Genomic DNA, 57,671 nt, shown 5'->3' on the forward strand with positions numbered 1-57,671 from the left:
GGTCAGATTTTACAAACACTTCTAATTAAATATGGATTTCTAGAAGATGATGTAAAAATGATATTACCGATAATAATGGTATTTTTAGGAGCTTTATTAACTGGAGTTGGTATATATGATAAAATAGCCTCATTTGGAGGTGCGGGAACAGTAGTTCCAATAACAGGATTCTCAAATGCTATTGTAGCACCAGCTATAGAATTCAAAAAAGAAGGTTTCGTATTTGGTGTAGCTGCAAAAATGTTTACCATAGCAGGACCGGTATTAGTATATGGTATAGGAAGTTCAGTAATAGTGGGTATTATTTATTACTTTATTAAACTATTAACATAAGAAAGGTGAATTGCTATGAGTGATAAAAATTTAAATATAAAAAAGGTTGGAAAGCAAACTGTAAAGCTTCAAAACCCTCCTAAAATAATAGCAACGTACTCTATTGTTGGACCTAAAGAAGGTGCTGGCCCATTAAGTAGTTATTTTGATGAAATATTAAATGATGATATGTTTGGAAAAGAAAGTTATGAAAAAGCTGAAAGTGAAATGATGTACACAGCAATAATGGGAGCAATAAATCGTGCAAATTTAAAAGAAGAAGATATAGACTATTTGTTTGCTGGAGATTTATTAAACCAATTAACATCTTCATCTTTTGCTGCGAGAAAATTAAATATACCGTTTTTTGGATTGTATGGAGCATGTTCAACAATGTCAGAATCATTAAGTATAGCTTCTATGATGATGGATGGTGAATTTGCAGACTATGTTGTAGCTTCAACATCTTCACATTTTAGTTCTGCAGAAAGACAGTTTAGATTTCCTTTAGAATATGGAGCACAAAGAAGTCCGCTTGCTCAATGGACAGTAACAGGCTCAGGAGCAATGGTGTTAGGTAAAGAAGGAAATTTCCCGGAAGTAACTTATATAACTACAGGGGTTGTTAAAGATTATGGAATAAAGGATGCTAATAATATGGGAGCAGCTATGGCTCCAGCTGCTGTAGATACCATGGCAATGCATTTTAAAGATACAGGAAGAGATCCTAAGTTCTATGATATAATAGCTACAGGTGATCTGGGTAAAATTGGAAAGGAAATTACTTGTAAGTTATTATTAGAGTATGGTTATGATATAAGAGAAAATTATGTAGATTGTGGAGATATGATATTTGATGATGACATTCAAAATACAGATTCAGGTGGAAGTGGTTGTGGATGCTCTGCCGTAGTTTCTTCAGGGTGTTTCTATAAAAAGTTAATGAGAAAAGAAATAAAAAATCTATTGTTAATTTCTACAGGAGCATTAATGAGTACAACTTCATCACTACAAGGTGAAAGTATTCCAGGAATTGCACATGCAGTAGCTATAGAGTTTAAAGAAGAATAGAAGGGAGAAACTAATATGGAATATGTAAGCGCCTTTATTGTAGGCGGAATAATATGTGTAATAGGTCAAATACTTATGGATACAACTAAGTTAACTCCAGCAAGAATATTAGTAATTTTCGTAACAGTAGGAACTATATTAGGCGCATTCGGTATATATGATAAATTAGTTGCTATAGGAGGAGCAGGGGCTACAGTACCTTTACCTGGCTTTGGGAATACTCTTGCTAAGGGAGCGTTAAAAGCTGTAGATGAAAAAGGATTAATTGGTGCTTTTATTGGAGGCATAACAGGAACAGCAGCAGGTATAACGGCAGCAATTTTCTTTGGATATATAATGGCCTTAATATTTAATCCAAAAACAAAGTCTTAATATATAATTATAGAAAATATTGCAAATTAATACTTTAAAAAATTAACCTAACAACTTATACTATAAGATGTTAGGTTTTTTATTATAGAAAATTAAGTAGAAAAGATGATATAATTAAAATAAGTATAAAAATAATAGGAATAAATGGCGGATTTTTGAAATAGGGAGGGGAATAATGAAAAAGTACTACGGAAATACCTGGTTAAAAGTAGTTGAATTATTAGAGAGCAATATTTATAAAGGTCTTTACCAATATGATTGTGATATTAGAAAAAGTGAGAACGGAGATAATAAAATTTATTTACCATATTCTAGAGGAAAAGTAAAATTAATATTAGATATATTTAAACAAAAGTATCTATATGTATTCTTAGCATTTATAATTTTCTTTTTACTAAACAAATTTAATATTATGGCAATATTAACAATACTATTATTATTACTTAATTTAGGTTTAAAATTTCATCATGAATTATCTAAGGAAAAAGAGATAGAGATTTTACAAAATCTAAATACATCACAAGTATTAGTTTTAAGAGAAGGTGTTGAGAGATTAATAGAAGCTGAGGATTTAGTTACTGGAGATATAGTATATTTTAGAAAAAATTCATTAATTGCAGCAGATATTAGAATTATAGAAAGTGAAAATATTAAGGTTGATGAAAGAAGTATAACTGGAGATAAATTCTTAAAAGATAAATATTCTGTTAAGTTAGATGGTGAGGTTACATCTATAGGAGATATAAATAATATGCTTTTTAGAGGCTCTTTAGTAAAAGAAGGTTCTGGAAAAGGTATTGTTGTAGAAACAGGTAATAACACTCAATTAGGTAAATTAATTAGAATAATAGATAATTCAAAAAGTAAAAAAGATATTACTATAAATAAAATAGAAGAAATGATATTTAAAATAGGATTATGCTTAATTCTGATACAGACTATCTTAGCTGCTATATTTCCAGGGAAATTAATAGAGAAAAAACAGCTATTTGCACAGGGGATATTTGCTATAATTTGCATATTTATACCTCTAATAATAACATACTACGGAAAATATATAAAAAATAAAATGTTAGAAGATGAAATTGAGTTAACTAATTTTTCCTCTTTGGATTTAGTTGATAATTTAAAAATAATATTTTTAGATAAAGTAGGAACCATAACAAAAAAGGAATTATACTTAGATAAACTTTATACAAATGAACAAATATATAATGCTAATTCAATAGAGAAAAGTGATATAAATATAAAAAGGCTTTTAGATATATCTATTCTTTGTAATAATGCAAAATATAATAATGAAAATAATTGGTCTAAGGGAGATATGTTTGAAATTTCATATGTAAAATATGGAGTTGAAAACTCAATTTTTAAGGCGAATTTAGAGAATAAGAATAGAAGAAAGTTTGAAATGCCAAGAGATTCTAATAAGAATATGGTAACAACAGTAAACAAAAATAGAAATGGTTATAGAGCAAATAGTAGAGGAAATTTAGAAACTATATTAAGTTCTTGTACTCATATTCTTATTAATGGAATAGAAAAAGAACTTACTTCAGAAGATATAATAAAAATTAAGCTTGCAGATTTAAACTTTTCTAAAGAAGGGCTAATAACAGAAGGCTTTGCTTATAGAAGCTTTAGCTACGAGCCGTCAGAACATGAAAATGTAGAAAGTAACTTAGTTTTTGTTGGAATTATGGCATTAGCAAATCCTTTAGTTGATGAAGTTGCTGATGAAATTCAATATCTTATAGATAATGAAGTTTTACCAATAATATTCACTGATGATAATAAAATTTCAGCAGAAGTACTAGGAAGGAAAATAGGACTTATATCTTCTTCAGAGCAAATATCATCAGGAGTTGAATTAGATTCATTAAGTAACGATGAGATACTTAAGGTTGTATCTAAAACAAGAATTTTCTGTAAGCTTAATCCAGAACAAAAACATAAAATAGTGTCTTTATATAATATGGATGAATATAAGTTTGCGATAGAGGGAGAAACATTAGGCGATATTTCTCTTATAAGCCTAGCTCAAATTGGGATAGTAAAAGGAAAAATATCAATGCTCTTAAAGAAAATAGGAGATATATATACTGAGAAAAGTAGTATTAAAGCATTTCTTAAGTTAAAAGAGGAACATAAAGAAGTAGAAAATGGAATAAATAAAGGTGTGAGTATATATGTTTTAACAATATTAACAGAAATAGCATTTTTTAATGCAAAGTACTTTTTTACAAACGGAGTTGGAGTAGATGAATACTTTATAATACTAATGAATTTCGTACTTCTTTCACCTATAATACTTATAAACATGATATATGGGAATGTTAATTTAAGAGGTAAAAAATTAGTTATAAAAGGTATTTTATTTTCTATTATTCCTGTAGTAGCAAGTTATTTTATAAAGGATAATTATGATGTTATAGGATTTTTATTGATAGGTATTATGCTTATAATTGATACATTAGTTAATAGTAAAATCTTTAAAAGAGGAAGATACAAAGGGATAAAACTATTTTTAATATCTATTTTAATTTATATAGCATCTATATTCTTATTAATCTTCTTACAGGGATTTTCTTATTCCATTTTAGTAATTATTGTAATATTTTGGTTAATGATTATTTTCTTATTAGGAGATATAATTATAAAAAAATGGTAAAACTTATTAAATGAGGTGATGCCATTTGAATTATGAAGAAAAGATAAATATACTACCATATATATTTTTAATCTTTATTCTATCTACTTATATATTTACGCTTTCATATAAAAACAAGTGGCTAGCAATATTAATTGCTAGCTGCTTTTTTATAATACTCATATATAAAGCTGAACTTAATTTTTCAATTATAATGCTGATATTTTTCTTTATACCAATAGTAAATAATATTCATTATAATGATATAGATATAATAGGAAATGAAGAAGTTAGAATAACATCAATAAACTCATACGGAGCAATAGGAGAAGTAAAGGGGAGAAAAGCATATTTATCTGGCAATATAAAGGGTATTAGTTTAGGAGATAAGCTTATATTAAACAGTGATTTTAAAAAAGAATTAAATAGAGAAAAAGGTATAATTGGGGAATATAAAGTTAAGAGTTTTAAAAAATTAGATATAGATTTAAAGGCTAGAATATATAAACTAAGAGAGAAGATATTTGATATATTAAAAGAAAAACTTGGCTATAGAAGAGCTGCTATAGTAACATCAATATCATTTGGCTATACTGAGTTTCTTGATAGAGAAGACAAAGAAAATATGAAAAGTCTAGGAGTGCTTCATGCTATATCTGTATCTGGTCTTCATATGGTACTAGTTTATTCAATATTAAAAAGAATATTTGGAGAAAAAATAGCTCCATTTATTTCAATAATATATGTGATATTTACAGGGGCAGCCTTATCGACAGTAAGAGCATATATAATGATGTTGTGTATGACCTTTGCAACACCACTAAAAAGAAATTATAACCCACTTGCAGCATTATCTATTTCTGGAATCATAATAACTTTATTTAAGCCTTATAGTATCTTTGAAGTAGGATTTCAGTTAAGCTTTTTAGCGACTCTTGGAATAATATTATTTAATAAGACTCTAAATAAAAAGTTATATAAAATACCTAAATTCTTAAGAGAAGGAATAGCTATATGTATATCATCACAAGTTTTTACATTTCCAATATTGGTAGGTTGCTTTAGGGAATTTTCATTAGGATTTTTATTAGGTAATTTAATATTATTACCACTAATTAATATAGTTGTAGTATTAGGAAATATACTAGCTTTAGTAATGAACTTTGAAATATTATTTAATTATATTGCTTTTTTAACTTATTATGTGACTATGTTTATAGATATAGCAACTGAATGGTTACTTAATATAACACCTAATTATATATATCTAAATGAAATTATAAATATAAGTTATATGATTATGTTAATTACAGTATATTTTTATAAAAAAGGATATAAAAAGGTGATATACTTTCCTACAGTTATACTAATGTATTATTACATGCTAATATATAGCCCGTTTCCTAAAATTGAATATTTTAAAGAAGGCGCTATTTCATTAAGTTACAAAGGAGAAAGAGCTGTATTTGGATTAAAAAGTGGTATAGATTTAGAGAAAATTAAATTAATCACTTTATCTAAAAATGCATATAAGGATTTTAATAATATAAATATAAGTAGTGAATTTAAAATATTAAAATATAATAAGGATATAGTGCTAAAAGGAAAATATAAGACCTATTTAATCAAGACATCAACAGGGAAAAATACTACTGATTATGATATAATAGATTTTAAATCAGGAAATTACAATAAAATAATTTTACTGAAAAATAAGGTTTTAGTATTAGATTAAGGGAAGGTAGATTATATTGATAGATTTTGATGCACTAGAAGGGGAAATAAAGAAAAACAAAATAGATAATTCATATATTTTTTGTGGATTAGATGAAGAACTTATAAAAGAAGGAATAAATTTAATTGTAAATAATGCTGTAGATAAATCACTTTTGGATCTTAATTATATAAGATTAGATGGTATAACTACAAGTTTTGATGATATTATAAATGCTTGTGAAACTATGCCCTTTATGGGAGAGAAAAAGGTAGTAGTTGTGTATAGAGCAGCTTTTCTAAAAGATAAATCAGATAGTTCGGGAACAAAAATTTATAATGAACTACTTAAATATTTAAAAGATATACCTCCATATACAGTTCTTATTATGTACTATTTGTTTAATGATAAGAGGGATAATCCAAGAAAAAATAATAGGATTAAGTCTTTAGATAAAGTATCTAAAGTTGTACATTTTGATAGACTTAAAAAAGATAGATACTATAAAAAAGTAGAAGAAGTATTTAAGTCATATGGAAAAGAAATAGGCAAAATAGAAGCAAGATATTTTGCAGAGAAAGTTCAAAATAATTTTGATATTATTAAAAGAGAAGCAGATAAAATTATTTCTTATACTGAAGGCAAAAAAATAACTAAGAATGACATAGATAAATTAATAATTAATTCCAGTGAAGATGATATATTCGATTTAGTAGATTTAATATCTCAAAGAAAAGTCGAAAGAGCCATTGATTTGTTAGATGAGTTATTATTAAAGAATGATCAACATATGCTAATTATAACTAATATAGAAAATAACTTTAAAAGATTATATGAGATTAAGATACTAAGTAAAAATGGATATGATGTTAATAGCTTGGCTAGTAAGTATAAATTGCCTACATTTGTATGTGAAAAGATTATTAGTCAATGTAATAAATTTACTGTGAATCAATTACAAAAATTAATGGAAATTTGTTTAGAAACAGAAAACAAATTAAAGTCATCAGGAGTTGACAAGACCATGGAAATGGAGTTTATGCTTTTTAATATATTTATGGTAAAGTAATTATGTAAAATAATAGCCGGTCCAAAGGACCGGCTTCTTATTTGATTACGCCATAGCGTTTAACTTTGCAGCTAATCTTGATTTCTTTCTAGCTACCATGTTCTTGTGACATACTCCTTTTTGAGCTGCCATATCTAATGCCTTAACAGCCTTAGGGAAAAGAACCTTAGCTTCTTCTGCATTGTTTGCAGTAACAGCTGTTTCAAACTTCTTTATAGCAGTTTTTAAAGCTGATTTAATCATTCTGTTTTGAGAAGTTTTAGCTTCTGTAACTTTAATTCTCTTTTTTGCTGATTTAATATTTGCCATTCCAAATTCACCCCCTTAATAATTTTATAGGGTCTCTTTGCAGTTTTGGGGAAATCTGCGTTCGAGTTCGTTTTTAACATACTAGATTATATCATTGAAAGTTTATAAGTTCAAGTATTAAATTATAACATTAAGGAAAAATAAGAAAGAGGTAAAAAAGTTTGGAGGTATTTTTATGGTAAATGTAAGAACAGATTTAGCTATAGAAGCAAAAGATATGTACACAAAGGAAAATAAAAGAGAGTTAGATGGAGTAATTGTAGAAGAAGAACAAGAGGAGGATATAAAAATAACTACAGTAACAATAGAAAGCGATGAAGCAGGAAAAGAACTTGGCAAACCAAAGGGAAATTACATAACTATAGATTTTCCTGAATTCACACATTATGATGGAGAATCTATGGATAAGGTATCAAAAGTTGTGGATAATGTATTAAAAAGATTAGTTAATATGCCAGAAGAAAAAACAGCCCTAGTTGTAGGTCTTGGAAACTGGAAAGTAACTCCAGACGCTTTAGGACCTAAAGTAACAGAGAAGATCATGGTAACGAGGCATTTAAAACAAGTGATGCCAGATGCAATAGATGATTCTGTAAGACCTGTTTGTTGCATATCACCAGGTGTTTTGGGTATTACAGGAATAGAAACAGGGGAAATAGTAAAATCCTTAGTAGATAAAATTAAACCAGACTTAGTTATATGTATAGATGCTTTAGGATCAAGAAAGTTAGAGAGAGTAAATAGAACTATACAAATAAGTGATACAGGAATTTCACCAGGAGCAGGAGTTGGAAACCATAGGATGAAAATAAATGAGGAAGTATTAGGAGTAAAAGTTATTGCAATTGGAGTTCCAACTGTAGTTCATGCTTCAACAATAGCAAATGATACTATAGATTTATTATTAGATGAGCTTATAAGTAAAGCCGAAACAGGAAAAGAGTTTTATAACATGTTGAAGTCAGTAGACAAAGCTGAAAAAAGCAATTTAGTAAAAGAAATATTAGATCCATTTGTAGGAGATTTAATGGTAACTCCAAAGGATGTAGATGCTGTAATTGAATCATTATCTAAAATAATAGCAAATGGAATAAATATGGCTGTACAACCCAATTTAGATATGGAAGATATAAATAAATTTATGAATTAATTAAATAATTTTAATAAAAGTATTAATAATTATGTAACTCCCCTAATATAAATATTATAGAGAAGGGGGAGTTGCCGTTGTATTCATTAAGACAAACTATGCCTAATAAAGAAAAAGCGAAGGGCTTTAGAGGAAAATCTTCCTCCACAAAGTTCAATTTTAATATGGGATATATAATTATCATATTAGGAGTTGTAGTGTTTTTTGCAAGATCTATTGGCGTGATAAATAAATATAATGAAAGAGGTGGATATGCATATGTCCAACTTTTGAATTATGGAATGCCTCTTGTGAAAACTCAAGCGTATGATGAAACAAATTATAGTGAAAATAAAATATCAATTAAAAAAGTTGCATTAGAAGCTTTAGGGTTAAGCAATATAAATGCAGCAGATATAATAGGAAATCAAATAGCTTTATTTAATGATAGTAGCCTAGTAGAAAATGATATGGGTAAGCATCTACCAATACTAAAACCATTTAAGCTTAATGATACTAGCATTACTAAAATGACATCAGAGGAGATAGCAGAGTTAAATAAAGTAAGCCCAGCTTATGATTCAAGTTTAAAGAGAGCCTTGGATAATAGTAAGACAAGAGTTCTTATATTCCATACACATACAACAGAAAACTATTCAGAATCATCTTTAGACACAACAGAGAGCGATTGCAATGTTGTTGGGGTTGGAGAAGTTTTAGCTAAAGAGTTAGAAGAAGGATATGGAATATCAGTAATACATGATAAAACAAATCATAGCGTTGTATATAATGATAGCTATAAGAGATCTAATGAAACTTTAAAAAAATATTTAAATGAATATGGAGACTTTGATCTAATAATTGATTTGCATAGAGATGGTGTAGATGGAGCTAAAGCAGCTACACTTAAAAATTCATATACTATTAATTTAAATGATCAAAATTTAGCGAAAATGATGTTTGTAATAGGTGAAAATAGTGCGACTTACGAATCAAATAAAGCGTTAACAGATGAGCTAAATGGAATTGCAAATAAATTATTCCCAGGACTTATGAAACCTACTTATGTTTATGAAATTGCAGCAACTTCAATTAATCAAGGATTAAGTAAAAATTCTTTATTAATAGAGTTTGGATCAAATGTAAATGCTTCTCAAGAAGCTAGATTAAGTGCAAAATATATGGCAAGAATATTAGCAGAGCATCTAAATAGATAATTGAATAAAATTTAGTAAATATGAGCATCCTTATAGATATTAAAAAACTAGGGGGTGCTCTTTTGTTTAATAAAAAAGTTTTAATTGGAACAGTAATATTTTTTTTAGTAGTATTTATTGGTTTTATACAAATTAATATAGTAAATACTAGAGCTTTATCACCAATAGGTAATGGAGAAGATAACTATGAAATAGTTAAAGAAGAATTTGGAGAAGATTTTGAAGAGTTTATAAAAGATAATGCAGAAGTTAAAATATATAAATCAAATGATGAAAATGAAAGTCCAACTATAAAAATAGGTGAAAAAGATCTTAGGATAAATACTAATAATCCTATAACTAATAAATTTTATATGTTAGGTAGTAGTATATACAATTCCTTTACTAGTATAAAGAATAAAATTAATGGGAAAATAAAAGGGAATAATGATGAAAATAAAAATAGTGAAGAAAAGAATAGTAATAATGAAAATAGTTCAATAAATACCAATAAAGATAAGCTGGATAATATAGTAGATGATTTTTTGGAAAATCAAGTTAACTATAGTAATTAACATATATTCATAACTTCACATTTATATTGACATATATCATATCCTTTATGATATAATTTACCTTGATTTAATTATAATGGGGGTGAAGTGACTATTAGCTTAAAATAAGGTAATAGTTTTATATATGAGTAGTAATAGACAAAAACATATTAGAAATTTTTCAATAGTTGCCCATATAGATCATGGGAAGTCAACCCTAGCCGATAGATTATTAGAAGCCACAGGAACTCTTACACAAAGAGAAATGGAAGAGCAAATTCTTGATAATATGGAAATAGAAAGAGAAAGAGGAATAACTATAAAGTCTCAAGCTGCAAGACTTATATATAGAAGAGAAGATGGAGAGGAATATATATTAAATTTAATAGATACTCCAGGACACGTAGATTTTACATATGAGGTTTCAAGAAGCTTAGCTGCATGTGAAGGCGCGGTTTTAGTAGTTGATGCTACTCAAGGTGTTCAAGCACAAACTTTAGCCAATTGTTATTTAGCATTAAATAATGACTTAGAAATAGCACCAGTAATAAATAAAGTTGATTTACAGTCTGCAAGACCTGATGAAGTTAAACAAGAAATAGAAGATATTATAGGAATAGAGGCAGAAGATGCTCCAATGATATCTGCAAAAACTGGTTTAAATATAGGTGATGTTTTAGAAACAGTAGTAGCAAAAGTACCAGCACCAGATGGAGATGAAGATGCACCTCTTAAAGCACTAATATTTGACTCTTATTATGATAGTTATAAAGGTGTTGTTTCTTATGTAAGAATTTTTGATGGAGTAGTTAAGCCTGGAACTAAGATTAAGTTAATGGCTACTAATAAGGTTTATGAAGTAACAGAAGTCGGAGTATTTACTCCTAAGACTTTACCAATATCTGAATTAAGAGCTGGAGATGTTGGGTATATTGCTGCATCCATTAAAAATGTAAGGGATGCAAGAGTTGGTGATACTATAACAGAAGCTGATAGACCAATAAAAGAAGCATTACCCGGATATAAACCTGCAGTTCCAATGGTTTATTCAGGTATTTACCCTGTAGATGGAGCAAAATATCAAGAATTAAAGGACGCATTAGAAAAACTTCAAATAAATGACGCTGCTTTAAGTTTTGAGCCAGAAACATCTATAGCTTTAGGATTTGGTTTTAGATGTGGATTTTTAGGTTTATTACATATGGAGATAATTCAAGAGAGAATTGAAAGAGAATTCAACTTAGATATTATTACAACAGCTCCATCAGTAATATATAAGGTAATAAGAACTAATGGAGAAGTAATAGAACTTACTAACCCAACCAATCTTCCAGAAGCTACAGAAATAGAGTATATGGAAGAACCTATAGTTAAAGCAAGTATAATAGCACCATCTGATTATGTTGGAGCTGTAATGGAATTATGTCAAGAAAGAAGAGGAACTTTCATTGATATGCAATATTTGGAAGAAACAAGAGTTTCAATTAATTATGATATACCTTTAAATGAAATAGTATATGATTTCTTTGATACATTAAAATCTAGAACAAGAGGATATGCATCATTAGACTATGAATTTAAAGGATATACACAAACTGAATTAGTTAAGCTTGATATAATGTTAAATGGAGATGTTGTAGATGCCTTATCTATGATAGTTCCAAGAGAAAAAGCATATGAAAAAGGAAGAGGAATAGCTGAAAAGCTAAAAGAAATAATTCCAAGACAAATGTTTGAAGTTCCAATTCAAGCAGCAGTTGGATCAAAAATAATAGCTAGAGAAACAGTTAAGGCAATGAGAAAAGATGTTCTAGCTAAATGTTATGGCGGAGATATATCAAGAAAGAAGAAACTATTAGAAAAGCAAAAAGAAGGAAAGAAGAGAATGAGGCAAGTGGGATCAGTTGAGATACCACAAGAAGCATTTATGGCAGTACTTAAAGTAGATTAATAAATTTAAATATCAAAAAGGCTAAGCTCAATTAAAGAGACTTAGCCTTTTTCGTAGATAACTATAAGAGTAAGGTGGTAATATTATACTTTATTATATTAAAAATAGTATTGTTTGTTCATGAAATATAAAACTATTTTAAATATATATTTTCTATATAAGAATATAGTGTTGATAAATCATAATTACTTGCAATTGATTTTAAATAAGGAATAAATCTATAGTTATCCATTTCTATAAACTTAGAGACTCTAGGATTTATTCTAAAATAATTAGATTTTAGAAACTCCTTACAATACATATTTTCTAAATCAGACATACCATCCATAAGAAGTGATAATAAAGGTGATTTCATCTTAGTAAATGGATGAAAAGACCATTGTAATATTCCCCATTTTTCTGTTTTTCCCTTAATTCTTTCAGGACTATCACCAGTACCTATAGAAAGTAGTCTTATTTGTTTAAAATCATAGGTATTACCAAATGCTGAAAGGGTAGCTAATAATGAAATAGCAGTAGGTGAGTTAGCAATTACTCCACCATCTATAAAGTCCTTGTATGATGGAAAGTATGTAGGAGCAGCTGAACTTGCTAGTATTACATCCTTAACACTAAAGTCAGAAGTTGAATTTTTAGAAAGATTATTAAAAAAAACTGGCTCCCAAGATGGTTTATTAACTCCCTTTACATCAAAAGCAGGAATGAAAATATATTTCTTTAAATCACTTATTTTAAGATTATCGCTAAAATAATTTGAAATAATATTTTTTAAGTTAGTATTACTAAATTTTGGCCTAATTAAATTAAAGTGAGATGGTGAAAATATTTTTTTTGCTACAGGAATGCTATACAAGTTGTTTAAATCTTTAATAGAGATATTATTAGCTAAGAGAGCAGCTATTATTGAGCCTGTAGAAGTACCAGTAAACAAATCTATTTCATCTAAAAAGCCAGGATATTTATGACAAACTCTAGAGAGAATTTCAACGCTTAAAGCTCCTTTAATACCACCACCATCAAATGCAAGTATCTTAAAAGTTTTCAAAATAAATGCTCCTCATAAATTAATATATAATTAATTTATTCCAAATTATTTTTATTGCTAGTTATATTTATAAATAAAATTCTTTACTTAATAAATATATTTTGTAATTAAATTTTAGAATTATAAATATATATAAATTGTATAAAATTTTAGGTGAGGTGGATTTATGTTAGAGGCTAATTTAAGAGATATAAAAAAGAAAGGGAAAACTTTAAGGAATTTAGGAATGGTAACAGGTACTCTTAAAAGAAAGAATGGAGAAATATGTTTAATATCAATGATTGGACATAAGCTAGAAACATATCTTTTAAGAAATGGTTTAAAATCAAAAATTCAAATGAATTTTGAAAACAATATAATAAATACAAGAATAGATAGAGTTCAAAAAGATGTAATATTTCATAATGTAATCAATATAGATTTAGTAGAAGTATAGAAAATAGGAGAATAGATTAACATGTTTAATCTATTCTCCTATTTTTAGCTTTAAATTTTTGTTTAGTTATGTATAATAGCAATAAAGAGAAATTTAGTTATAGAAAGAGTGATAATAAAATGAAAAATTTAAAGGAAATATCCCTTTATATACATATACCTTTTTGCAAACAAAAATGTTTTTACTGTGATTTTCCATCATATGCTTCAATAGATTATCTTAAGGATGATTATGTAGAAGCATTGTGCAAAGAAATAAATGAAAAAGTAAAGGATTATAAAATAAAAAGTATATTTATAGGTGGAGGAACTCCATCATATTTAGAAACGCATCAAATATATAATTTACTAAAAACAATAAGTAACCTTAACTTAAATAAAGATATAGAGTTTACAATGGAGTGTAATCCAGGTACCTTAGATGAAGAGAAATTAAAAACTATGATAAATGGCGGAGTAAATAGAATAAGTATGGGGTTACAAGCTGTTCAAAATTCTTTATTAAAAGATATAGGAAGGATACATAATTTTAAGCAGTTTGAAGAAAATTTCAAATTAGTTAGAAAGGTTGGATTTAAGAATATAAATGTAGACTTGATGTTTGGATTACCAAACCAAAGTGTAGATGAATGGATAGAATCATTAGAAACTATAGCAAAATTACAACCAGAGCATATATCGTCATATAGCCTAATTGTAGAAGAAGGTACACCGTTTTATAAACTTTGGGAAAGGAATAAATTAATACTTCCATCAGAAGAAGAAGAAAGAAGTATGTATTCAATTACTAAGGAAATATTAAAAGAGTATGAATATAATCAATATGAAATATCAAATTACTCTAGAAGGAGATATGAATGTATTCATAACAAGGTTTATTGGAAATGTGAAGAGTATTTAGGAGTTGGTTCAGCCTCAAGTTCGTTTATAAATGGAAAAAGGATAAAGAATATAGAAGATGTAAAATCTTATATAGAAAAGATTAATAAAGGAGAATCTATTGTTGAGGAAGAGTTTCAAAACTCACAAAAGGATGATATGGAAGAATATATGTTTATGGGACTAAGAATGATGGAGGGAATAAATATAATTAAATTCAAAGAAGAATTTGAAATAGATATTAACAGTATATATAAAGATGTTATAGATAAAAATATAAATAAAGGACTGCTTACATTAGAGAATAATAAATTAAGGCTCACTGAAAAGGGAGTGGAGTTATCAAATGGTGTTATGAGTGATTTTATATTATAAAATGGTTTATATAGAAAAATTAAGAATGTAATAGAAAAATTAAGAAAAATAATAATAATTTAATATATTGAAATTATATTATTTAATTTATACTTTTATGAAATTGACAAAAAAGCTAATAAGGAATATATTGATATTGTAGTCATTAGCACTCAGTAATAATGAGTGCTAACAGATAGAGGTGATGTTATGGCTATTGATGAAAGAAAAATAAAAATACTTCAGGCTATCATTAATGACTATATCATGACAGGTGAACCTGTTGGTTCAAGAACAATAGCTAAGAAATATGATTTAGGAGTTGGGTCAGCTACAATAAGAAATGAAATGGCTGATCTAGAAGATATGGGGTATCTAGAACAACCACATACATCTGCAGGTAGAATACCTTCAAATAAGGGGTATAGACTATATGTAGATAAGCTAATGGAAACTGGAAGGTTAACTCGCGAAGAGGAACTAAAAATTAAGGAGTACATTATAAATTCAGCAATGTATGAGGTTGATAAGATAGTTAAGAAAGCTTGCTCATTGTTATCAGAGCTTACTAATTTAACTACAGTAGTGCAAACTCCATCTGTAAGAAGTAGTTATATAAAATCTATTCAATTACTTACTATTGACAGTCATAATTTGGTTTCAGTTATAGTAGCAGACAGTGGAGTTATTAAGAATCACAGAATAAGGGTAAATAATATGCCAAGGCCTGAAACTATTCAAATGATAAATGAAGTCTTAAATTTAAGGCTAAAAAATTTAACAATTGAAGAAATTAACTTAGAAGTAATAAACAATCTTAGAATGGAATTGAAGGGTTTTGATGAAGTTTTTAATGGAATACTGCCAGCTTTATATGAAACCTTGAAAGAAGCAAATAATACAGAAGTATTTGTTGAAGGTACAACAAATATATTTAACTATCCAGAATACAACAATATTGAGAAAGCAAAAGAAATCCTTTCTCTTATAAATGATAAGGATAGTTTAATAGATTTGATAGAGCCGGGTAATGATATTACCATTAGAATAGGCGAGGAAAATTATTTTCCTGAAGCTAAAGATTGCTCTATAATATCTGCTGAATACTCTTTAGATGGTAGACCAATAGGAAAAATAGGACTAATTGGACCAAAAAGAATAAATTATTCAAAGGTTATTGCCATTATGGGGCAAGTTATGAAAGAGTTAAATAAAAGCCTAAGAAATCAAATTATAGAATAAAAGAGATGAGGTGTTGTTGTGGAAGATAACAGAGAAGTGAGAGAAGATTTAAAAGATGAAGCAATTGAAACAGAAAAAAATGAAGATATAAATTCTACTGTTGAAGCAGAGGCAGATGAATCTTCAGATGATATAGTTGAAGAAATCTTAGAAGAAAAAAATGATAAGGAAAATGAGCTAGATATTATGAGAAAATTAAAAGACGAAAATAAAAAACTAAGTAACGAGCTAGATTCTTTAAAAGAAAGATTGCTTAGAATATCAGCCGAATATGAAAACTATAGAAAAAGAACAACTAAAGAAAAAGAAGGTATTTATACAGATGCTTGTACAGATGTATTAAAAGAAATGATACCAGTATTAGATAATTTAGAGAGAGCTATAGCAGTAGATGGAAACGTAGATGATTTAAAAAAGGGTATTGAAATGACTATAAAAGGATTTAAGAACTCTTTTGAAAAATTAGGTGTTGAAGAAATAGATTCAACTGGAGAGTTTGATCCAAATCTTCATCAAGCGGTTATGCATATAGAAGATGAAAATTTTGAAAAGAATTCTATAGCTGAAGTATTCCAAAAGGGATATAAAAGAGGAGATAAAGTAATTAGATATACAGTAGTAAAAGTAGCTAATTAATATTGATATAAACAAGTCTATAAATTGAAAAGATATAGTTTTTAGGAGGAAATAAATTATGGGAAAAATAATAGGAATTGATTTAGGAACAACAAACTCATGTGTAGCTGTTATGGAAGGTGGAGAACCAGTAGTAATAAGCAACTCAGAAGGAGCAAGAACTACACCTTCAGTAGTTTCATTCCAAGCAAATGGAGAAAGATTAGTAGGTCAAGTAGCTAAAAGACAGGCAATTACAAATCCTGATAAGACAATAATATCAATTAAAAGACATATGGGAACAAACTATAAAGTTGATATAGATGGAAAAGATCACTCACCACAAGAAATATCAGCAATGGTACTTCAAAAAATTAAAGCTGATGCAGAAGCTTATTTAGGAGAGTCAGTAACTCAAGCTGTTATAACAGTTCCTGCGTACTTTAATGATTCTGAAAGACAAGCAACTAAAGATGCTGGTAAAATAGCAGGTTTAGAAGTTTTAAGAATAATAAATGAACCTACAGCTGCAGCTTTAGCATATGGTTTAGATAAAATGGATACTAACCAAAAGATATTTGTTTATGATTTAGGTGGTGGTACATTTGACGTATCTATCCTAGAATTAGGAGATGGAGTATTTGAGGTTTTATCAACAAACGGAGATACCAAGCTAGGTGGAGATGACTTCGACCAAAGAATTATGGATCACATAGCAGATACATTTAAGGCTGAAAATGGAATAGATTTAAGAAGTGATAAGATGGCACTTCAAAGATTAAAAGAAGCTGCTGAAAAGGCTAAGATTGAATTATCATCATCAATGCAAACTAACATTAACTTACCATTTATAACAGCTGATGCAACAGGTCCAAAGCATATTGATATGAATTTAACTAGAGCTAAATTTAATGAGTTAACTCATGACTTAGTTCAAAGATCAATAGAGCCAATGAAGAAAGCATTATCAGATGCAAATCTTTCATTAAGCGATATAAATAAAATAATATTAGTTGGTGGATCTACAAGAATTCCAGCTGTTGTAGAAGCAGTTAAGAACTTTACTGGAAAAGAACCATCAAAGGGAGTAAATCCAGATGAATGTGTTGCTGTTGGTGCAGCTATTCAAGCAGGTGTATTAACAGGAGAAGTTAAGGATGTATTATTATTAGATGTTACTCCATTAACATTAGGAATTGAAACTTTAGGTGGAGTTGCTACACCACTTATTGAAAGAAATACTACAATTCCAGCTAAAAAGAGCCAAACATTCTCAACTGCAGCAGATGGCCAAACATCAGTTGAAATTCACGTAGTTCAAGGTGAAAGACAAATGGCAGCTGACAATAAGACATTAGGTAGATTTACTCTATCAGGTATTGCTCCAGCTCCAAGAGGAATTCCTCAAATTGAAGTTACATTTGATATAGATGCAAATGGATTAGTTAAAGTATCAGCTCTTGATAAGGCAACTAATAAAGAAGCAAATATAACTATTACAGCTTCAACAAACTTAAGTGATTCTGAAGTAGATGCAGCAGTTAAGGAAGCAGAAAAATTTGCTGAAGAAGATAAGAAGAGAAAAGAAAAAATAGAAGTTAAAAATAATGCTGACCAAGTAGCTTATCAAACAGCTAAGACTTTAGAAGAGCTTGGAGATAAGGTATCAGCAGAAGACAAGGCTAAGATACAAGCTAAGCTTGATGAATTAAACAAGGTTAAAGATGGAGAAGATTTAGAAGCTATAAAGAAAGCTATGGATGAATTAAATCAAGAATTCTATGCTATATCATCAAAGATATATGCAGATGCAAATGCTAATGGAGCAGCAGGAGAAGGATTTGATCCAAATAATATGGGCGGAGCAGGTGCAAGTCAAACTCCACATGATGATAATGTAGTTGATGCAGACTTTGAAGTTAAAGACGATAAATAGTTGTAACTTATTATTCTAATATATATAATATATGAGGGAAGGCTTGAGTCGTCTTCCCTTTTATAAAGTTTAAAATTAAAAATGGTGGTGAAGTAGATGGCAAATAAAGACTATTATGCATCCCTTGGAATTGAAAAGGGAGCTTCAGATGAAGAAATAAAAAGAGCCTTTAGAAAGCTAGCTATAAAATATCATCCTGACAAAAACCAAGGTGATACAGAAGCAGAGGATAAGTTTAAAGAAATAAATGAAGCTTATCAAGTGCTTTCAGATCCAGAAAAAAAAGCTAGATATGATCAATTCGGAAGTGTAGATTTTGATGGAAGTGGATTTGGTTCAGGTGGATTTGGTGGCTTTGACTTCTCAGAAATGGGAGGCTTTGGAGATATATTTGATAGCTTCTTTGGTGGCGGTGGTGGAAGAAAAAGAAATGGACCACAAAGAGGTGCTGATTTAGAATACACAGTTAATTTAACATTTGAAGAAGCTATATTTGGTGTAGAAAAAGAAATTTCTATAAATAGAAGCGAAAAATGTGAGTCATGTAAAGGAAGTGGAGCAAAAACAGGTACTTCTGCAAAGACATGTCCAACATGTCATGGTCAAGGGCAAGTTAGAGTACAAAGGCAAACTCCATTAGGAAGCTTTGTTAGCACATCAACTTGTAGTACATGTGGTGGAAGTGGTAAAGTTATAGATGAGCCATGTACAACATGTCATGGAAAGGGAAATGTTAGAAAAAATAGAAAAATAACTGTGAATATTCCAGCTGGAGTTGATACAGGAAATGTAATGCCACTTAGAGGCCAAGGAGATCATGGAACTAATGATGGCCCAGCAGGAGATTTATATGTTAGAATTAATGTTACTTCTTCTAAAAAGTTCACAAGAAAAGGAAATGATATATATATAGATGCTCATATTTCTATGGGAAAAGCAGCATTAGGTACTGAAATAACTGTTGCAACTGTAGATGGAGATGTAAAATATATAATTCCAGCAGGAACACAATCAGGAACCTTATTTAGATTAAAAGGAAAGGGCGTTCCAAGAGTAAATTCATCAGGAAGAGGAGACCAATATGTTAAGGTTATAGTTGATATTCCTAAGAATTTAAATGAAAAGCAAAAAGAGGCTTTAAAGGTATTCATGGAATCTTGTGGAGAAAATATGGGGGAAGGAACTACCCATAAAAAAGGATTTAAAGATTTATTTAAATAAAAGGATTAGCATTTGCTAATCCTTTTTTCTTTAATGGATATAAAATAAAGAGTTTAAAAATTTGAATTTATATTAAATATTTTTATAAAAATTTTTACATTATAGATAATTAATATTTACAAATAATTATTATCGTATATAATAGAGATATATAATTTTATGAGATTTTGTAAAAGATAAAATAGAAATCTTAAAGCGAGGAGAATGATAAAATGAAAACAGTTAAATTTCAAGGATCACCTATAACATTAGAAGGAAATATATTATCAGTTGGAGATAAATTTAAAGATTTTTCAGTGGCAACAAATGATTTAGGAGAATTTACTTTAAAAGATACAAAGGGAGCAAGAGTGTTTTTAACAGTACCATCAATTGATACTCCAGTTTGTGATATGGAAGTAAAAAGATTTAATAAAGAAGTAGATAATTTAAATGGAGTAACTTGTTATACAGTATCAATGGATTTACCATTTGCTCAAGCAAGATGGTGTGGCTTAGAAGATGTAGAAAAAGTAAAAACTTTATCTGATTATAAAAGCAGAAGTTTTGGAGAAGCTACAGGAACATATATTAAAGAATTAGGTTTATTAACAAGAGCATCATTTGTTGTAGATTCAAATGATAATGTAACATTTGTAGAATACTTAGATGAGATTACAAGTGAACCAAGTTATGATAAAATTTTAGAAGCAGCTAAAGCAGTAAAATAGCAAAATAATATAAAATGCAAATTAAAAGTATTTGGTTAATCCGGATACTTTTAATTTTTATAATTTTATTTAAAAGGACTTAATTACTTTAGCTTAATATATAGACAGAAAGTTAACATAAGTGTAAAATAATAAATTAGTCAAAGTATGTTTGAAAGGACTGATTTAAATGCAAGGAACTTGGATAGAGGTTAGAGTTATAACTAAAAGTGAGGCACTAGAACCTGTTTCAGGAATATTTTATGGATTAGATTGTAAAGGGGTTGCGATTGAAGATCCAAATGACATATTAGAAAGAGAGCAAGGGCCATTAACTTGGGATTTTGCAGATATAAATGTATTAGAACATAAGGGCGAGGTTGCTGTTGTTAAAGCTTATTTTTCAGAAGAAGATAATATAGATGAAATATTAAAGTATATAAATGAAAAAATGGATGAACTTAAAGAACTTGGAATTGATACAGGAGTAGCTAAAGTAGAAAGTGAAAAAATGTTCGAAGAAGATTGGGCTAATAACTGGAAAAAGTATTATAAGCCAACTAAGATTGGAGAAAAAATAGTTGTAAAACCTATATGGGAAGAATATAATCCACAGGGAGAAGAACTAGTAATAGAACTTGATCCTGGCATGGCTTTTGGAACAGGTACCCATGAAACAACAAGAATGTGTATTCAATCTTTAGAAAAGTATGTAAAAGAAGATAGTACCGTTTTTGATGTTGGATGTGGATCAGGAATACTTGCTATAGCTGCAGCAAAACTTGGTTCTAAAATGGCTGTTGGCGTTGACTTAGATCCTGTAGCTGTTGAATCTGCTAAAGAAAATGTTGGATACAATAATTTAGAAAATATACAAATACTATATGGTAATTTAGTAGAAGTAATTGATGGAAAAGCTGACATAGTTGTCGCTAACATAATAGCAGAAGTTATATGTATTTTAACAGAAGATGTTAAAAGGGTTCTAAGTAATAATGGATACTTTATTACTTCAGGAATAATACATGACAGGGTAGATATGGTTACTAAGAAGCTTGAAGAAACTGGCTTTGAAGTGGTAGAAATAAATAAAGATGGGGAATGGAACTGTATAGTTGCCAAAGTAAAGTAGTTTTAAGGAGAATGAACAATGCATAAATTTTTTACTCCTAAAGAAAATTTTATAGATAAGCAAGCAAAAATTTTAGGTGATGATGTAAAACATTTATATAAAGTACTAAGGCTAAATGAAGGGGATAAAATAGTTTTAAACAATTGTACTGGTGAAGAATTTCTAGCTACTATATCATTAATAACTAAGCAAGAAGTAATAGTTGATATAGAAGAAAAACTTCAAGTAAACAATGAAAGCAATGTAAAAATATATTTATTTCAAGGATTACCTAAGGCTCAAAAGATGGATTTGATAGTTCAAAAAGGTACAGAGCTTGGAATTACTGAGTTTATACCAACCTTAACAGAAAGAGTTGATATAAAGCTAAAAGGAGATTTTAAAAAGCTAGATAGACTAAATAGAATTGCCTTAGAAGCTGCAAAGCAAAGTAAAAGAAGCTTAGTTCCTAAAGTAGTAGATCCAATAAGTTTTGAAGAAGCATTAGATAAAATGAAGAATTTAGATATAGTTATAGTTCCATATGAAAATGCTGAAAACTTTGGAATAAAAACTTTATTTAATAAGACTAATATTGATATATCTAAAATTAATACTGTTGGAATATTAGTTGGTCCAGAAGGTGGATTTGAATTAGATGAAATAAATAAACTAAAAGAAAATGGTGCTTATATAGTAACTTTAGGAAGTAGAATTCTTAGAACTGAAACAGCAGGTTTTGTAGCTACTTCTTTAGTTCAGTATGAGCTAGGAGATTTAGGAGGAAATTAATAATGAAAGTTGCATTTTCTACATTAGGCTGTAGAGTTAACGTATATGAATCAGAAGCAATGGCTGAGAAGTTTATAAGAGAAGGCTATGAAGTTGTAGATGCTAGTGAAGCAGCTGATGTATATGTAATAAACACTTGTACTGTCACTAATATGGGTGACAAAAAATCAAGACAAATTATAAGTAGAGCAAGAAGATTAAATGAAGGCGCTATAATTGCAGTTGTTGGGTGCTATTCACAAATAGCGCCTAAAGAAGTTTCAGAGATACCAGGTGTAGATGTTGTTCTTGGAACTAGGAACAAAGGTGATGTAGTTTACTATGTTAATAAAGCTAAAGATGAAGGTAAATCACAAGTTCATGTTGAAGGCGTACTTAAAAATAAAAAGTTTGAAGAGCTTAATATAGAAGAATATCAAGATAAAACTAGAGCTTTTTTAAAGATACAAGATGGATGCAATAGATTTTGTACATATTGTATAATTCCTTATTCAAGAGGATCAGTTTGCTCAAAGGATCCTAAGAAAGTATTAGAAGAAGTTAATAAACTTGCTGAACATGGCTTTAAAGAAATAATTTTATCAGGGATACATACAGCTTCATATGGATTAGACTTAGAAGGTAAAGTTAACTTGATAGATATAATAGAAGAAATTGAAAAGGTAGATGGAATAGAAAGAATAAGAATAGGATCAATTGAACCAGCATTCTTTACTCCTGAAGTTATAGAAAAGATTAAGAAGTTTAAGAAGCTATGTCCACATTTCCATTTATCATTGCAAAGCGGGTGTGATGCAACACTTAAAAGAATGAATAGAAGATATACGGCACAAGAATATGCTGATTCAGTAAATCTTTTAAGAGAAACTATGCCTGATGTATCTATAACAACAGATGTTATTGTTGGGTTCCCAGGAGAAACAGAAGGAGAGTTTAATGAAACATATGAATTCTTAAAAAACATTAAGCTTACTAAGACTCATGTATTTAAATATAGTCCAAGAAAAGGAACTAAAGCAGCAGATATGCAAGATCAAATAGATGGTAGCATAAAAGAAAAAAGAAGTAAGCTATTAATAGAATTAAGTAATAAAAATGAAAAAGAATTTATAGAAAAGTTTATAGGAAAAGAAATGAATGTACTTATAGAAACAGAGGTTAAAGGGCAAGAGGGTGTGTATGAAGGGTATACAAGAAACTATATAAAGGTTCAAGTGCCGTGTTCATGTACAGATGTTACTGGAAAAATAGTAGATATAGAAATAACAGAGTCAAAAGATGAAGTAGGGATAGCAAAGCTTTTATAATTTATAAAATAGTATAGTAATTTTAATTTAGCTATATCTATACAAATTAATTATAAATAATTTTCTTAATAATTAAGAGAAGGGTGGTGAATTTATGGATTGTATTTTTTGTAAAATTGCAAATGGTGAAATTCCGAGTAAGAAGCTATATGAAGATGATAAAGTTATAGCTTTTCATGATATTAGCCCAGAAGCTCCTATTCATTTTTTAGTTATACCTAAAGAGCATATTAAAAGTGCAAATGAATTAAATGAGCAAAACTCAAATATTATTTCACATATTTTCATTGTTATTAATAAGTTAGTAAGAGAACTAAAAATAGACGAAACAGGCTATAGAATTATAAATAACTGTGGGAAAAATGGGGGGCAAACGGTAAGCCACTTGCATTTTCATGTCTTAGGACAAAGAGAATTAAAGTGGCCACCAGGCTAAATAGTTTCAATCTAGATATTGACTTTAATATGTGTCTATTGTATAATATAGCGTGTGTTATTAAGCCCGTAGCTGAGTTAAATTAATTAATTTGAGCTAGCGGAGGGAGGGATAATAGATGTCAGAAATAAAAGTTGGAGAAAATGAAACACTTGAAAGTGCATTAAGAAGATTCAAAAGAAAATGCGCAAGAGCTGGAGTTCTTTCAGAAGTTAGAAAGAGAGAACACTATGAAAAGCCAAGCGTGAAGAAAAAGAAAAAATCAGAAGCTGCTAGAAAGAGAAAGTTCAAGTAAGAACTATTTTGGTTTAAAATTTCACTAAAACTTAATTTAATAAGCTATTATTGGAGGCTCACTTTAATCCAATAAGTGTGAAGGTATTGATTTCGAATCAATATATTAAGGTTGAGGACCATAAGGTTATATATTTTAGCAAAAATAAGTGTGAGAAATTATTATACTTGAATTTTAAAGGGAAATAGACAGGATTTAATTAATCATATTATTTGAGAATGTAGATCTTGTTAAATTACCTTCCTCAGCAGTTAAATAAAAGAAAAAATAAAATTATTAAAGAAACGGCTACACCATAGGTGTTAATAACATTGAAGATATAGCTAAGTTTTAATGAACTTAGTAATGACATTTTAAAGTCAATTGATAAGAAAAATATTAACTAATAAATAAAAGCAAAAGGAACTATAATTGCAGTTCCTTTTGCTTTTTTATTTTTAAAATTTATAAACAAATTATGTGTAATTTTCTATATATTCTTATCATAAAGTACTATTAGGAAAAATATAAGGAGAGAAAATTATGCAAGGAAAAATGGAAAAAAGTAGAGAAGTTATAGCTGAAAAATTTGATTTACCTAAAGATATAGTTTTAAATGTTCCTAAGATAACAATTATAGGAAATGATGAAATAACAATAGAAAATCATAAAGGAATAATATTGTTTGAAAGAAACATCATAAGAGTAAACACCAAGGTCAAAGTAATTAATATTGAGGGAGAAAACTTCGAAATATTATATATTGGAGATTCTACAATTACTATTAGTGGCAAATTCAAATCTATATCATACGAGGTGTAATATGGCGGGGGGAGTTTTTGATAGTGGAAAGGTAGTAGTTGAAATTAACATATTAAGACCAGAAAGACTTTTAAACATATTATGGAGTGAGAATGTAAATGTTATAAATGTTAAGCGAATAGATATAGCAACTATTAGAGTAACAATAAACTATAATGACTATAATACTCTGGTAGAAGCTGTTAAAAGGCTTAATGGAAAAAGTAAAATTATAGGAAGTTCAGGGATTTTATTTTTTATAGGTAGGTTAAAGAGTAAGATGTTTTTAGCTTTGGGTGGTGGAATGTTTATAATATTACTACTATATTTCTCCACTTATATATGGAGTATAGAGATAAATACTAAAAAGAATGTTGCTCCTTATGAATTAAGACAACAATTATATGACATAGGAATAAAGCCAGGAATAAGCAAAAAGAAAATAAAGGTTAAGGAATTAGAAAAACAATTAGAGAATATGAATTCAGATATACTGTGGTTAAGAGCGAGGATAGAAGGTTCTACATTAAAAATATTTATAGAAGAAAAGGTTAATCCTCCAGAAGAAAAGGAAAGAAAGCATGGGAACTTAGTTGCGAAAATGGAGGGGGAAGTAAGGAGGGTTTATGCATTTTCAGGAAGATCTGCAGTTCATATAGGTGATTTAGTTAAACCAGGAGATATAGTTATAGAAGGTATTAACGGAAAAGAAGAAGAACCTTATGAAGTTATACCAGAAGGTGTTGTTATGGCAAATACTTTTTATGAAAAAAGTATGAGAATTAAAATAGAAGGTACAGAATTAAAGAGAAATGGAAATAAAGATAGTGATATATATCTAAAAATATTCGGAAAAAAAATTTATCTTAAAAAGGCTACAAAAGAATTTAAAGAATATGATAGAATAGAAGAGAGTGGGAAAATACTAAATAAAGTTAAATATTTTCAAAAAGAAGAAGTTGCAGTTCAATTAACTGAAGAAGAAGCTGTTAATAAAGCATTAAATAATCTTGAAGAATCTCTTTACAACAATTTAACTAGAGAGGCTAAAATAGTTGATAGGATAGTAAATTCAAAAGAAGATTCAGATGGAAATATAATAGTTAATGTAGTTTTTGTAGTAGAACAAAATATAGTTAATAATGATCCTGTAGATTATTAGTATGGATTAATATTAACTATAGAGATTAGAGGGTGATAGACGTGGTTTTAGATAAAGAAAGCAAAAATGAAAACAAAAATGAAACTAAAAAAGAAGATAAAAAATACAAAAGAATCTTTATTTATTTATCTGTATTTTTAGCTATATACTTACTTCTATTAACTGTAATTGCACCTAAAAAGCATAATTTATCTGTTGGAGATATAGCACCAGTAGATATAAAAGCACCTATTGATACAATAGATGAAATTGCGACTAAGCAAAAAGAAGAAGAAGCTATGGCTAAGGCAAGAGAAGATAAGCAATATATTGTTAAAAGCGAAGTTAAAACACAAGCAATTGAAAATGTTAAGAAATTATTTAATAAGCTTGCAACTGAAAATTCGTCTACTAAAGAAGAAAAGGATAAAATAGCTGAAGTAAAAAAGATAGAAGAGTTTAGCTTAACTGATGCTGAATATAAGACATTAGTTGAATTAAATTCAGCAAAAGTTTCTGAGGTGCAAGAATTAGTAGTAAATGTATTAGAAAGAGTCTATAAAGAAGAGATAGAAGAAAATAAGTATGAAGATTTATTAGAGGCAAAGGGAATAGCAGATGCCCAATTATCTAATAGCAATATAGATAGAGGCTTAGAAGAGGTTTTAAAAAATATATGCTATACACAAATTAAGCCTAATAAATTTATTGATAATGATAAAATAGAACAGTCAATAAAAGAAGCTCAAAAAAGTGTTCAAAAAGAAATAATAAAGAAAAATCAAATTATAGTAAAAGAAGGAGAACCTGTAACTCAAAGGCAAATAGAAATATTAAAAGAATTAGGTCTTTTAAATAGTGGTACAACAAAGAATTACTTTTCATCATTTATTTCATTAGGAATATTAGTATCATTAGTATTATTCATTCAGTATGGCTACATATCTAGAGAAAGACCAGATATATTTAAAAATAATAGGATGATAATACTTATAAGCAGTATTAACCTTATAATACTTATAATTTCTATGGGACTTAATATAATTTCACCATATTTAATACCTTTGGTATGTAGTGCGATGTTAATGACTATATTAATAGATTATAGAATATCCTTAATAATTAACTTACTTAATATAATTTTTATATCTATAATAGTTGGCTTTAGCCCCGGAGTTATAGTTTTATCTATAGTAAATGTTGTGCTTGGCTCAACTGCACTAAAGAAGGTTCAACAAAGAAATGATATAATATATTCAACTCTGTATATAACTATTATATCTTCTGTAGTTACATTAACTTCAGGAATGTTAGCCTCAAATGATTTAAAAGAAATATTTATACAAACAGGATATACAGCTATAGGTGTTTTAATTTCTGGAATATTAGCAGTTGGATTATTACCATTTTTTGAATCAATATTTGATGTAGTTACTAATATAAAGTTATTGGAACTATCAAATCCTAATCAGCCATTAATGAAGAAATTATTAATGGAAGCACCAGGAACATACCATCACAGCATGATGGTTGCAAATCTAGCAGAAGCCGCTACAGAAGCAGTAGGAGGAAATCCAGTAATGGCTAGAGTTGGAGCATATTATCATGATATTGGAAAAACAAAGAGACCGTATTTCTTTGGAGAAAATCAAATGGGGAAAGAAAACCCTCATGATAAGATAACTCCTAATTTAAGCACATTAATAATACTATCTCATCCAAAAGATGGACTAGAGATGGCTAGGGAGCATAACATTCCTAAGGCTATTCAGGATATAATGGAACAGCATCATGGAACTACATTAGTTAAATATTTTTATTATAAACTTAAAAATTCTTCTGATAAGCCTGAGGAAATAAAAGAAGAGGATTTTAGATATCCTGGACCAATACCATCTACAAAAGAGTCAGGAATTATAATGCTTGCAGATAGTGTAGAAGCAGCTGTAAGATCTATCAGTGAACCAACAAAAGGCAAAATAGAAGAGATGGTAAATAACATAATAAATGACAAACTAAATTCAAGACAACTTATAAATTGCGATTTAACCTTAAAAGATATAGAGACTATAAGAAAAAATTTCTTGAAAACTTTAGATGGGATATATCATCATAGAATTGAATATCCAACAGAAAAGAAAGTTAAATAATTATTAATGTAATTTTATAAAGGATTCGAGAGGGAGGGGTTATAGTGCCTTTCCCTTTAAATTTAAACTAATTTAAAAGGAGATAAGTGATGTTATATACAGAAAATAGACAGGACAAATTAGAAGTTACAGAGGATTTTATAGAAAAAATAACAAGTGTATGTGATTTTGCATTAAAGGAAGAAGGGGTAAATTGTCAGTATCAAATTTCTTTATTATTTGTTGACAATGAAGAAATAAAAGAAATAAATAATGAAACTAGAAATATTAATAGAGAAACTGATGTACTATCATTTCCGATGTTAGATTTTAATGAGGGGAAAGTATTTAGTGACATGTATATAAATTATGATTTTGATGAAACATATAAAGATGGTGATGAATTAGTATTAGGGGATATGGTTTTATCACTAGAAAAAGCCTTAGAACAATCTAAGGAGTATAGACATTCATATGAGAGAGAAGTTAGTTACTTAGTAGTTCACTCAATATTACATCTATTGGGGTATGATCATATGGATGAAGATGATAAGAAAAAAATGAGGGAAAGAGAAGAAGAAATATTAAATAAATTAGAAATTAGAAGATAATAATATATAGTGAGGGGAATATATGAAGATAAAAAAGCTGGTAGAGAGCTTTAATTATGCAATAACAGGAATAATAGAGACTGTAAGAACTCAAAGAAATATGAAAATTCACCTGTTTGCTGCGTTATCTGTACTTTTAGCATGCTTCGTAATCGATATATCTAAAATGGAATTTCTTATTTTAGCAATTACAATTACATTAGTGCTTGTAGCTGAAATAATAAACACTGCAATAGAAGCAACTATAGATATGTCAACTAATCATTACCATCCTTTAGCTAAAATAGCAAAAAATGCAGCTGCAGGAGCAGTTTTAGTTACAGCAATAAATGCATTACTTGTGGGTTATATAATATTTTGGGATAAAATTTCATATATATCTTATGATGTAATACATAAGATGAAAGAATCAGAGCCATATATGATATTTATAGCATTAGTTTTTGTAATTATTGCAACATTAATAGTAAAATCTATTTTTGGAGAAGGAACACCATTAAGAGGTGGAATGCCAAGTGGACATAGTGCTCTTTCTTTTTCTATAGCCACAGCAATTTCTTTAATAACAGAAGAACCTATATGTATAGTCTTAAGTTATGTAATGGCATTAATAACAGCACAAAGCAGAGTAGATTCTAATGTTCATTCAATATGGGAAGTTATTGTAGGAGCATTGTTCGGGACATTACTTACTTTATTAATATTTGTTATATTCAAAATTTAATTTACAAATACTTTTATATATTAAAAACTTAACAACAATGCTTTAATTTTAGGAAAGTAATGATATAATAAAAGATACAATAATTTTGAAATGGAGGAATTAAAATGGATTATCAAATTCTTGTGGAAAAAGCTTTAGAGGCTAGAGAACTAGCATATGTTCCATATTCCAAATTTAAAGTAGGAGCTGCAGTATTATTTGAAGATGATAAGATATATACAGGATGTAATATAGAAAATGCATCATTCGGTGCAACAAATTGTGCAGAAAGAACTGCAATATTTAAAGGAGTATCAGAAGGAAATAAAGTTATAAGAGCAATTGCATTAGTTGGAGATATAAAAACTTATACAACTCCTTGTGGAATATGCAGGCAAGTTTTAAGTGAATTTATAGAAAATGAAAAAACTCCAATAATATTAATAAAGAATAAAGATGATTATAAAGTTAAAACCTTTGAAGAAATTATGCCAGGAGCATTTACAAAAAAGGATTTAGAAAATTAGGAGGAAAGATGTTTAAATCAGGATTCGTAACAATAGTTGGAAGACCAAATGTAGGAAAGTCAACTTTATTAAATCAAATAATGGGAGAAAAACTGTCTATAGTATCAAATAAACCACAAACTACTAGAAATAATATACAAACAATATTAACTGGTGAAAATCATCAACTGGTGTTCGTAGATACACCAGGAATACATAAGCCTAAACATAAATTAGGAGAATACATGGTGAATTCTGCAAAGGATTCTATAAAAGAAGTAGATCTTGTTCTATTCTTAATAAATCCAGAAGAAGAAATAGGAAGAGGAGATAAGTTTATAATAGAAACTTTAAAAAATCAAAAGGCCCCTGTTTTTTTAGTTCTAAATAAAGTTGATGAATTTACCCAAGAAAGAGTAGCTAAAACTCTCCAAATGTATTCATCAGAGATGGATTTTAAAGAAATAATTCCAATTTCAGCATTAAAGGGAAAAAATGTTGATAAATTAGTAGAATTAATGATTGGAGCAATGCCAGAAGGACCTAAATATTATCCAGATGATATGATTACAGATGTACAAGAGAGATTTGTAGTTTCTGAAATAATAAGAGAAAAAGCATTAAGAACATTAAGAGAAGAAATACCACATGGAATTGCAGTTGATATAATTCAAATGAAACAAAGTCCAAGTGGAACTTGGCATATTGAAGTTGATATGCTTTGCGAAAAAGATTCTCATAAAGGAATAATAATAGGTAAGAATGGGCAATCACTTAAGAAAATAGGTGAAAGTGCTAGATATGAAATTGAAAAGTTTTTAAGAAGTAAGGTTAACTTAAAGATTTGGGTAAAAGTCAGAAAAGAGTGGAGAGATAACCAAAACCTATTAAAGGAATTAGGATATAAGAAGGTTAAGTAAAATAAGGGGTTGGTATTTCTGTCACTACATAAAGTAAATGCAGTAGTTTTAAAAACTAAGGAATTTAAAGAGAATGATAAATTAGTATGGTTATATACAGAGAATTTGGGGAAAATAACAGCTATAGCAAAAGGATCTAGGAAAAGTAAGAGTAAATTTTTATCTCTTACTTTACCTCTATGCTATGGAGAATATGTTTTATTTAAAGGAAAAAGCTTATTTAATCTTCAAGAAGGTAAGATAATTAATTCCTTTCAAGGTCTTTTAGATAACCTAGATAAACTAACTTATTCATCTTATATTTGTGAATTAATAGATATATGTGTAGAAGAAGGAGAAGTGAATAGAGAGTTATTTAAAGATTTTCTAACTTGTATGTATTTACTTAATACAGATGCATTGGATTATGAAATTCTTATTAGGTCCTTTGAACTTAAATTGTTAAAAGCAACTGGATATGGATTAAACTTAGAAAGTTGCGTAAGTTGTAGGAAGAAGATATCGGTGTCAAATTATATATCTTTATCACATTATGGTGGGGTTTGTGAGGAGTGTTCAAGAGAACATGGAATTTATATATCTAGGCCAGCATATAATGCAATAAGATTTTTGTTAAAGGCACCTATGGATAAGATATATAAACTAAATATAAATGCAGAGGTAAAAAAAGATATAAGTAGGGTGACAACCTTTATTATATCATCAAACTATTCTAAAAAGCCTAAGAGCTTAGAAATGTTAAATTATATAAAGGAGTGAATAGATATGGGAATAACATTAGAAAAAGTAGATAAGGTAAAGGAAAGAACTGGTGTTAGCTATGCAGAAGCTAAGCATGCCCTTGAAATTAATGATGGAGATGTATTAGAAGCAATAATATATATAGAAGGAATGAAGGGAATAAAGCCAGATTACATAGAAGGTGAGTTTGGTAAAGAAGGTAGTACTGGTAAAGAAAAGTATGAAACTGTTGATGAACTAAAAAAATGGTTAAAGGACTTAATAAATAAAGGAAATGTTACAAGAATTAGAGTTAGCAAAGATGACAAAGAGCTTGTAGATGTTCCAGTAAATGCAGGAATAGCAGCTGGAGTAATAGCTATAATTATACCTCCTATATTAGCTTTTGTTGTGATTGCTGCAGTAGTTACTAAAATAACAATAGAAATAACTACGGCAGATGGTAGTGTTGAAGTTGTAAATAAATATATAACAAAAGCAGTAGATGACATAAGAGATGCGGCATCAGATGTGGCTTACAAGGTTAAAGATAAAGTAAATGAAGTTAAAAATGAAAAATTTAAAGGCGATATAAATAAAAGTAATAAAAAGAAGTCAGAGAAAAATGAACAAGTAGATGAAAAAGTATTTACATATACTGTTAATTTTGAAGATGAGGACTAAATTAAAGCAAATTTGAGATAAACAGGAGAAATAAGAGAATAAAGTAAACAGAAAAGGAATATTCAGCTAATATGACTAATTTTTCAGAAAATTAAGTATAGTCAAACTTTTATAAAATGTTATAATTAGAATGTAAATATCAAACTAATCTAAATTATCTGAATATTCCTTGTAAAAGCAGAAAGAGGGATAAAGTTGAAATTATCACAAAGGCAAGAGGAAATCATAAGGATAGTAAAAGAGGGACAGCCTGTTACAAGTGAAACTTTAGCTGATAAGTTAGGAGTAACTAGAGCAGCATTGAGAGCTGATTTAGCTATTCTAACAATGATAGGCATATTAGATGCTAGACCTAAGGTTGGTTATGTATATTTAGGAGAAGCTCATAATACTAGAATATTAGAAAATATTTCAAAAGTTCTAGTTGGAGAAATAATGTCTAAACCAGTTACAGTAAGTGAAGAAACTACAGTGTATGATGCAATCGTATTCTTATTCTTAAATGATGTAGGAACTTTATTTATAGAAAATAATGGGATATTAGTTGGTGCTGTTTCAAGAAAAGATTTTTTAAAAACTGCTATAGGTGGAACTGATATACATAAGGTTCCTATAGGTGTAATAATGACTAGAATGCCTAACATAATATGTGGATATAGCGATGACAGTGCATATAGCTTAGCAAAAAAAATTATAGAGCATGAAATTGATAGTATTCCTATAGTAGAAAAAGTAGAAACAGCAATTAATGAAAAAAATAAATTTAAGATAGTAGGTAAAATATCTAAGACTAACATAACAAAACTTTTTGTTAAATTAGGAGAAGGTAATTAAAAAATATGGGTTAATTATTTAGGGTAACTACAGTGCTATTAGTACTGTTAGTATATATATTCAATTTGATTGAACGGAGGAGTATTGAGATGGAGAAAAAGAAGTATGTTTACCTTTTTAGTGAAGGCAACGGGTCAATGAAGAACCTTCTAGGAGGTAAAGGGGCAAATTTATCAGAAATGATTTTACTAGGAATTCCAGTACCACAAGGATTCACAGTTACAACAGAAGCTTGTAACAAATACTATGAGGATGGAAAGGTAATCGCACAAGAAGTTATTGAAGAAATTCACGAAAAAATAACAGAATTAGAAAAGATAACAGGAAAAGAATTTGGTAGCTTAACAAAACCGTTATTAGTATCTGTAAGATCAGGGGCAAGAGTATCAATGCCAGGAATGATGGATACAGTATTAAATCTTGGTTTAAACGATAAATCAGTAGTCGCTATGGCGGATTTAACAGGAAATCCAAGATTTGCATACGATTCATATAGAAGATTTATACAAATGTTCTCAGATGTTGTTATGGATATTGAAAAGAGATTATTTGAAAATCTAATAGATGAGCTAAAAGAGGAAAAAGGTGTTGAAGTTGATACTGATTTAACAGCTGAGGATTTAAAGGTATTAGTTGATAGATATAAAGAGCTTTATAAGAAAGAAATGGGAGAAGAATTTCCACAAGATCCAAAAACTCAATTAATTGAATCTATTACAGCTGTATTTAGATCATGGGATAATCCAAGAGCTATAGTTTATAGAAGATTAAATGATATTCCAGGGGAATGGGGTACAGCAGTTAACGTACAAGAAATGGTATTTGGTAATAAAGGAGAAACTTCAGGTACAGGAGTTGTATTCTCAAGAGACCCAGCTACTGGAGAAAATAAAATATATGGTGAGTACTTAATGAATGCACAAGGTGAAGACGTTGTTGCAGGTATAAGAACACCACTTCCAATAGCTAAATTAGAAGAGCAAAATCCAGTAATATACAAACAATTTACTGATATAGTTCATACATTAGAAAATCACTATAGAGATATGCAAGATATGGAAATTACTATTGAAGAAGGAAAGTTATACTTCTTACAAACAAGAAATGGTAAGAGAACAGCTCAAGCTGCATTGAAAATTGCAGTTGACTTAGTTGAAGATGGAATGTTAACTAAAGAGCAAGCAATATTAAAAGTTGATCCAGCTCAATTAGATTCTTTACTTCACCCAGCATTCCATACAGAAGACTTAAAGAATGCTACACCAATTGCAAAAGGACTTCCAGCATCTCCAGGAGCAGCTTGTGGTAAAATAGCTTTCACAGCTGAAGAAGCAAAAGAAAGAAACGAAAAAGGAGAAGCTGTTGTTTTAGTAAGACTAGAAACTTCACCAGAAGATATCGAAGGTATGATAGCTGCTAAAGGTATTTTAACAGTTAGAGGTGGTATGACATCTCACGCAGCTGTTGTTGCTAGAGGAATGGGAACCTGCTGTGTTGCTGGTTGTGGAGAACTAAAAGTTAATGAAGAAGCTAAAACTTTAGAAGTAGGCGGAAAAGTTTATACAGATAATGATTTTATTTCAATAGATGGTTCAACTGGTAATATATATGGAGAAGCTGTTAAAACAGTTACACCAGAAATTTCAGGACATTTTGCTACATTTATGGGATGGGCAGATGAAATTAGAAAATTAAAGGTTAGAACTAATGCTGATACTCCAAGAGATACTAAGCAAGCAGTAGAGTTTGGAGCAGAAGGTATAGGATTATGTAGAACAGAGCATATGTTCTTTGCAGAAGATAGAATTATGGCAGTAAGAGAAATGATAGTTGCTAAGAATGAAGAACAAAGAAGAAAGGCTCTTGAAAAGTTACTTCCAATGCAAAGAGAAGACTTTATTGGAATTTATGAAGCTTTAGAAGGAATGCCAGCAACAATAAGATTCCTAGATCCACCACTACATGAGTTCTTACCTCATAATGATGAAGATATAGCTGAATTAGCTAAAGATTTAGATATAACTTTCGAAGAGTTAAAAGCAACTGTTGAAGAATTACATGAATTTAACCCAATGATGGGGCATAGAGGATGTAGATTAGCAGTTTCATATCCAGAAATAGCTGAAATGCAAACTAGAGCTGTAATTGAAGCAGCAATAGAAGTTAGAAAAAACAAGGGCTATGATGTAGTTCCAGAAATAATGATTCCTCTTATCGGAGAAATAAAGGAATTAAAATATGTTAAAGATGTAGTTGTTAAAACTGCAAAAGAAGTTATGGAAGAAAAAGGTGTTGAAATAGAGTATATAGTAGGTACTATGATAGAAATACCAAGAGCGGCATTAACTGCTGATGCAATAGCTAAGGAAGCAGAATTCTTCTCATTTGGAACAAATGACTTAACTCAAATGACATTTGGATTCTCAAGAGATGATGCTGCTAAATTCTTAAAGGATTACTATGATAAGAAGATTTACGAACAAGATCCATTTGCTAAACTAGATCAAACAGGTGTTGGAGAGCTAGTTAAGATAGCAGTAGAAAAGGGTAAATCAGCTAGACCAAATATCAAGCTTGGAATATGTGGAGAGCATGGTGGAGATCCATCATCAGTAGAATTCTGTCACAATATTGGATTAAACTATGTATCATGTTCACCATTTAGAGTTCCAGTTGCAAGACTTGCAGCTGCACAAGCACAGGTTAGAAATAAGAGATAATATATTAAGAGGAGGTTTTTAGCCTCCTCTTTTTTTAGTTTAAAATTTTACATCATAATATTTTGTGAATGCATTCATAAGTTCATAGGTAAACTCTAATTGGTTTTCAGTCCTATCTAATCCTTTTTCAAGTAGGGCAATAAAAGAATTTTTATTACATTTCCTTATATTCTTATAGTAATCTCTAGATAGTTTCCAAAATTTTTGAGGAAAAGCAATATAAGCTAATATATATTTAAAATCTGAAGAAGAGAGAGGATTTTCTTCCATATAGCTATCAAGGATATCTAGGGTTAAATTAATTTGCCAATTTGTATTTTCTCTTTTTAGCAATCGTCTTAAAAAATAAGAAATATCTCTTGAGCAATAGTCCATTTTACATTTATCAAAATCAATAAGAGAAATATTGTTACTATCTATTAAGATATTTTTATTTACATAATCACCGTGACAAAGAGATACTGAAAGTTCATCAGTAATAATTGAAGAAGAGACTTCAAATGAAATCTTAGCTAGTTCTAGATTTTCATTGACATTCTTTAGGAATATTTTGGAAAATCTATCATTATACTTATGAGCATCATTTATACTAATTAATAGTTGATTAAAATGTTTTGATATAGTTTCATTGTAATTGTCCAATCCTTCTCTAGAGCTACTGCCTTTAATTGGAGAAAAATTTTTAGAAGCTTTATGTAATTTTCCTAGAGTTCTTGAGGAAAGTAAAACATTGTCTAAATTATCAAAATCACATTTTTCACCTTTAAGCCAAGGGGTTAAAATAAATAGCATATCTTTATATTTAACATACCTATTTCCATATATAGTTGGCAAAAGCTTTGGAACGTGGATTTTATTTCTATAACACCATTCCATAGCTGAATATACATATAAAAGATTACCTTCATCATAGTAAACTTTTTTTAAGCAATAACTTCTATTATTAAAATCTATTCTATATACAGCTCTTTGCTTTTCTGTATCTTTAAATTTAATACTAATTATAGATGCATTTTGAAGATTGTAATAAGATAAAATATTAGATTTTATTTCATTAAGAGGAAGCAACTCATCCTTTAAATCTGATACTAAGTTTTCCATTATTCTCTCCTTATAAAATTACTCATTATTAAGATATTAGTAAAAAAAAGAAAATATACTTGGTATTAAATATATTATTATAAAATATGTTTAAATAGAGGAAAATAGAGAAAAATATAGAATATGTAATATAGAGGTGAGATATATGAATGTGAGAGAAAAAATAGAGGGTTTCGAAAGGTTGACATTAGTTCCTCAAGCTACTTTTAGCAATTCAACTTTAGGTAGAAAAAGACCAGAAGAAAATGATACAGTAAGAACTTGTTTTATGGTTGATAGAGATAGAATTATTCATAGTAAATCTTTCAGGAGGTTAAAACATAAAACACAGGTCTATATAAAAACTTTTGGTGATCATTACAGAACTAGATTAACTCATACATTAGAAGTATCTCAAATAGCTAGAACAATCGGAAGTGGAATTGGTTTAAATGAGTCTTTAATTGAAGCTATTGCATTAGGACACGATTTAGGCCATGTAGCATTTGCACATAATGGAGAAGAAGTATTAAATGATTTTTTAGGTGGGTTTAGACATAATGAGCAAAGTGTGAGGGTTGTTGAAAAGCTAGAAAAGAATGGATTAGGATTAAATTTAACATTAGAAGTAATAGATGGAATACTACATCATAGTGGACTTGAAAATGGAGCCAATAAAGCTAAGACATTAGAAGGAAGAGTTGTAAAAGTTAGTGATAAAATAGCTTACTTAAATCATGATATAGACGATTCTATTAGAGCTGGATTACTTAGTGAAGATATATTGCCAAAAGAAATTATAAAGGTTTTAGGTAAAACACATTCTCAAAGAATTGAAACTTTAGTAGTAGATGTTGTAAAAAATACCACAAATGCATTAAATAATAATGATGTAGATATTAAATTTAGCAGTGAAGTATGGGAAGCGATGACAGAACTTAGAAGATTTATGTTTAAAAATGTTTACTTAGGGGATATTTTAAAGGTAGAAAGAAGTAAAGCAAAGTTTATATTAGAAAACTTAATAAATTACTATTATAATCATGAAAATGAATTGCCTGATTTATATAAGGAGGTAGCTATAAAAGAGGGGCTAAAAAGAGCCGTTGCAGATTATATAGCTGGCATGAGTGATGATTATTGCTTAAATACATTTAACTCCCTATTTGTTCCTAAATTAGTAATATACTAAGTTTTTGGAAAATAAGAAAATATTATTTTAAAAGGAATTTTAAAGCTTATAAAGAATATAAATAAAGATGATTCATAAAATTTCATAAAATTTTATAAAATTTTTATTTTAAAGAAGGAAATATAGAAAAAATGTCGAAATTAATATAAGTTGACGAAAATTATTGGTAAGGAGGTGAATCTCCTTGCAGATTTCTGAAGAGATTCTAGAAAAGATAAAAGAACAAAATGACATAGTAGATGTAATATCTGAGTCAGTTAGACTTAAAAGGTCTGGAAGAAACTTTTCAGGACTATGTCCATTTCATAATGAAAAGTCTCCGTCATTTTCCGTATCTCAAGATAAGCAAATATATAAATGTTTCGGTTGTGGGGAATCAGGAAATGTAATTACTTTTATTATGAAAAATAGAAATATGCCCTTTGTTGATGCAGTTAAGTATTTAGCTGATAGAGCAAATATTCCAATAGAAAATGATAGAGGAAGAATAAGTCCTACTGCAAAAAAGAGAGAAATACTCTATAAAGTCAACGTAGAAGCAGCTAGGTTTTTTTACTCAAATTTAAGGTCAACAAAAGAAGCAAAGGAATATTTTTTAAATAGGGGCATAAAAGAAGAGACTATAAAGAGATTTGGGTTAGGATTTGCAAAGGATAGCTGGAATAGCTTACTTTTTTATTTAAGAAAGTTAGGTTATAAAGATGACTTACTACTTGAAGCTGGGTTAGTTTCAATTTCTGAGAAAACAGGGAACAGGTATGACAGATTTAGAAATAGAGTTATATTTCCAGTTTTTGACTATAGGGGGAAGGTAATAGGATTCGGAGGAAGAGTTCTAGATGATTCAAAGCCAAAGTATTTAAATTCACCTGAAACCTTAGTTTTTCAAAAAGGAGTCAATTTGTATGGATTAAACTTTGCAATAAAAAATAAGATGTCTGAAAGATATTTTATTATTGTAGAGGGCTATATGGATTTAATAACTCTACATCAATATGGAATTACAAATGTAGTAGCTTCTTTAGGAACAGCTTTAACTACAAATCAAGCAAGATTATTAAAGCGCTATGCAGATAAGGTTATAATATCATATGATGCTGATTTTGCAGGTCAGGCAGCTACTATGAGAGGGCTTGATATATTGAAAGAAGCAGGCTTTGATGTTAGGGTTTTAAGTATTCCTCAAGGAAAAGATCCAGATGAATATGTAAGAAGTAACGGAAAAGAGGCATTTATAAAATTAATAAATAGTGCTGAAAGCTTAATCGATTATAGGCTTAAAAAGGCTGAAGAAGGAATAAATCTTAAAGATAGCAATGATTTAATTGAATATGGAAAAAGGGTTACAGAAATATTAGCAAATGTTAATCCAATAGAAAAAGATGTCTACATAAAGAAGATATCAGAAAATACATCTATACGGGAGCAAACATTATATGATTTATTGTCAAAGAAAATGACAAAAAATATAAAAGAAAATAATTTTACGTATAATAAGGAAGATAATGGAACAAAATTATATTTAGAGCCAGCTTTTTTAAAAGCTGAGAGATCTTTAATGAAGTTATGTTTAGATGAAGACTATTTTGATTATATTAGTAAGTTAATAAGCCAAGAAGAGTTAATTCTTCCAGAACATAAAGAGATTTTTTCTATTATTAAAGATGCTAAAAAGGGAAACATAAATAATATAGTTACCTTTTTAGAATCAAGATGTACAAATGTAAAAACTATTGAAGAAGTTGTTAAAATAAAAGAACAACATGTGTTAATAGGTAATAATAATAAAAAGTTAATACAAGATTTTATCAAGCAATTAGATAATTATAAATTAAACCAAAAACTAGAAGAATTAAAGCGTAAGCAAAAACTTTTAGAATCAGAGGGCAAAATTGAGGAATCTATACAAATAGCAATTGAACTTAAAAAAGTTAATGAGCAGTTAAAGAGAGGTGCAAAGTAGCAGTTGGTAATAACGGAAGGAGGTAACAAAATGGTAGATGAAAAAACAAAAGCTAAACAAGTTAAAAAAGATAATGAGGACAAAAATAGCAAAATGAATATAGTTAAAAATCTACTAGATAAAGGAAAGAAGAGTGGTACTTTAACATATAAGGAAATAATGGATGAAGTTGAACATATCGATTTGAGTCCAGAACAAATAGAGAAAATTTATGAAGTGTTAGAGTCAATGGGAATAGAGGTTATAGGTGATGCTAATGGTGCCGATGCAGTTGAAGAAGAGTTAGAATTAGATTTAACTATTCCAGAAGGTATTGCTATAGATGACCCAGTAAGAATGTACTTAAAAGAAATTGGAAAAGTTCCTTTATTATCCTCAGAAGAAGAAATAGAGTTAGCTAATAGAATAGAACAAGGGGATCAAAGAGCTAAGAAAAAATTAGCTGAAGCAAATTTAAGACTTGTTGTAAGTATTGCTAAAAGGTATGTTGGAAGAGGAATGTTATTTTTAGACCTTATACAAGAAGGAAATTTAGGACTTATAAAAGCTGTAGAAAAGTTTGATTATAGAAAAGGATTTAAGTTTTCTACTTATGCTACATGGTGGATAAGACAGGCGATAACTAGAGCAATTGCTGACCAAGCAAGAACTATTAGAATACCTGTTCATATGGTAGAAACTATAAATAAGCTAATAAGAGTTCAAAGACAATTGTTACAAGAGTTAGGAAGAGATCCTTTCCCAGAAGAAATCTCAAAAGTTATGGATTTACCTGTAGATAAGGTGAGAGAAATCCAAAAAATAGCTCAAGAACCAGTATCTCTAGAAACTCCAATAGGTGAAGAAGAAGATTCACATCTTGGAGACTTTATACCTGATGATGATGCTTTAGCACCAGCAGAAGCAGCTGCATTTACAATGCTTAAAGAACAATTAATAAATGTATTAGATACTTTAACACCTAGAGAAGAAAAAGTATTAAGATTAAGATTTGGATTAGATGATGGTAGAGCAAGAACCCTTGAAGAAGTTGGTAAAGAGTTTAATGTTACAAGAGAAAGAATAAGACAAATAGAAGCAAAGGCTCTTAGAAAATTAAGACATCCTTCAAGAAGTAAAAAATTAAAGGATTATTTAGATTAGCACCAAAAGGTGCTAATTTTAATTTAGCAAGGAGAAGAAATATGGAACTAAGCGAAAGATTAAATTTTATAGTTAAAAATATTGAAAACACATCAGTTTTAGCAGATATAGGAACAGATCATGGTTATATTCCTTTATATGCATTAAAAAATGGAATTTGCAGCAAAGCTATTGCAGTAGATATAAATAAAGAGCCATTAGATAAGGCGAAACTAAATGCTATATTAGAAGGAATGGGAGATGAACTAGAATTTAGGTTAGGTGATGGACTTGCAGTTTTAGGTCAAGGTGAAGTTGATGTTACTGTTATTGCTGGTATGGGAGGAAATTTAATTAGAGATATACTTGAGGCACATATTGAAAAAGTAAATGATATGAGCTATTTAATACTTCAACCAGCACAAAATCCTGAAGTGTTAAGAGAATATCTTTATAATAATAATTATGAAATAATAAGCGAAGATCTTTGTTTAGATGATAATGTATATTATGAACTTTTTAAAGTAAGAAGAAGGGAAGGGGAAGCTACTAAATTAGATTCAATATACTATGAAGTAAGCCCTAAATTCCTTATGAGTAAGCATCCTTTAATGAAGGAATATTTAATTTCAAAAGTAGAAAACTATAAAAAGATACTTGGATTTATAACTGAAAGTACAGTTAATGCAAGTGAAAGAAGAAAATTAGTAAATGAAAAGATAGATGTAATTTCAAATATGATTAATTTTCTATAAGGAAGATGATATATGAAGAAAGTTAAAGATATTATAAATATAATGGAAGAGTTTGCTCCTGTTACATTAAAAGAAGATTTTGATAATGTAGGCCTTATGGTAGGAGATAAAGAAAAATCAGTAAAAAAAATACTTTTAGCCTTAGATTGTACTCTAGATGTAATCGAAGAAGCAAAGGAAAAAAAAGCAGATTTAATAATAACTCACCATCCTCTTATATTTAAAAAGCCTAGTAGTATAACTACTGATACTTTAATAGGTAAAAAGATAATAGAACTTATAAAAAATGATATAAGCTTATATTCTAGTCATACTAATTTAGACTCTGCAGAAGAAGGTCTTAATGAAACTATAGTAAATATATTAGGATATGATTCTAAAGAGCTTATAGAAACAAATAAAAAGGCTAGAAATAATAATGAGGGATTAGGAAGAATTGTTAGATTAGAAAATGAAATAGAAATAGAAGAATTAATAAAAAATATAAAAGAAAAACTAAATATAAAATCTTTAAAATTAGTTGAAGGTTGTAAAAAGATAAAAAATATAGCTATTATAAATGGAAGTGGTTCTAGCTTTTTTGAAATAGCTTATAAAAAGGGTGCAGATTGCATAATAACAGGAGATACTACATATCATTATGCATCTGATTATAAGGAAATTGGAGTATCGATAATAGATACAGGTCATTTTTCATCAGAATGGATTGTATTTTTATCAGTAATGGAAAAATTAAATAATAAATTATCAGATATAGAAATTATAATATCAAATAAAAGTGAAGATCCTTACACATTTGTGTAGGGATTTTTTACTTTGTATTAAATTATAAAAATAAGTAAATTATGGATAAATTTTTAGAAAAAATTGCAGTTATATAGCATCTTGGAAATTTTTTTATATACACAAACTTAATATTACAATCATATAATAGATAATAAGAATATTATTTTGGAGATGAAGTATGGGTAAATCATATCATAGAGGAAAAAGTAAATCGTGGACCAAAGTCTTTCAAAATAGCTTTAAAGATTTATGTGATGGAATAGTAAAAAAATTTAATGGAGGAGTTGTAATTAGACCACGGTGCTGTAATCGTGGAGCTAGAATATGTATATATGTACTTATTGTAGTAACTCTCCTATTTTCAGGATTGGGGTTTTATTCTTGGGTAATATTAGGAATGTTAATATTAGTACTACAATTTGTTTAATTTGTAAAAAATATCATTTGTGTTATTAATTAAGTTATGGTAATATAGTCTTTGCGAGTAAGACATGCAATCGCTGCTAGACTAGATCTAGGAGAGGAAAGTCGGAGCTCCATAGGGCAGGGTGCTGGATAACGTCCAGTCAAGGCGACTTGAAGGAAAGTGCAACAGAGAGATACCGCCTAATTTTTAGGTAAGGGTGGAAAGGCGAGGTAAGAGCTCACCAGCATCATGGTGACATGATGGCTATGTAAACCCCACCTGGAGCAAGGTCGAATAGGGAAACATTTAGGGGTTGCCCGCCCCGTTTCCGGGTGTACCGCTTGAGCTTATTGGTAACAATAGGCCTAGATAGATGATTGCTTAATACAGAACTCCGCTTACGGCTTATCTCGTAACATGAAAAACACTAGGTTGATGCCTAGTGTTTTTCTTTTTAGATAAAATTTTAAAAGTCCTCAAATTTTTCTATTATCCATAAAGGATCGAAGCTAATAATATATTTATGAATTCTATAGTATGCTCCATATTTATCTCTATAATAGGATAGAGATTCATTTAAAAATTCTTCAGTTACATCAAAAAATTCTGCTATTTCATATTTATTAGGAATTCCTTTCTTATAGCAAGTAATTAAATCCTCTATGCTAATTAGCTTTTCATATCCCCATCTTCTTGCAATTATTTCTTGCTTCCTATTATTTATTTTACTTTGATCAGTTATATTTCCAACTGTTTTATGGTAATGTCCTAGCTCCTCAGCTAGAATACATTTTTTTTCTTTGTTAGTAACTAGTTTTTTATTAATAGCAATTCTAATTCCCTTACAGTAACCATCTTTAGTGATTAAATTAGCTTCTTTAACTATTACACCTAAATTATCAGCTTCTTTTAGTAAATATTCATAATCCATAAAACCACCATTAATTATTCCAGAAATCATCATTATCCATTATATTTTCATCATGAATATAATCTTCCTTATTGAAACTACCATCTTTATCATGGGCAGCCATAGGAGAAGAAGAATCAATAAAATTATTTTTAATATTGATATTTCGTTTAAATTCTAATAACTTTTCTGAATTCTTTTTTTCTAAATCAAATAGTAATAATATTTTTTTGGTTAATAATTCATAATATGAATTCACAAAATTAGTCTTTATTGTATTACTTTCTATAGAGAAGTTATCTATAGGTATTTTATTTAGTTTTTTAAACTCTAATTCCTCATATTCAGAAAGTTCTTCTATATTATCTCTTATTAACTTTAGTGACATATTGTCATTTAGTTTCAATATATTATTAATCAACATAGTTAAATCTGAATTTAGTAATGATTTTTCAAGTTGATTTATATCGATAGTATTTTCAAAATCTTCATCTTTAGATATTAAATTAATAAGCTCTATGATTTCTATATTAAAAAAATCGGCAATTTTAGTTAAAAGAATATTATTAGGAAGAGTTCTTCCACTTTCAATATCACCTAAATATGATCTAGATATATTAAGGGCCTTAGCTAGATCAGATTGGGTGAATTTTTTTCCTTCCTTCAAACTTAATTTACTTCTTAATTGTTTAATTTTAAAACCTAATTTATTACTCATAAGACACTTACCTTTCTAATTTATGGTTAAATTATACGTCTTTTACGTCATTTTGTCAAATATATTATGGAAAGTAAAGGAAAAATAATATAGAATAAGATATTTTTAAAATTAGAAGAAAAAAGACGTAAATACAAAATAGACAATTACGTCTAAAAGACGTAATATTAATATCAAGAAGTGAAAGTTTTACTCAAGGAGGAAATGAAGATGAAAGATTTATTTGAAAATTTACCATGGTATAAAAAAATCCAAGTTTTAAGAGTTATTAATGGGTGGTCTCAGGCAGAAGCTGCTGAAAAATGCTTTACAGTACAAAAGGCCTATTGGACTTGGGAGTGTGGACAAGTATATCCACGTAAAAATAGTAGAAGAGCTATTTCACAAGCCTTTAGAATTCCAGAAAGTGATATCTTTGATTAAGATTAAAGGATAATAGAGTTATTTATAAATAAGGAGAAAATTATGAGTAGTTTAAATGAAAAGATTAAGTTAGTAGAAAAAAATTTATATGACTATAAGAAAAATAAAATAGAGATAAAAAATATGTATTTAGATTTAGAAATACTAGAAAATGACTATAGAGGTGTTGGAAGTATAGAATATGGTGAGAAAAGTAGCAAGACATATAAATTTAATAGTAGCGTTGAAAATGAAATAGTAAGAAGGGAAGAAGATATTAAAGATATTAAAAGAAAAATTCGTTTAAAGGAAATACAAGTAAAAAGAATAGATGACACCATAGATGTTTTAAGTGAAAGAGAAAATTATATAATAAAGGAATTTTATTTTAATAATAATCAAATTAAGTATATATCAATGGATTTAAGTTTAGCAGAAACTTATTGCTCCACATTAAAGACTCAGGCTTTAAAAAAGTTAATTAATTATAATATCTTATTAAATTCATAGTATTTTCTAAGGAATTTATAAGATATTAAGAAAATACCGGTGCTATAATGATATTGTAGAAAATAATGAAAAGAGGCACTTGGTACTCAGTACTTTAAGTGTCTCTTTTCATTTGGAGGAGGTGATTACATGAAAAAAATTAATAATAAACTTCATTAGCTACTAAAGAATAATATAGTGGAAAGATAATTCGAGAATATTAAAATCTATTAAACATTAATATTCTCTGGAGGTAGCGAATGATTATAGATTCTATTAGAGACTTTATAATGACATGTCCACACCTTAGTGCTATAGACAATATTATTAATGTAAATGTGAATTATTTAAATAATATGTCCGATGTATATAGCATTAATCAAGAGCCTGATGAAATTGTTATAAAGAGATATGTAAATGGTGACTCTTTGAGAGAATATAATTTTATTCTTATGAGCAAAGAAAATTATAGTGAAGATATAATGAAGAATATAAAAATATCAAGCTTTTATGAAAAATTCTTAGATTGGTTAGAGGATCAAACTGACAAAGGGAATTTACCTATTCTAGGAGAGAATAAAAAAGCAATTTCCATTGAGGCTATAAATAATGGACATGTATTAAAAGTCGAAAATGATAAAGTTATTTATCAAATAAAATGTAAATTAATTTATTTAAGAAAAGGAGAAATGAAATAATGGGAGTTAAAGAAAGAAAGAGTTATGCAAATTATTTAAACGTTGGAAAGGAAACAGAAGAATATGTATTAATGGGGGCTGGATTTATTGAGTTAAATGAAACACCAGCAGCACAAACAGCATCAAAGAAATATATAAATAATAAGTCAGCTTCAAAGGCAATAATAGGATATGATTGGACAACAAGCTTTAATACAGATATGATAAGAAGCGAAAAAGCAGTTGAATTTATATGTGAAATTGGAGAGATGCAAAAGATTGGAAGTGATGCAGAGACAGAGTATATTATTGTAGATTTAGATAAGGCTGTAGTAGGAGAAGGTAATACAAATACTTTCAAAGCAAGAAAATTTAGAGTAGCAGTAGAAGTTGCAGCATTTGCTAATAATGATGGACAAATGGCTGCAACAGGAAACTTATTAGGTATAGGTGATATGGCTACGGGTAAATTTAATATTACTACTAATACATTTACTGCAGATTCTGAAGTAAAATAGGAGGATATTATGATAATAAATGGAGTTGAAATAGGAGATTTAGATATTTTCGATGTTACTGTAGCAGAAAAGTATGAGAAAACATTAGAGAAGGTTACTGAATCTCAAAAAGGCTTAGAAGGATTAAAGACGTCCGTCATAATAAAAAAACAATGTGAAACAGTATTTTTTGTATTTGATGAATTATTTGGAGAAGGAACTTCTAAAAAACTATTTGGAGATTCCGTGAACTTAATTACATGCTTAAATGCCTTTGAGACCTTAGTTGAAGAAATAAAAAGTAAAAATGAAGAAATAGATAAGATTTCTTCAAAGTATTCTAACAATAGAGTACAAAGGCGTAAAAAATAATGAATATTTTAATAGATTTATTACCTAATAAGGTAATTATTGAAGAGAAGGAGTACGAAATTAATAGCGACTTTCGAACTTCAATTCTCTTTGAACTATTAATGCAAGATGATAACTTATCAGAGGAAGATAAGCTTTACTATGCATTAGACTTATACTATCCAATTTTACCTGAAAATATAAATAAAGCTGTAGAAGAAATATTATTGTTCTATGAATGCGGAAAAGAAAATGAAAATAATAGCTCATCAAGGGGAAAGAATAAAGTAATAGGTCAGATTTATAGCTTTGAGTATGATGATGAGTATATATATTCTGCTTTTTTAGATCAATATGGAATTGATTTGCAGGATATAGAATTTTTACATTGGTGGAAATTTAAAGCTATGTTTAAGGCTTTAAAGGAAGACAATGAAATAGTTAAGATAATTGGTTATAGATCTATTGATTTATCTAAGGTAAAAGATAAAGGTCAAAGAGAATATTATAAAAATATGAAAAAACTTTATGAAATACCTAAGAGTAAAAATGAATTAGAAAAAATAAATGAAATTGAAGAGGCTTTACTTAATGGTAAAGACTTAAGCAAAATATTATAAATATTTTAAAAACAAGCACTTATATATAAGTGCTTGCTATTTTTTACAAGAAAGTAGGTGAGAATATGGGAGATAAGGATAGTAAATGTAAGTGTGAAACAAAAAGTTCAATAGATAAAGTTATTGATATAGCTAAGAAGGGTAATGAAGTATTTAAAATTTCGTCGGATATTACAAAATCAATAAATAAAATGAAGGATGCATGGAATTCAGCTACCCTTGTATTAAAAGCACATGAAGCTGCTAGCAGATTAACACTTGTAACAATAAATGGAGGATTACCAATATTAACTACACTTATAGGCGTATTAACAGGGAAAATATCCTTAGCTACTGCTGCTCATGGTGCATGGAATGCTGTAATGAATATGTCTATGGGTCCTATCGGTTTAGTAGTAGTAGCGATATCAGCCCTTACAGCTGGATTTTTGGCTTATAGTCTTATGCAAAAAGATGCGTACAATGGTCAGAAAAGACTAGATGAGGCTAATGAATCACTGGGCAATTCATACCAAAAAGTGGCAGATAAAGCAGTTGAGTTTCATAATGGAATAAAGAGTGCAGGAAATATACTAGATGGATTTAATGAGTCTATTATAGTTAGTAATGAAGAGCAACAAAATTTATCAACTAGAATGAACCAGGTGCAAGAGGAAATATCGCAGATTGCTAGAAATGCAAAGGAAGAGCGTAGATCTCTGACAGAATCAGAAATTGGAAGTATGAATGAATTGTTTGAGGAAATGCATAAGTTGACTCAAAAAGAATTAGAGATTCAGGAAGCACACCAACAAGTTGTCAAAGATCGTTCAAAAGTTATGGCAGATACTTACCAAGGTACGGCTGAAGAGTATGAAGCCTATTCTCAAAGACTAATTAATTCAGCGGAAAAGACAAGGGAAGCAGTTATACAAAAAGCAGATGAGCAATGTACTGAAGAAATTGCTTTAATTAATGCTAAATATGAGGCGCTGGGGGAAAAAGGGAATGAAGCTTATAATGCAGAAATTGAAGCAGCTAATAATAAATATATTAGCTCAGTTGAAGCAGCTAATAAAGAGTGTGGTGATACATTAGCTATTATTCAAGAAGGATACGCTAACAGAGCAACTGAATTAGAAAATTATATTACTAAAACAAATGAATTAAAAATATTAGAAGAAGAAGAAAACAATAAATATAATGCAGCCTTAGAAGCAGAAAATGATAGGCATTCAGAGGCTCTCAAAACTTCAGACTATGATAGTGCTGCAGAATATATGAGGCACAATTCAGAGATTAGCCGAATAAAAGATGAACATACAAATAAAATGGCTGATATAAGGGCTAGGGAAGTAGAAGATCTAGATAAGAACGCTATAGATCAAGCTGGTGTTTTTCTTAAGATGGTTTCCGAAACAGAATTATATGGCGGTGAAATGTCTAAGAAAACAAGGGATATGGCTAATAGTATAATTGATAACTTTGATAAGTTACCAGAAGGAACACGAAAGACTATGGAAAATACAATGAGTCCAATGCTGACTGAAATGGAGAAATCGGAACCAGGGTTACTACGTAAAGCAGAGGGAATTGCAGGCGGAATTTTATCTAGGCTAAGAAAATCTTTTGATATTAATTCTCCTTCTAGGAAAACAAGAAAGATATTTAGGTCTGTTATGGAAGGGGCAGAAAAGGGAATAGATGATGAAGAGTCAAATGTATATGAGAAAACATCCGATTTAGCTAAAGGAGTTTTAAATGAGTTAAGTGCTTCTAATTTTGATATAGCCTCTTTAGTTAGAAAAATACAGGATACAGTTAATTTTGAATCAGCTAGGATTTCTACTGGAATAACATTTAGAAATAATGGACATATAATTGAAGAATTTAATGATAATAACACAAGTGATGGTATAAAAGAAGGAAGTACCTTTATATTGCCAATTTATATGGATAGTGATGAAATATCTGAATATACTTATAGAAAAGTAGATAACCAATTTGCATTAGCTGGAAAGAGGGTGAGATAATGCTTATTAATAATATCGATATAAGTAAATTTAAAGCAAAATTATTAGAGAGATCAATACAAAATTCAGATTTTGAAGTTAATAGCTTATGGCTAGATAATTCTAGAGAACCCTTTATAGATAAAAATTTTAATTACAAATTTAAAAAATTAAGCTTTAAATTAGATCTTATATGTAAGGATAGTAATGAACTTGAAGTTATTAAAAGTAACTTAACTAAGGAGTTAGCAACTGCAACTATAAAATTTGATGATATAGATTTTTATTATAGAGGATCTGTAACTGGTGATATTTCAGTGAATTATATAATGCAAGGAAATGAAACATTAGATATAAATATGTTAGTTGTAGCTGAATCTAAAGAAATAGTTGATTATATGAATGGTATATTATCAAAGAATATAAATAATAAGGGTAATTTAGAAATACCTATAGTATTAGAGATAACTCCAACTATTGCTATGATAGAGCTAAATATTCAGGGATTAAGTGAATTTCCTATAATTATTAAAAATTTAGAATTAAATAAAAAGGTAATTATAGATGGAGAATTATCTAAAGTGACTCAGGAAAATATAAATAAATTTAAAGATATTGATTTATGGGAATTTCCAAGATTACTACCAGGAAATAATACAATATCATTAAGTAGAAACAATTGTAATATTACCATTAAATATAAAGAGAGATGGATATAAAATATGCTGATATAAAAAGAGCTTTATAGCTCTTTTTATATTTTAAGGAAGGATGATATAAATGAAATTAAGTAATGAAAAGTTAGTAAATAGTGTGGAAGTATTATCAAAATTAATTAATATGAATTTAAATATTAAGGCAAGCTATATGATTGCAAGAAATATAAGTATCATTGAGAAAGAAGTATCTATATATAATTCTGAAAGAGAAAAACTTATTAATAGATATGGAATAAAAGATGAAGATGGTAAGCTAAAATTAAATGAAAATAATACGATTCAATTAAAGCAAGACTGTTTAGAAGATTGGAATAAAGATATAAGAGAATTATTAGATCTGGAAATTGATGTAAATGTTGAAGAACTAGATAAAGAAGATTTATTTAAATGTAATTGTGATATATCTCCAAGAGAGTTAATTCTAATAGATTTTATGATTAAGTAAATAAATTATATAAATAAATAGAAAGGAGGTATATAATTGTTACAATTATATGATGTAGATAAAATAAAAGTACAAGGATTAACTGAATATAAAGATTATAAGATAGAAAGTGTTTTAGATTCAGGAGATAAAACACTTTCTTTTTCATATCCTAGTATTTTATCAAACAGTATTTTAGAAGAATGTTATATAAGAAATGAAACTGATGAGTTTGTAATTAAGGAAATAAAAGATGATGGTAAATGGAAATCAGTAGTTGCAGTAATGAATGTAGAGGAGCTTGAAGGCCAGGCGTGGGAACATTTTGATTTACCCAATATAGGAGTAAAGAAATGTTTGACTTTAATAGTTGCAGGTACTAGTTGGAAAGTAGAAATATCAGATAATATTTCTAAAAAAAGAACTGTAAAGAAAACTAATTGTTCTTCCTGGGATTTAATTCAAGAAGTTAAAAAGTCATATAGAGTTGAAATTGAGTTTGATACGTTAAACAAAACTATTAAGGTATACGAAAAGATAGGCTCAAATAAAGGTTCATATTTTATAGATACGCTAAATTTAAAGGAATTAGAATTAGAAACAGATTCCTATGATTATTATACAAAAATTATAGCTATAGGAAAAAGTGACATTAAGGTTGAAGTAGAAAATTATCAATACTCAAATAAAGTAAAGACCTTAATTTGGAAGGATGAGAAGTATACAGATGTAGATGCTTTGCGAGAAGATGCTATTTTAAAGTTAAATGAAATATCGAAACCACGTAAAAGCTATAGAGCAAGCATTGTTGATTTAGCAAGATTAAGTGATAAATATAAAAATATATTAGAGTATAAACTTGGAGATGTAGTTACCCTTATTTCAAAAGATTTAAAGATTAAAGATAAGCAAAGAATAGTTAAGATAACTGAGTATCCAGATGATCCTAGTAAAAATGATTGCGAGATGTCCAATACAATTCTTAGTTTCAAGGAATTGCAAAAAGAGTTTAAAGATACTTCTAGTACAGTAAGTAATATTACTGAGGACAATGGGAAAATATCTGAAAAAGCTATAAAAGAAGCTGTTGATAAAATAACGATAGATAAAGTAGACACTAAGAGTCTTAATGCAGTTAGTGCTAGAATAGGAGAATTAGATGTAAATAAACTAAATGCAAATGAGGCTAAAATAAAGTTTGCTGAGATAGATAATGCATTAATAACGAAACTTGAAACGAAAGATCTTGTTGCTAATAATATAAAGTTCAATGTTGCTAGTGGAGATACTTTAGACTTACAAACTCTTTTAAGTAAATTTGTAACAGGAGAAAATGGACAATTCTTAAATATAACTAGTAATAATATTACAATAGCAGATGCAGTTATTAAAGATGCTATGATAGATACTATTAGTGCAGCCAAGATAAATACAGGCGTGTTATATACTAACTTAGTTAATATTCAAGGTAACAATGGAAATTTACTAATTAGAGATAACACTATACAAATAAAAGATGGTAATAAAACCAGGGTACAAATAGGAAAAGATGCTAGTGATGATTACAATATGTATGTTTGGGATGCTACAGGAAAGCTAATGTTTGATGCTACTGGACTAAAGGCAGATGGAATTAAAAATCAAATTATAAGAAATGACATGATTTCCGACAATGCTAATATTAATGGAAAAAAGATGGATATTAATTCTTTAGTAACAGAAGTAAATAAAGATAGTAATACAACATTAATGAAGGCAAGCAAGGTTGCTTTGGATACTACTGGACAAAGCTTAGAAGTAAGTTTTAATTTATTAAAAACATCATCAGATGATACTAAGAAGAAAACTGAAAGTAATATAACAAAAATTGGAGTAATTAATGGACAAATAGATACTTTAATTAAAGACACAACAATAGATGAAGATGGATCTACAATCAAACTTAAAGATAGTTATAGTAGTTTAAAACAAACTGTAAGTGGACTTAATTCTACAGTAGAAAGCCACAGCACTTCGATAACTAATGCACAAAATACTGCTAATACTGCTAATTCTCTTGCAGATAGTAAGGCCAAAATATTTACATCTACACCAAATACACCTTATAAAGTAGGGGATATGTGGACAAGCGGACCAAGCAGTGAAATTATGAAATGCAAAGTTTCAAGAACAAGTGGTGCATATACGGCAAGTGATTGGGAAAAGGCATCAAAGTACACTGATGATACTAAAGCTAATGCGGTTGAAGGAAGTTTAAATACACTTAGTGGAAAAGTAACTACAGTGGAAAACAAACAAGCAAATTTAGAACAGAGCCTTGATGGATTTAAAACAACCGTATCAAGTAACTATAGTACTAAATCTGAAATGTATTCAGTAGATGGAAGAGTAACAAATCTAAATAGCAGAGTGAGTACGGCAGAAAGCTCTATAACACAGCTTAATAATCAGATAGATTTGAAAGTTGAGAAAACTGATGTAACTAATGCTATTAATGGAATACAAATTGGTGGAAGAAATTTAGTTTTAGACACAGGATTTAAAAGTTTATGGAGTATATGGAATCCCGCTAAAAGCACAGCAACAATAAATGAGTTAGGACAAAAATTAATGTTTAATGATATAGTACAATCAGCTATATTAAGCAACTTAACCGAAAAGTTAGCAAAAGGTGAAAAGTATACTTTAAGCTTTGAAGCTAGAGGAAATTTAAATAAAACAGAAGTTTACATTATAACAACGACATTACCAAATTTTCAAATATTCGCAAAGCTTGGAGCTCTAAATGAAAATAATTATACAAAAATTACATTCACTTTTACTTATAGCTATGATAACATCTCAAGTAAATTATTTATTGGAGGAATATCATCTTTAGCTGGTCAATGGATAGAAGTTAAAAAGGGTAGTATAAAACTAGAAAAGGGAACAAAAGAAACAGATTGGACAGTTGCTCCAGAGGACATAGATAGTAGTGTAAATGCTTTATCTGGTAGAATGGCTACTGCAGAATTAAAATTAGAACCAGGAAGAATCACTCAGAGTATAAGTGATGCAATAAATGGTGGTACTGCTTCTATATTTACAGTAACTACAGTGCTCGATAAAACAGGCTTTACTGTAAAAAATGGTGCTATAAGAATATTAAATAAAGCAGGACAAGATGTACTTAAAGCAGATGTTAATGGTAATTTAATTTTAGCTGAAAAAGGAAAAGTAAAAATAGGGGACTCATATTTTGGAGAAGGTGGAACACAATTTTTTGATTATGTTTCTTTCAAAAGTACTGAAAGTGAAAGTAAAAATATTTATTACTCTAAAAGTGGTTATATACACCCTGGGGTATCGGGACAGTGTGGACTAGGTACACCTTCAAAATATTTCGACGTTGTATTTGGTAGAGCATTAGGATTACCACAAAATCAAGGCAATAATACAGTAATACAAGGTGGTGCTATATATCTAAGAACAGCTTATAAAGCAGGAGTAGATAATGGGGTAATGGCAGATGAATATGGTTACATATTCCCATATGCTAATGCTGAGTGGACATTAGGCAGACCAGACAAGCGTTGGAGTACAGTGTATACTTACAATGTAAATACACCATCTGATAGTCAACTAAAGGAGAATATAAGATATACAAATGATAATGATATAGGAAGAATTTCTACTAGAAATTGCTATGATTTTATAAAAAATGATTTGAAATTAGCAGAGTTTGATTATAAAGGAAATGACCAAGCACTAAAGAATCAATTTGGATTTATAGCACAGGATGTTTTAAATTATTCCAACAGGTATATATCAGAAAAAGTACTAAATATAGAGAGTAGTACTCTATCATATAACAGTAATAATTATATTAATGTTGTCGTAGGAGCTTTACAGATTGCTATAAAGAAGATAGAGGAATTAGAAGATAAAATTAAGAGCTTACAGATGTAGGCTATTTTTATATTAAAAGGAGAGCGTATAGATAGTTGGAATCAAGATATAAAAGATTTATTAGACTTAGAAATTGAAGAGAATATAGATTCAATAGATAAAGAAGATTTATTTAAATGTAATTGTAATATAACAGCAAGAGAGTTAATGTTGATTGATTAGTGATTAAATAGTAAAAAAACTTATAAAATAAAGAAAGGAGGCCTTAAATTGTTACATTTATATGACTTAAATAAAAAGAAGATAGAAGGATTAGTAAATTATAAAGATTATAAAATAGAAAGTGTTTTAGATACAGGAGATAAAACACTTTCTTTTTTATATCCAAGTAATTTATCAAAAAGCATAATTGAGGAATGTTATATAAAAAATAAGACTGACGAGTTTGTAATTAAAGAAGTAAAGGATGATGGTAACTGGAAATCAGTAGTTGCAGTTATAAATGTAGAAGATTTGGAAGGACAAGCTTGGGAACATTTTGATTGTACTAATCAAAATATTGAACAGTGCTTGACTTTAGCAGTAGCAGGGACTGGTTGGACAGTAGAAATAATTAATCCTACTAATAAAAAAAGAACTGTTAAAAAAACTAATTGCTCAACATGGGACTTAATACAAGAGGCTAAGAAAGTATATAGATTAGAAATAGAGTTTGATACTTTAAATAAAATAGTTAAGGTTTATGAAAGGCTTGGTAGTAAAAAAGGAGCATATTTTATAGATTCCCTTAATTTAAAAGAGTTAGAAGTAGAAGCAAATTCTTATGACTATTACACAAGAATACTTGCAATAGGTAAAAATGATATCAAGGTATTAGTTGAAAACTATCAATACTCAAAAAAAATAAAGACTTTAATATGGAAGGATGAAAAATATACAGATATAGATAGCTTAAGAGAAGATGCTATATTAAAGTTAAATGAATTATCAAAACCTTATAAAAGTTATAGAGCTAGTATTATAGATTTAGCTAGTATAAGTGATAATTATAAAAATATTTTAGATTATAAACTAGGAGATATAATTACTCTTATATCAAAGGATTTAAAAATAAAAGAAGAACAACGTATAGTAAAAATAGTTGAATACCCAGATGATCCTACGAAAAATGATTGTGAAATGGCAAATACAATTCTTAGTTTTAAGGAGCTGCAAAAGGAATTTAGAGATGCTTCTAATACAGTAAGTAATATTACTGAAAATAATGGGAAAATATCTGAAAAAGCAATAAAGGAAGCTGTTGATAAAATAACAATAGATAAGGTAGATACTAAAAGTCTTAACGCTGCAGTAGGGAGAATAGGAACTTTAGAGGCAACAACAGCTAAAATATCTCAACTAGATGCTATAAATGCAAATATAGTTAATTTACAATCAAATAAAGCTAATATTACTGATCTTACAGCAGCAAATATAAAAGTAAGTATTCTTGAAGGTGATACAGCTAACTTACAAACTATTTTATCTAAATTTATAAGTGGAGAGAATGGGCAATTAGTTCACCTAACATCAGAAAATGTAGTAATAGATAATGCAGTAATTAAGTCAGCTATGATAGAAAATTTAGACTTATCTAAGTTAAATGCAGGAGATATATCAACAAACAAATTTAGAATAGTAAGTGATAGTGGAAAAATGCTTATAGCAGATAATACTATACAAATAAATGATGCAAATAGAACCAGAGTGCAAATAGGTAAGGATGCATCTAATGATTACAATATGTATGTTTGGGATAGTTCTGGAAATCTTATGTTTGATGCAACTGGACTTAAAGAAGATGGAATAAAGAATTCTATTATTAGAAATGATATGATAAGTGATAATGCAAATATCACTGGATCTAAAATTAATATTAGTAGTTTAGTTACAGAAGTAAATAAGGATACTAATACAAGTTTATTTAAAGCAAGTAAGATAATGTTAGATACTATAGGGCAAAGCTTAGAAGTATCTTTTAATAATTTGAAAACTACAGCAGATATCACTAAGAATAAAACAGAAAGTAATACCACTCAAATTGGAGTAATGAATGGACAGATAGAAACATTAATTAAAGATACAATTATTGAAGAAGATGGAGAGATAGTTAAATTAAAAGATAGCTATAGCTCATTAAAACAAACTGTAAATGGAATTAGTTCTACAGTAGCAAGTCACACAACTTCTATAACCACTTTAGGAACTAA

General features: G+C 28.7%; 55 protein-coding genes and 1 other RNA gene (2 of these 56 cut by a window edge). 51 read left to right on the forward strand and 5 right to left on the reverse strand.

What is annotated here, in order from left to right; translation table 11 throughout:
* From spoVAC to holA, 6 genes are all read left to right on the forward strand, one after another.
* Positions 1–333, forward strand: the 3' portion of a protein-coding gene (gene spoVAC / locus ACYUEX_RS04930; protein WP_322545759.1) for a stage V sporulation protein AC. It extends 138 nt beyond the left edge of the window; only the last 333 of its 471 coding nucleotides appear in the window; its start codon lies beyond the left edge, outside the window; the stop codon is at positions 331–333.
* A 15-nt stretch (positions 334–348) separates the two neighbouring features.
* Positions 349–1,383 carry a stage V sporulation protein AD gene (spoVAD, locus tag ACYUEX_RS04935; RefSeq protein WP_460286811.1) on the forward strand — a complete coding sequence of 345 codons (1,035 nt, stop codon included), beginning with the start codon at positions 349–351 and terminating at the stop codon, positions 1,381–1,383.
* Between the two features lie 15 nt (positions 1,384–1,398).
* The gene (gene spoVAE / locus ACYUEX_RS04940) at positions 1,399–1,755 is read left to right on the forward strand and encodes a stage V sporulation protein AE (protein ID WP_322389847.1); all 357 of its coding nucleotides are present in this window, start codon (positions 1,399–1,401) and stop codon (positions 1,753–1,755) included.
* Positions 1,756–1,930: 175 nt separating this feature from the next.
* Positions 1,931–4,426, forward strand: coding sequence for a P-type ATPase (locus ACYUEX_RS04945; RefSeq protein ID WP_460286812.1), 2,496 nt, complete (start codon positions 1,931–1,933; stop codon positions 4,424–4,426).
* 25 nt (positions 4,427–4,451) lie between these two features.
* Complete coding sequence (locus ACYUEX_RS04950) at positions 4,452–6,140, forward strand: ComEC/Rec2 family competence protein (RefSeq protein ID WP_460286813.1); 1,689 nt, start codon at positions 4,452–4,454, stop codon at positions 6,138–6,140.
* A 16-nt stretch (positions 6,141–6,156) separates the two neighbouring features.
* Positions 6,157–7,188 carry a DNA polymerase III subunit delta gene (gene holA / locus ACYUEX_RS04955; RefSeq protein WP_460286814.1) on the forward strand — a complete coding sequence of 344 codons (1,032 nt, stop codon included), beginning with the start codon at positions 6,157–6,159 and terminating at the stop codon, positions 7,186–7,188.
* A 45-nt stretch (positions 7,189–7,233) separates the two neighbouring features.
* Here the strand turns inward: holA and rpsT are convergent, their stop codons facing one another.
* On the reverse strand, positions 7,234–7,497 hold the full coding sequence (gene rpsT, locus ACYUEX_RS04960) for a 30S ribosomal protein S20 (protein ID WP_322458931.1): 264 nt from the start codon (positions 7,495–7,497) through the stop codon (positions 7,234–7,236).
* A gap of 175 nt (positions 7,498–7,672) precedes the next feature.
* Here rpsT and gpr point away from each other — a divergent pair, with 175 nt between their 5' ends.
* The 4 genes from gpr (at position 7,673) to lepA (ending at position 12,327) form a co-directional block, all read left to right on the forward strand.
* Complete coding sequence (gene gpr, locus ACYUEX_RS04965; protein ID WP_460286815.1) at positions 7,673–8,647, forward strand: GPR endopeptidase; 975 nt, start codon at positions 7,673–7,675, stop codon at positions 8,645–8,647.
* 77 nt (positions 8,648–8,724) lie between these two features.
* Complete coding sequence (locus ACYUEX_RS04970; protein ID WP_460286816.1) at positions 8,725–9,843, forward strand: stage II sporulation protein P; 1,119 nt, start codon at positions 8,725–8,727, stop codon at positions 9,841–9,843.
* A gap of 62 nt (positions 9,844–9,905) precedes the next feature.
* Positions 9,906–10,397, forward strand: a complete 492-nt coding sequence (locus ACYUEX_RS04975) for a hypothetical protein (RefSeq protein ID WP_460286817.1) — start codon at positions 9,906–9,908, stop codon at positions 10,395–10,397.
* 124 nt (positions 10,398–10,521) lie between these two features.
* Positions 10,522–12,327: a translation elongation factor 4 gene (gene lepA, locus ACYUEX_RS04980; protein ID WP_460286818.1), complete on the forward strand. Its 1,806-nt coding sequence runs from the start codon at positions 10,522–10,524 to the stop codon at positions 12,325–12,327.
* A gap of 133 nt (positions 12,328–12,460) precedes the next feature.
* On the opposite strand, the gene ACYUEX_RS04985 is transcribed toward lepA, so the two are convergent.
* The gene (locus tag ACYUEX_RS04985) at positions 12,461–13,372 is read right to left on the reverse strand and encodes a patatin-like phospholipase family protein (protein ID WP_460286819.1); all 912 of its coding nucleotides are present in this window, start codon (positions 13,370–13,372) and stop codon (positions 12,461–12,463) included.
* 166 nt (positions 13,373–13,538) lie between these two features.
* Between ACYUEX_RS04985 and ACYUEX_RS04990 the strand changes: the two genes are divergently transcribed.
* From ACYUEX_RS04990 to ppdK, 23 genes are all read left to right on the forward strand, one after another.
* Positions 13,539–13,808 carry a hypothetical protein gene (locus ACYUEX_RS04990; RefSeq protein ID WP_460286820.1) on the forward strand — a complete coding sequence of 90 codons (270 nt, stop codon included), beginning with the start codon at positions 13,539–13,541 and terminating at the stop codon, positions 13,806–13,808.
* A 119-nt stretch (positions 13,809–13,927) separates the two neighbouring features.
* Positions 13,928–15,061: a radical SAM family heme chaperone HemW gene (hemW, locus tag ACYUEX_RS04995; protein ID WP_460286821.1), complete on the forward strand. Its 1,134-nt coding sequence runs from the start codon at positions 13,928–13,930 to the stop codon at positions 15,059–15,061.
* Between the two features lie 189 nt (positions 15,062–15,250).
* The gene (hrcA, locus tag ACYUEX_RS05000) at positions 15,251–16,282 is read left to right on the forward strand and encodes a heat-inducible transcriptional repressor HrcA (RefSeq protein WP_460287061.1); all 1,032 of its coding nucleotides are present in this window, start codon (positions 15,251–15,253) and stop codon (positions 16,280–16,282) included.
* An 18-nt stretch (positions 16,283–16,300) separates the two neighbouring features.
* On the forward strand, positions 16,301–16,918 hold the full coding sequence (gene grpE, locus ACYUEX_RS05005; protein WP_460286822.1) for a nucleotide exchange factor GrpE: 618 nt from the start codon (positions 16,301–16,303) through the stop codon (positions 16,916–16,918).
* Positions 16,919–16,976: 58 nt separating this feature from the next.
* Entirely contained in the window at positions 16,977–18,833 is a 1,857-nt protein-coding gene (gene dnaK, locus ACYUEX_RS05010; RefSeq protein ID WP_460286823.1) for a molecular chaperone DnaK, read from the forward strand.
* A 96-nt stretch (positions 18,834–18,929) separates the two neighbouring features.
* On the forward strand, positions 18,930–20,054 hold the full coding sequence (gene dnaJ, locus ACYUEX_RS05015) for a molecular chaperone DnaJ (protein WP_460286824.1): 1,125 nt from the start codon (positions 18,930–18,932) through the stop codon (positions 20,052–20,054).
* Positions 20,055–20,266: 212 nt separating this feature from the next.
* Positions 20,267–20,764, forward strand: coding sequence for a thiol peroxidase (gene tpx / locus ACYUEX_RS05020; RefSeq protein WP_411168649.1), 498 nt, complete (start codon positions 20,267–20,269; stop codon positions 20,762–20,764).
* A 169-nt stretch (positions 20,765–20,933) separates the two neighbouring features.
* Positions 20,934–21,875 carry a 50S ribosomal protein L11 methyltransferase gene (prmA, locus tag ACYUEX_RS05025; RefSeq protein WP_460286825.1) on the forward strand — a complete coding sequence of 314 codons (942 nt, stop codon included), beginning with the start codon at positions 20,934–20,936 and terminating at the stop codon, positions 21,873–21,875.
* A gap of 18 nt (positions 21,876–21,893) precedes the next feature.
* Entirely contained in the window at positions 21,894–22,646 is a 753-nt protein-coding gene (locus ACYUEX_RS05030; protein ID WP_460286826.1) for an RsmE family RNA methyltransferase, read from the forward strand.
* A 2-nt stretch (positions 22,647–22,648) separates the two neighbouring features.
* Entirely contained in the window at positions 22,649–23,953 is a 1,305-nt protein-coding gene (gene mtaB / locus ACYUEX_RS05035; RefSeq protein WP_460286827.1) for a tRNA (N(6)-L-threonylcarbamoyladenosine(37)-C(2))-methylthiotransferase MtaB, read from the forward strand.
* Positions 23,954–24,047: 94 nt separating this feature from the next.
* Entirely contained in the window at positions 24,048–24,389 is a 342-nt protein-coding gene (locus ACYUEX_RS05040) for a histidine triad nucleotide-binding protein (RefSeq protein WP_411168645.1), read from the forward strand.
* A 118-nt stretch (positions 24,390–24,507) separates the two neighbouring features.
* Positions 24,508–24,684 (forward strand): 30S ribosomal protein S21, encoded by a 177-nt coding sequence (gene rpsU / locus ACYUEX_RS05045; protein WP_008429643.1) that lies wholly within the window; start codon positions 24,508–24,510, stop codon positions 24,682–24,684.
* 522 nt (positions 24,685–25,206) lie between these two features.
* A complete protein-coding gene (gene yqfC / locus ACYUEX_RS05050) occupies positions 25,207–25,485 on the forward strand; it encodes a sporulation protein YqfC (protein WP_460286828.1) in 279 nt (92 codons plus the stop codon).
* Between the two features lies 1 nt (position 25,486).
* Positions 25,487–26,626, forward strand: coding sequence for a sporulation protein YqfD (yqfD, locus tag ACYUEX_RS05055; RefSeq protein ID WP_460286829.1), 1,140 nt, complete (start codon positions 25,487–25,489; stop codon positions 26,624–26,626).
* Between the two features lie 32 nt (positions 26,627–26,658).
* Positions 26,659–28,755 (forward strand): HD family phosphohydrolase, encoded by a 2,097-nt coding sequence (locus tag ACYUEX_RS05060; protein ID WP_460286830.1) that lies wholly within the window; start codon positions 26,659–26,661, stop codon positions 28,753–28,755.
* An 89-nt stretch (positions 28,756–28,844) separates the two neighbouring features.
* Positions 28,845–29,345, forward strand: a complete 501-nt coding sequence (gene ybeY, locus ACYUEX_RS05065; RefSeq protein ID WP_411168641.1) for an rRNA maturation RNase YbeY — start codon at positions 28,845–28,847, stop codon at positions 29,343–29,345.
* Between the two features lie 22 nt (positions 29,346–29,367).
* Positions 29,368–30,069, forward strand: coding sequence for a diacylglycerol kinase (locus ACYUEX_RS05070; protein WP_460286831.1), 702 nt, complete (start codon positions 29,368–29,370; stop codon positions 30,067–30,069).
* Between the two features lie 104 nt (positions 30,070–30,173).
* Positions 30,174–30,575 carry a cytidine deaminase gene (locus ACYUEX_RS05075; RefSeq protein ID WP_411168639.1) on the forward strand — a complete coding sequence of 134 codons (402 nt, stop codon included), beginning with the start codon at positions 30,174–30,176 and terminating at the stop codon, positions 30,573–30,575.
* Between the two features lie 8 nt (positions 30,576–30,583).
* Positions 30,584–31,474 carry a GTPase Era gene (gene era, locus ACYUEX_RS05080; protein WP_411168638.1) on the forward strand — a complete coding sequence of 297 codons (891 nt, stop codon included), beginning with the start codon at positions 30,584–30,586 and terminating at the stop codon, positions 31,472–31,474.
* 9 nt (positions 31,475–31,483) lie between these two features.
* Positions 31,484–32,233 (forward strand): DNA repair protein RecO, encoded by a 750-nt coding sequence (gene recO / locus ACYUEX_RS05085; protein ID WP_460286832.1) that lies wholly within the window; start codon positions 31,484–31,486, stop codon positions 32,231–32,233.
* A gap of 6 nt (positions 32,234–32,239) precedes the next feature.
* Positions 32,240–32,878, forward strand: coding sequence for a DUF4342 domain-containing protein (locus ACYUEX_RS05090; protein ID WP_460286833.1), 639 nt, complete (start codon positions 32,240–32,242; stop codon positions 32,876–32,878).
* A gap of 195 nt (positions 32,879–33,073) precedes the next feature.
* Positions 33,074–33,712, forward strand: a complete 639-nt coding sequence (locus ACYUEX_RS05095) for a helix-turn-helix transcriptional regulator (protein WP_460286834.1) — start codon at positions 33,074–33,076, stop codon at positions 33,710–33,712.
* Positions 33,713–33,801: 89 nt separating this feature from the next.
* Positions 33,802–36,432 carry a pyruvate, phosphate dikinase gene (ppdK, locus tag ACYUEX_RS05100; RefSeq protein ID WP_460286835.1) on the forward strand — a complete coding sequence of 877 codons (2,631 nt, stop codon included), beginning with the start codon at positions 33,802–33,804 and terminating at the stop codon, positions 36,430–36,432.
* A 39-nt stretch (positions 36,433–36,471) separates the two neighbouring features.
* On the opposite strand, the gene ACYUEX_RS05105 is transcribed toward ppdK, so the two are convergent.
* Positions 36,472–37,533 carry a CotS family spore coat protein gene (locus ACYUEX_RS05105; RefSeq protein ID WP_460286836.1) on the reverse strand — a complete coding sequence of 354 codons (1,062 nt, stop codon included), beginning with the start codon at positions 37,531–37,533 and terminating at the stop codon, positions 36,472–36,474.
* Between the two features lie 145 nt (positions 37,534–37,678).
* Between ACYUEX_RS05105 and ACYUEX_RS05110 the strand changes: the two genes are divergently transcribed.
* From ACYUEX_RS05110 to rnpB, 7 genes are all read left to right on the forward strand, one after another.
* Entirely contained in the window at positions 37,679–38,704 is a 1,026-nt protein-coding gene (locus ACYUEX_RS05110; protein ID WP_460286837.1) for a deoxyguanosinetriphosphate triphosphohydrolase, read from the forward strand.
* Positions 38,705–38,888: 184 nt separating this feature from the next.
* Entirely contained in the window at positions 38,889–40,667 is a 1,779-nt protein-coding gene (gene dnaG / locus ACYUEX_RS05115; protein WP_460286838.1) for a DNA primase, read from the forward strand.
* 30 nt (positions 40,668–40,697) lie between these two features.
* Positions 40,698–41,810, forward strand: a complete 1,113-nt coding sequence (rpoD, locus tag ACYUEX_RS05120) for an RNA polymerase sigma factor RpoD (protein ID WP_460286839.1) — start codon at positions 40,698–40,700, stop codon at positions 41,808–41,810.
* 41 nt (positions 41,811–41,851) lie between these two features.
* Positions 41,852–42,544, forward strand: coding sequence for a tRNA (adenine(22)-N(1))-methyltransferase (locus ACYUEX_RS05125; protein WP_460286840.1), 693 nt, complete (start codon positions 41,852–41,854; stop codon positions 42,542–42,544).
* Between the two features lie 12 nt (positions 42,545–42,556).
* Positions 42,557–43,348, forward strand: a complete 792-nt coding sequence (locus tag ACYUEX_RS05130; RefSeq protein ID WP_460286841.1) for a Nif3-like dinuclear metal center hexameric protein — start codon at positions 42,557–42,559, stop codon at positions 43,346–43,348.
* 160 nt (positions 43,349–43,508) lie between these two features.
* Positions 43,509–43,757 (forward strand): hypothetical protein, encoded by a 249-nt coding sequence (locus ACYUEX_RS05135; RefSeq protein WP_460286842.1) that lies wholly within the window; start codon positions 43,509–43,511, stop codon positions 43,755–43,757.
* A gap of 54 nt (positions 43,758–43,811) precedes the next feature.
* Positions 43,812–44,153: RNase P RNA component class A (gene rnpB / locus ACYUEX_RS05140), an RNA gene on the forward strand.
* 49 nt (positions 44,154–44,202) lie between these two features.
* On the opposite strand, the gene ACYUEX_RS05145 is transcribed toward rnpB, so the two are convergent.
* Both ACYUEX_RS05145 and ACYUEX_RS05150 read right to left on the reverse strand, forming a co-directional pair.
* The gene (locus ACYUEX_RS05145; RefSeq protein ID WP_460286843.1) at positions 44,203–44,667 is read right to left on the reverse strand and encodes an ImmA/IrrE family metallo-endopeptidase; all 465 of its coding nucleotides are present in this window, start codon (positions 44,665–44,667) and stop codon (positions 44,203–44,205) included.
* A gap of 10 nt (positions 44,668–44,677) precedes the next feature.
* A complete protein-coding gene (locus ACYUEX_RS05150) occupies positions 44,678–45,364 on the reverse strand; it encodes a helix-turn-helix transcriptional regulator (protein ID WP_460286844.1) in 687 nt (228 codons plus the stop codon).
* A 210-nt stretch (positions 45,365–45,574) separates the two neighbouring features.
* On the opposite strand from ACYUEX_RS05150, the gene ACYUEX_RS05155 reads away from it, so the two are divergent.
* From ACYUEX_RS05155 to ACYUEX_RS05205, 11 genes are all read left to right on the forward strand, one after another.
* Positions 45,575–45,787 carry a helix-turn-helix transcriptional regulator gene (locus ACYUEX_RS05155; protein WP_322379502.1) on the forward strand — a complete coding sequence of 71 codons (213 nt, stop codon included), beginning with the start codon at positions 45,575–45,577 and terminating at the stop codon, positions 45,785–45,787.
* A gap of 42 nt (positions 45,788–45,829) precedes the next feature.
* Positions 45,830–46,276, forward strand: a complete 447-nt coding sequence (locus tag ACYUEX_RS05160) for an RNA polymerase subunit sigma (RefSeq protein WP_460286845.1) — start codon at positions 45,830–45,832, stop codon at positions 46,274–46,276.
* A gap of 239 nt (positions 46,277–46,515) precedes the next feature.
* The gene (locus ACYUEX_RS05165) at positions 46,516–46,953 is read left to right on the forward strand and encodes a chloramphenicol resistance protein (RefSeq protein ID WP_460286846.1); all 438 of its coding nucleotides are present in this window, start codon (positions 46,516–46,518) and stop codon (positions 46,951–46,953) included.
* Positions 46,953–47,450, forward strand: coding sequence for a hypothetical protein (locus ACYUEX_RS05170; protein ID WP_460286847.1), 498 nt, complete (start codon positions 46,953–46,955; stop codon positions 47,448–47,450). The genes ACYUEX_RS05165 and ACYUEX_RS05170 overlap by 1 nt, the downstream gene beginning before the upstream one ends.
* A gap of 9 nt (positions 47,451–47,459) precedes the next feature.
* A complete protein-coding gene (locus tag ACYUEX_RS05175) occupies positions 47,460–47,801 on the forward strand; it encodes a DUF6673 family protein (RefSeq protein WP_460286848.1) in 342 nt (113 codons plus the stop codon).
* Positions 47,801–48,400 carry a bacteriophage Gp15 family protein gene (locus tag ACYUEX_RS05180; protein ID WP_460286849.1) on the forward strand — a complete coding sequence of 200 codons (600 nt, stop codon included), beginning with the start codon at positions 47,801–47,803 and terminating at the stop codon, positions 48,398–48,400. The genes ACYUEX_RS05175 and ACYUEX_RS05180 overlap by 1 nt, the downstream gene beginning before the upstream one ends.
* Before the next feature lie 65 nt (positions 48,401–48,465).
* A complete protein-coding gene (locus tag ACYUEX_RS05185; RefSeq protein WP_460286850.1) occupies positions 48,466–50,412 on the forward strand; it encodes a hypothetical protein in 1,947 nt (648 codons plus the stop codon).
* Positions 50,412–51,110, forward strand: coding sequence for a phage distal tail protein (locus ACYUEX_RS05190; protein ID WP_460286851.1), 699 nt, complete (start codon positions 50,412–50,414; stop codon positions 51,108–51,110). Before ACYUEX_RS05185 ends, ACYUEX_RS05190 begins: the two co-directional genes overlap by 1 nt.
* A 61-nt stretch (positions 51,111–51,171) precedes the next feature.
* On the forward strand, positions 51,172–51,555 hold the full coding sequence (locus tag ACYUEX_RS05195) for a hypothetical protein (protein ID WP_460286852.1): 384 nt from the start codon (positions 51,172–51,174) through the stop codon (positions 51,553–51,555).
* Positions 51,556–51,591: 36 nt separating this feature from the next.
* A complete protein-coding gene (locus tag ACYUEX_RS05200; RefSeq protein WP_460286853.1) occupies positions 51,592–55,482 on the forward strand; it encodes a phage tail spike protein in 3,891 nt (1,296 codons plus the stop codon).
* Between the two features lie 210 nt (positions 55,483–55,692).
* Positions 55,693–57,671 carry the 5' portion of a phage tail spike protein gene (locus ACYUEX_RS05205; RefSeq protein WP_460286854.1) on the forward strand. Its footprint extends 1,483 nt past the window's final position, so the window shows 1,979 of its 3,462 coding nt (coding positions 1–1,979); its start codon is at positions 55,693–55,695; its stop codon lies beyond the right edge, outside the window.

It is taken from the genome of Clostridium sp. CTA-7, from assembly GCF_054768095.1.

What these genes read in the sequence shown, in the direction of transcription:
- spoVAD (WP_460286811.1), top strand. Translation starts at nt 349, where the DNA reads ATGAGTGATAAAAATTTAAATATAAAAAAGGTTGGAAAGCAAACTGTA.
- spoVAE (WP_322389847.1), top strand. Translation starts at nt 1,399, where the DNA reads ATGGAATATGTAAGCGCCTTTATTGTAGGCGGAATAATATGTGTAATA.
- ACYUEX_RS04945 (WP_460286812.1), top strand. Translation starts at nt 1,931, where the DNA reads ATGAAAAAGTACTACGGAAATACCTGGTTAAAAGTAGTTGAATTATTA.
- rpsT (WP_322458931.1), bottom strand. Translation starts at nt 7,497, where the DNA reads ATGGCAAATATTAAATCAGCAAAAAAGAGAATTAAAGTTACAGAAGCT.
- gpr (WP_460286815.1), top strand. Translation starts at nt 7,673, where the DNA reads ATGGTAAATGTAAGAACAGATTTAGCTATAGAAGCAAAAGATATGTAC.
- lepA (WP_460286818.1), top strand. Translation starts at nt 10,522, where the DNA reads ATGAGTAGTAATAGACAAAAACATATTAGAAATTTTTCAATAGTTGCC.
- ACYUEX_RS04990 (WP_460286820.1), top strand. Translation starts at nt 13,539, where the DNA reads ATGTTAGAGGCTAATTTAAGAGATATAAAAAAGAAAGGGAAAACTTTA.
- hemW (WP_460286821.1), top strand. Translation starts at nt 13,928, where the DNA reads ATGAAAAATTTAAAGGAAATATCCCTTTATATACATATACCTTTTTGC.
- hrcA (WP_460287061.1), top strand. Translation starts at nt 15,251, where the DNA reads ATGGCTATTGATGAAAGAAAAATAAAAATACTTCAGGCTATCATTAAT.
- dnaK (WP_460286823.1), top strand. Translation starts at nt 16,977, where the DNA reads ATGGGAAAAATAATAGGAATTGATTTAGGAACAACAAACTCATGTGTA.
- dnaJ (WP_460286824.1), top strand. Translation starts at nt 18,930, where the DNA reads ATGGCAAATAAAGACTATTATGCATCCCTTGGAATTGAAAAGGGAGCT.
- tpx (WP_411168649.1), top strand. Translation starts at nt 20,267, where the DNA reads ATGAAAACAGTTAAATTTCAAGGATCACCTATAACATTAGAAGGAAAT.
- prmA (WP_460286825.1), top strand. Translation starts at nt 20,934, where the DNA reads ATGCAAGGAACTTGGATAGAGGTTAGAGTTATAACTAAAAGTGAGGCA.
- ACYUEX_RS05030 (WP_460286826.1), top strand. Translation starts at nt 21,894, where the DNA reads ATGCATAAATTTTTTACTCCTAAAGAAAATTTTATAGATAAGCAAGCA.
- mtaB (WP_460286827.1), top strand. Translation starts at nt 22,649, where the DNA reads ATGAAAGTTGCATTTTCTACATTAGGCTGTAGAGTTAACGTATATGAA.
- ACYUEX_RS05040 (WP_411168645.1), top strand. Translation starts at nt 24,048, where the DNA reads ATGGATTGTATTTTTTGTAAAATTGCAAATGGTGAAATTCCGAGTAAG.
- rpsU (WP_008429643.1), top strand. Translation starts at nt 24,508, where the DNA reads ATGTCAGAAATAAAAGTTGGAGAAAATGAAACACTTGAAAGTGCATTA.
- yqfC (WP_460286828.1), top strand. Translation starts at nt 25,207, where the DNA reads ATGCAAGGAAAAATGGAAAAAAGTAGAGAAGTTATAGCTGAAAAATTT.
- yqfD (WP_460286829.1), top strand. Translation starts at nt 25,487, where the DNA reads ATGGCGGGGGGAGTTTTTGATAGTGGAAAGGTAGTAGTTGAAATTAAC.
- ybeY (WP_411168641.1), top strand. Translation starts at nt 28,845, where the DNA reads ATGTTATATACAGAAAATAGACAGGACAAATTAGAAGTTACAGAGGAT.
- ACYUEX_RS05070 (WP_460286831.1), top strand. Translation starts at nt 29,368, where the DNA reads ATGAAGATAAAAAAGCTGGTAGAGAGCTTTAATTATGCAATAACAGGA.
- ACYUEX_RS05075 (WP_411168639.1), top strand. Translation starts at nt 30,174, where the DNA reads ATGGATTATCAAATTCTTGTGGAAAAAGCTTTAGAGGCTAGAGAACTA.
- era (WP_411168638.1), top strand. Translation starts at nt 30,584, where the DNA reads ATGTTTAAATCAGGATTCGTAACAATAGTTGGAAGACCAAATGTAGGA.
- ACYUEX_RS05090 (WP_460286833.1), top strand. Translation starts at nt 32,240, where the DNA reads ATGGGAATAACATTAGAAAAAGTAGATAAGGTAAAGGAAAGAACTGGT.
- ppdK (WP_460286835.1), top strand. Translation starts at nt 33,802, where the DNA reads ATGGAGAAAAAGAAGTATGTTTACCTTTTTAGTGAAGGCAACGGGTCA.
- ACYUEX_RS05105 (WP_460286836.1), bottom strand. Translation starts at nt 37,533, where the DNA reads ATGGAAAACTTAGTATCAGATTTAAAGGATGAGTTGCTTCCTCTTAAT.
- ACYUEX_RS05110 (WP_460286837.1), top strand. Translation starts at nt 37,679, where the DNA reads ATGAATGTGAGAGAAAAAATAGAGGGTTTCGAAAGGTTGACATTAGTT.
- rpoD (WP_460286839.1), top strand. Translation starts at nt 40,698, where the DNA reads ATGGTAGATGAAAAAACAAAAGCTAAACAAGTTAAAAAAGATAATGAG.
- ACYUEX_RS05125 (WP_460286840.1), top strand. Translation starts at nt 41,852, where the DNA reads ATGGAACTAAGCGAAAGATTAAATTTTATAGTTAAAAATATTGAAAAC.
- ACYUEX_RS05130 (WP_460286841.1), top strand. Translation starts at nt 42,557, where the DNA reads ATGAAGAAAGTTAAAGATATTATAAATATAATGGAAGAGTTTGCTCCT.
- ACYUEX_RS05135 (WP_460286842.1), top strand. Translation starts at nt 43,509, where the DNA reads ATGGGTAAATCATATCATAGAGGAAAAAGTAAATCGTGGACCAAAGTC.
- ACYUEX_RS05145 (WP_460286843.1), bottom strand. Translation starts at nt 44,667, where the DNA reads ATGGATTATGAATATTTACTAAAAGAAGCTGATAATTTAGGTGTAATA.
- ACYUEX_RS05150 (WP_460286844.1), bottom strand. Translation starts at nt 45,364, where the DNA reads ATGAGTAATAAATTAGGTTTTAAAATTAAACAATTAAGAAGTAAATTA.
- ACYUEX_RS05155 (WP_322379502.1), top strand. Translation starts at nt 45,575, where the DNA reads ATGAAAGATTTATTTGAAAATTTACCATGGTATAAAAAAATCCAAGTT.
- ACYUEX_RS05160 (WP_460286845.1), top strand. Translation starts at nt 45,830, where the DNA reads ATGAGTAGTTTAAATGAAAAGATTAAGTTAGTAGAAAAAAATTTATAT.
- ACYUEX_RS05165 (WP_460286846.1), top strand. Translation starts at nt 46,516, where the DNA reads ATGATTATAGATTCTATTAGAGACTTTATAATGACATGTCCACACCTT.
- ACYUEX_RS05170 (WP_460286847.1), top strand. Translation starts at nt 46,953, where the DNA reads ATGGGAGTTAAAGAAAGAAAGAGTTATGCAAATTATTTAAACGTTGGA.
- ACYUEX_RS05175 (WP_460286848.1), top strand. Translation starts at nt 47,460, where the DNA reads ATGATAATAAATGGAGTTGAAATAGGAGATTTAGATATTTTCGATGTT.
- ACYUEX_RS05180 (WP_460286849.1), top strand. Translation starts at nt 47,801, where the DNA reads ATGAATATTTTAATAGATTTATTACCTAATAAGGTAATTATTGAAGAG.
- ACYUEX_RS05185 (WP_460286850.1), top strand. Translation starts at nt 48,466, where the DNA reads ATGGGAGATAAGGATAGTAAATGTAAGTGTGAAACAAAAAGTTCAATA.
- ACYUEX_RS05190 (WP_460286851.1), top strand. Translation starts at nt 50,412, where the DNA reads ATGCTTATTAATAATATCGATATAAGTAAATTTAAAGCAAAATTATTA.
- ACYUEX_RS05195 (WP_460286852.1), top strand. Translation starts at nt 51,172, where the DNA reads ATGAAATTAAGTAATGAAAAGTTAGTAAATAGTGTGGAAGTATTATCA.